Here is a 57,671-nt window from a genome sequence, read left to right as displayed (position 1 = left end):
CGCCGTCGACCAGGTACAGCGTGGCCGTCTCCGCGGAACCTGCTATCGCGGGCGCGGGTGTTGGCCCTGTGGGCCGGCCCGTCGGCGTGCTCGGGTGGGCGACAGCGCTCCGTGCCCCTGCGGCCGGGGAGATCTGGTGGGTAGGTGTCGCTGCCGACGGTCGTGGCGCGGGCGAGGGGGCTGCCGGCCTACGGGCGACCCGTCGCTGTAGCTCGGCTACCTCCAGGTGGCCGGCTTCCAGAAGCGCGTGCGGTACGACGACTGCGGCCTGGATCCCGCCGTACATGTTCTGGCGGAGCTGGACCGTGATGCCGTACCGGCGGGCGAGCGAGGCGACGACGAACAGTCCGTTCTGGCCTGCCGAGATCAACCGCGCACCGGCGTCGGAGGATTCGTGGTCGGCGAGAAGGGCGTTCATCTCAGCGAGGATCTCGGGCTCCATGCCGACACCCTTGTCGTCGATCTCCACCAGCAGTCCGACGGGGATGAGCGAGGCACTCACGTCCACCCGGGTGGACGGATTGGAGAAAGCGGTGGCATTCTCCAGCAGCTCGGCCAGCAGGTGAGTCACCGAGGCCACGGCGTACCCGGGAAGGTGGGCGTCTGGAGCGATGATCACCTTGGCTCGCGCATAGGTGTGGATCTCCTGGATGCCCAGCCTGAGCACGGCCCTGACGGACTGAGGGTCCTCATCGCGCGACGACTGGACACCGCCCATCACGGCCATACTTTCCGCCGCCCGATTGATGCGGGTGATGTCGTGGTCCACGCTGTACAGAGCCGCCAGGTGGTCGGGATCCTCGACATCGCGCTCGACGTCGTCCAGCTTCGCTAGCGCCGCGTTGCCCAGGCTCTTCAGCCGGTCGGAGAAGTTGACGAAGACCTGCACCCGCTGACCCGCCGCCTGCGTCATGGCGTTCCCCACCACCGCCCGGTAGGCGCTCAGCTCATGCGCCAGGCGGGCGAACGGGTGGTCACCCTCGATATCGGACGCGGTAGCAGCCACGACTGGGCGCTGACCTCGCTGCAACCGGGAGGCCGACTGCCGGGCCTCCTCTCCGCCAGCGGCTACCTGTTTGTGCAGGTACTCCAGCCACTCCGCGACGAGCCGGGTCTCCCTCTCGACTTCGCGGCCAACCGTCGTTGCGTGGTGAAAGGAGGCCACCAGCACGATGGCCCCGGCCGCGGTGACACCCGCGATCAGCCAGGCGGCAGCCTTCGGGGGGAAGCCTGTCGTACCGACGAACATGCCGGCGGCCACCGTCAGAAGGAGCATGAATCCGGCAGGAGCCACTGCCAGCACGATCAGCCGCCGGCGCAGCGCCCGGGCTGCCGGGTCGGGTTCCTGGCGAATCCGGCGGTGCCGGACTCCCCTGCGGGCCGGGCCCGGCGATTCGGCAGCGGGCGAAGTGAATGCAGACATCGATGTCCTCGAAACGACAGGATGGATTGAGCTCCGGCTCGGTGCCGACGCGTCGCTGACCGCCCGATGCCGGCGAAACTCGCTGCCGTGAACCAGCCGTGCCGACGGCGTCAAGCTGCCGCCCCGGCCGGCTACACGTGGACGCTGCCACGACGCTGAGACCCGTCGAACGCGTCGCCTCGGCAGCAGTCCACGGCCCCGTAGGAAAGCCTGCTCCCGCCAGCATCAGGAGTAACGAAGAGCTTGCTCGCTTCAACCGGTCGTCGCTACACCTGAAGTAGTCGTTCGTGAGTCGTTTCAAGATGCACGGGGACCACTGGCCGGGGCAGATTCGGGCTTTCCGAATGAATCGGCGTCGGGAACGAGAGCGAGAAGGGCGGAACGACACCGGAACGATGGGCAGGCTGTGCCGGAGCCGCTTCCGGGATGGGCGGGAGTCGCCCGGGTCGATCAACTCCCCTTGAGGGCAGGGTAAAAGCGAGTCCCGGTGCTCGTGAGGACACGGAAATGACGCCACCCTGTACCGTATTCGTCACGGCCCAGGGTGACTTCGGGCCATTCGTTCGGCCCGCTGATTCACGGCGATGCCGTGTGTCCTCAGGAGGCGAGGTCGAATTCGCCGAGGAAGCGCAGGACTCGGTCGATTTCGCCTGTGTGGATCAAGCGGTTTCGCGCCCGTAGCAGGCCGGCAGTGCCGTACCCGCCGAGTTCGCGGCAGCGCTCGACCAGTCGGGGCCAGTCCTGGCCGAGACCGAGGTACTCGGCGAACGCCCGTATCCGCTCGGCAGGTGTGGCACCCTCGGCGATGGTGCCCGTCCGAGCATGATGGACCGCTTGGGCGAAGGCATCGGATGCGCCTCTGGCATCGACGCTCTCCACGTTCCATACCGCGTCGGGAGCCAGCCAGTCGGCCACGATGACGCGCCGGTCCGGGGTGAGATGGAATTCGGGGAGCTGAGCGTAGTCCTCTTGCGTGCAGACCCAGACGGTCAGACCGTGTGACTCCATCAATGCGACCATGAGCAGCAGCAACAGCCGTTCGTACGGCTCGCTGCCGTGTACGGCGGATTCAGGCACGCACAGGGCGCAACCGGGGTCGCTTTCAAGGCCCGAAGAGCGGTCACGCATGAACCGCAGAAGGCTGTGGCGTTCGCGGAACAGGAGCCAGGCCGCCGCCTGTTCGCCGAATTGGGCCCGCGACCACATCACAGGACTCACGTCGCCGGCCTTCAAATGCCGCTCGACGAAGGCTGCGCAGGCGTGCGATCCGAGCCATAGAGATCCCACCTGGGAAAGATCTGTATAGGCGGTTCGGGCAGCAGCTGAGCGGCCCTGATCCAGGTGGAAGTCGAGCCTTTCCAGTTCCGTATGGAGAGTGCCGTCGTCGGCGAGAAGACTGTCGTCCAGATTCAAGCAGGCCCACAGGAGAGCGTAGGTCAGCTCGTCGAGCCGGTACGGCATGGGAATCGGCAGCCTTTGCACGGGCATGGCGAGCTGACGCCGTGCGTGTGCCGCGTCCAACGCATAGAGATCGTCGGCTCCTTGGGCACCTAGGGACCCGAGGAGCAACGCCCGGCGCGTGGACCGGGTGAAGTACCTCAGATGCTCAAGATCCTCCGGCCCGATCACTACAGAGTCGGGCTGAAGTGAAGCCTCGTACATCTGGACCGAGACGGACGTGCCGTCCAGGATTCGCAGGCCGTCCAAATGCCACACCCCGCCGGTTCCCGGAACTGGGGCGGCAACGGACAGGAAGGACGTGTCGAACCTGATGTCCAGTCGGTGCGCGGCGGCGAGCGAAGCGTCATGAAGACTTCGGGCAAGTACGAGTTCTCGCTCCGGCGCCGGCCCGAGGAGTTCTTTCACGGTGTGCCCGAGCCAGAATTCCACGACCGTCGCCGCGTCGCCCCGCGGCTCCTGGGTACCGGCACACCACCGTCCCAATGTGGTCCGGGTAACGCTCCTCACCCTGGCCAAGCGCGGGTTCTCGTAGTGCTTGGCCGCTCGGGCGCCTGCGCTGGCAAGCTGCGCCACGAATACCTCGTGGCGCCGCCATCCTCGCTTATGGAGGATGGCATCGAGGAGCGTCGGGTGACGCATGATCTTCCTTTCAATGCGCGAGGGGTGAAAACCTCGATTCGACCCGATCGGTCTGACGAGTCGCCAAAGTCGTCAGCAGGTTGGGCGATCGATGGTGTGTGCCTGCGCTCGGGTGGCCCCATTCAGACGGTGGCCGAGGCTTTCGCGTTACACGAAGACTCAGGCACCGATCGAAGCCGGGATCTCTTCTACCGCTGCGCGGGGGTCTGTTGAGCGCTGCCCCGTTCGGTTGGATCGTGGCCATGCGGTCGGCTGCGCAGGATCGTGAAGGCCCGAGCGAGATCCTCGGGCGTGTCGACGGCTAGGCCCTCGTCCGCGACCGGAAGCATCCGAACGCCGTGCCCGTGCTCGATGAAACGCAGCATCTCCACGCCCTCGGCCTTCTCCAACGGCCCCTGAGGGAGCTGTTGAAATTGCCGGAGAGCCTCACCCGTAAAGCCGTAGAGCCCGAGTTGACGCAGGTATGTGGGGCGAGCCCCCCGTGGATAGGGGATCGGCTGGCGCGAGAACATCAAGGCGCTTCCGCCCGTTCCCACCACGGTCTTCACGACGTTGTGGTCGAGTACGGATGCTGCGTCGACCAGTTCCGTATAGGCGTTCACCGCGAGGTTGCCGGTGGTGAGGTGGTGCAGAGCGTCGGAGACCGCGTCGATCGCGGCCGGCGCGATGAACGGCTCGTCGCCCTGGACGTTGATGTAGCCGTCGGCGGACACGCGCTCGGCGCACTCCGCGACGCGATCGGTGCCGGTGAGATGTTCCCGGGTGCGCATGCACTCGATGCCCAGGCGGCGGCAGGCGGCCTCGATGCGTGCATCGTCGGTCGCGACCAGCACGCCGTCGAGACGCTTGGCCTCCAGGCATCGCTGGTGCACGTGCCACAGCAGAGGCTTGTCCCCGAGCAGGGCCAAGGGCTTGCCGGGGAAGCGCGAGGCACCCCACCGGCAGGGGATGACCGCGATGTGGCGGCGTACGATGCGCGGCTGTGCGAGTGAGGCGGCGGACATGGCAATACCCCCGGTCGGTCGGCGTTTCAGGAACGTGCGGGACGTTCAAGGAGCGCGAGCTTGGCGCGGACGGTCGGCGACGCGGTCTCTTCGAACGGCCGCCAGTCGTAGCCGCTGACCTCCTCGGCCTGGAGCGTCACCCTGTGCTCGGCTGTGAGCCGGAAGACGAAGCGGAAGTCGATGTGCTGGTGCGCCGGTTCCTCCTTGGCGGGGTTGGCGTCGATGTCGTGCACGTCGATGTCCAGGGGAACCGTCTCGAACCCGGGGAGCGGGGCGACCACGTGGTCGGGGATGCCGGCTTCCTCGAAGAGTTCGCGGAGGGCGGAGTGGACGAGGTTCTGGTCGCCCGGTTCGGTGTGGCCACCGGGCGCGAGGTACTTGCCGGTGGCGTTGTGATGGATGTGCAGCACACGGTCGGCGGCGTCGAGGACGATGGCACTGCACGTGACGTGAGCGGGGAAGGTCTTGCGGTTCGCGGGGTCCTGCGCACTGGCCAGACCGGTGAACAGCGGGGCGAGCAGTTGCTGTTCGTCCGGGTGGCGGCGGAGGTATGCCTCGGCGGTGGCGCGGATGTGGTCGGGGGACGGAGGCATGGGGGTCACCTGTCGAAGTGGTCGAGCCAGATCCCGGCGATGGTCTGGCGGTCGGTGGTGGGCATGGTGTGCAGGCCCGGCTCGAAGAATCTGTGGCTGAGGGCGGCGGTGGCGGCGAGGATCTCGGCCTGGACGAGGTGGATGTAGGTGCCGACGGCCGCTCCGTGGACGAAGTTGACGGCGCCGCCGTCGGCGAGCACGTAGAAGTAGTGGCCGGTGATCTCGTAGCGCGTCAGCTGATCGCCCACGGGTATGCGCTGGTAGAGGTCGTGGAGGGGTGTGAGTTCCAGTTCGTCTTCCGAGGAGGTCACCGATGCGAGGTAGGCGCCGTTGCGCAGGGCGGCGAAGTCGTGCTGGCGCAGGGCGAGATTCCCGGTGGCGCACAGGACGAGTTCGGCGTCCTTGACCGCCTCGGTGGTGGTGGTGGTCGTACGGAAGCCGTGGGAGTGCGCCTGCACGCGCCGGATGGGGTCCTTGTCGTAGACCGTGACCCGCAGGTCGTGGGCGCGGAGGGTCTGCGCGATGGCGCGGCCGACCTTGCCGAAGCCGAGGACGCAGGCGTTGCGGCTGGTCAGGATGTCGCCGCGGGCGCGGACCAGAGCGTCGGTGGAGAAGACGATGGACCGGCCGACCAGGTGGTCTTCGCAGTCCTTGAGGGGTGAGCGGGCCACCGAGATGACGGGGCACGGGAGGTGATCGAGTCCGGCGTAGCGCTGGTGGCCGTTCTCCGTGTCCTCCACGACTCCGAGGACGCGGCCGGAGAACTTCTCGACCACCGTGGTGAGGCTGGGGGCGAAGTAGCCGCCGATGTCCGCCAGGACGATGTCCTGGCCTCCCGCTGTGTCCTCGACGTACTCCAGTGCACGGGTGGGGTCGGCGAACAGGTCCCGGCTGAGGTCGTGGACGGGGTAGAGATCCCGGACCTCCTCCAGGGTTCGCTGGTCGATGGACTTGGGCTTGGGCAGGACGGCGCCGATGGTCGAGGTTGCGGCCATCGCGCGGAGGAACGCCGGGCGCTCGGAGAGCAGGTGCGTGATGATCAGTGAGGTGATCGGGCCGGCGGCGGGGAAATGCTCGGTGACGCGCCGGAAGAAGGTGTCGAGTCGTGCTCGCTCGGGGCTCTCCACAGCAACTCCTCCTGAATTCCTGCTGGTTAGGCAGCCTGGCCGTGCATGGTGGGCGCGGCGGTGAGGGTCTGCATGTGGGCGCGCATGCCGCTGTGGAGGTCGACTTGTGCCTGCCAGCCCAGGACCTCGTGGGCGCGACCGGGGTGGGCGCGGGTGGTGAGGACGTCACCGTGGCGGGGGCCGTCCTGCAGCACCTCGATTTCGCGGCCGGCGAGGCTGTTGGCAATGTGGATCACTTCGAGGAGGGAGGCGTTCGCTCCTCCTCCCACGTTGATCACCCCGTGCGCGTGGGGCGCGGTGGCCGCGGCGATGGTGGCGGCGACCGCGTCGTCGATGTAGGTGAAGTCCCGGCGCTGGTGACCGTCGCCGTACAGGTGCAGGGGCTGGCCGGTCAGGGCGGCCAGCAGAGCGCGGTGGGTGAACATGTCGGTGCGTTGGCGGGGGCCGTAGACGGTGAAGTAGCGCAGTGCGACGACGGTGGTGGGGCAGTGCGGCTGCGCGGCGTGGGCGAGGCAGAGCTGTTCCTCGGCGAGTTTGGTGACGGCGTACGGCGACGCTGGATGCGGGTGGTCGGTCTCGACGCTGGGCCCGCCGTCGGTGGTGCCGTAGACGCTGGAGGAGGAGGCGACGACCAGGCGAGGGACGCGCAGACGGCCGACGGAGTCCAGCAGGCGCTTGGTGGCCACGATGTTGGAGGCGACGTAGTCGCCGAACTGGGCTCCCCAGGAGGGGCGGACCCCGGGGATGGCGGCGAGGTGGAAGACGGCGTCCGCGTCGATGAGGAGGGGATCGATGGCACAGCTGACCAGGTCAGCTGTGACGTTCATGTACCCGGGCAGCGACCGCAGGGGGGCGAGGTTGGCTGCGGCAGCCTGGTGGGTGGCCGGGTCGCGACGGTCGACGCCGATGACCGTGGTCCCGGCCTGGACGAGGGCGTGGGCGAGGTGGGAGCCGATGAATCCGGCGGCTCCGGTCACGACGGCCCGGCGCGGAAGTTGGGGGTGCTGGGGGCTCAGCTGCTGTGTCACGGTGCGTCTCCAGTAGCGGTGGGGTTGGCGTTTCAGCTCAGCCGGGTCAGGACCGTGCGGCCGTGGGTGGTGAGGGCGAGATCGTCCTGCTCGCTTCCGCGGACGAGGGCCGTCACCGCCTCGATGGCACCGAAGGATTCGAGGAGGCGTTGCTCGGTGTCGTTGGGGCGGCGGCCGTATCCGGCGTAGAACGCCTCCCTGAGGCGGGGAGCCGCCTGCCAGCGGCGGAATTCGAGACGGGCGAAGTCCCGGATGCGGGCATCACGGCGCATGTGTTCCAGGTCGTACACCCCGAAGGACTCGCCGATGTTCCAGTTCCGCGGCTGGTAGTCGAGGTGGCAGGCCGCGCTGTCCATGAGCGTGCCCGCCAGGACGTCCTGGTGGACGGCCAGCAGTCCGCGTTCGTCGGCGGAAATGAGGCCGGCCTCATCCGCCCGCTGGATCCAGCGGGCGAGGCGGTCTGCCAGGTCGGGGCCGACGGCTCCGGAGCGCGGGATGAGGGTGGCCTGGTGGAGCAGTCGCAGGATACGGCCCGCCTCGTGGTGGACCAGATCTTCCTCGGGCGATCCCGGGGGGACGGTGTCGGCGGGCGTGCCGGACAGCGCGGTCACAAGGAACGTGTGCGTGCTGTCGTGACACCCGACCAGATCGGGCACGTGCCCGTTGAGGTGCGGGGCCCAGGTCCGGTATGCACGGACCTCCTGGACATACCGGGCCCGGCCGCCGTGCTGCTTGGCGAAGTATCTGCGTCCCCGGCCGTCGGCCAGCTGGAGCAGGCGGGGCGGAAGGGACGGGTCCGGTATGACGCGGACGGCGCCGATGCGGTTACGGGCCAGGTCCAGGCGCGGATCGACGCGGGACGTGATCATGAGGTGGCCTCCTGCATGGGGAGGGCCTGGTGGGACGTGTCGTTGTGCCGGTCGAGGATCCACCTCGTCTGGTCGAGCCGGTTGCGGTGGTGCTGCCAGCAGGTGACGGACGCGTGGGTGTGGGTGAAGCCTGCCGGGGAGCCGGGCGGGAGGCCCAGGAGCAGGGTGTGGGCGGCGATCACGGTCTCGCCGTGCGCGGCGAACAGGACGCGGTCGCCCTCGTGTTCGGCGATGAGCTGTGCCAGGTGGGCGCCGGCCCGTTCCAGGTATCCGTTCCAGGTGTCGGAGCCCAGCGCCCAGGGAGTGTCGGGGTGGGCGTGAGGCCCGCCGTCGGCGGCGGTCTTCACCTCGGCCCAGGGTTTGCCGTCGGCTTCGCCGTGGACGGGACCGTCGAGCCGTACGTCCGTGGTGAGCGGGATGCGAAGGGCCTGGCTGATGATCTCGCCGGTCTGGAGCAGGCGTAGGCGCGGCCCGGCGTACAGGGCGTCGAAGGGCTGGCGGCGGTGTTCGTTGGCGAGCCGCCGGGTGACCTGTTCCACCTGGGTGTAGCCGCGGTTGGTCAGTCCGGTGCAGGTCCGAGGTCCGCCGACCAGTCCGTCGGCGTTGCACTGTGCCTCGCCGTGGCGGACGAAGACGAGTTCGGTGGTGATCATGTTCAACCTCGGAGTCTGGGGTAGGCGGGGGGCCAGCCGTAGCTGTAGCCGTTGCGCCCGATGTAGGGGGCGGTCAAAACGGCGTGCAGGGCGAGGAAGTCGTCGAGGCGAGGGCGGTCCGTGGCACCGAGGCGGATGTCGTGGTGCCCGGCGGCCTCGTTGTATGCGCTCAGCGCCGTGCCGATGGCGTCATCGGGGAGCGGTCCGTACGTCAGCAGCAGCGTCGCGATCAGCTTCGCGAGGTCGTACGCCATCGGCGCGAGCGTGAGGTCGTCGGTGTCGACGGTCACGACGGCCCCGGCAGGAGTGATGAGGAAGTTGCGGGGGTTGCTGTCCTTGTAGAAGGAGACGGGCCCCTCCGCCGTCTTCTCCAACAGCGCCAACACCGCGTACAGGGCGGCCTTGTTGGGTAAGTAGCCCTGCTCCAGGCGGCGTTGGAGCGCGACTCGGCGGGGGCCGAGGTAGTCGGCGAAGGCAGTGCCGTCCTGGAAGCGGTGCGGTGTGGCCAGATCGGCGGCCTGAAGGTCGCTGGCCCAGGCGCCGCCGTGGGCATGGCCCAGCAGCGTGGCCAGCGCGGTCAGGTCCTCGGGCTGGACCGGGCGTCCTTCGATCCACCGGTACGTCAGGCTGGCATGCCCGATCACCACGAACGCCGGCAGTCGCATGGGGCGCGCGTGTTCGGTGAGCCACCAGTGGTGACGGACGGCTGCGGAGACCTGATCGGGTGTCTCGTAGAACTTGGTGAAGTGTGCGCTCGTCATGATCGGCCCTCCGGGGGCCGGGCCACGACGAACGTGATGACGGACCGGGCGGTCAGCGGCTGGTCCGGCACGAACTCGTGCAGTACGGCGGCCAGGGCGTCCGGCTGGCCGTACAGCCCCGGGGCGAGGTCGTACTTCGGGTTGGTGGCCAGGTACTCGGCGATGTGGTCGTGGCCGTCGAAGGTGAAGACGTGTTCCTCGTTCTCGACGGTCACGACGTCGAGCGATGTCGCGGCCAGCGCGGCGAGGTTGCCGCTGTGCGCCGAGACGTACAGGCTCTCGTGCTGCTCGGCGCGAGGGTCGAGGCCCGCGGTGGCGGCCAGCTGGTCCAGCTCCCGGTAGCTGTCGAGGCTCTTGGTGACCAGCACGGCTAGCCCGCCGGGGGCGAGGACGCGGTTGATCTCAGCGATGACCGCCTGCGGGCGCGTTGAGTGGTACAGGCAGAACGCGGCCACTGCCAGGTCGCACGAGGTTGTGGGCAGGGGCAGTTGGTGGAAGTCGCCCTGGAGGAAGCTCACCTGCACGCCCTGCAGATGGCGGGTCCGCTCGCGGGCCTGGTCGATCAGGGCCGGGGCCGCGTCGAATCCCACGACCCGCTCCGGGTTCAGCAGGCTGGCCAGCATCGCGCTGCTCGTGCCGCGACCGCAGCCGATGTCCAGGACGACACCGAGACGGTCCGCTCGCGCGTGGTGCGCCCGCACCAGCTCGACGATCGTGTCCGGCACGGGTCGGCCTGCGGTCTTGGCTCGCATCAGGGCGTTGGACCGACCGGCCAGGCGAGACGGATCGCCGTAGAGGTCCGCCTGCCGCACGGGGTCGAGGAAGGGATTGACCTCGGTCATGCCGCGCCCTCCCCTCGCGGGCGCGGATGGCTCAGCTGTGCTGGGCGGCCACCTGTTGCAGCCAGCGGCGCGTCTGTTGCCGGTTGGCCAGCAGCACGACGTTGGATCGGCTGGAGGCGAACTCGTTGATCTTGGCCATGACGCGCGGGCGCATCTTGCGGCGGTACGTCGCCACGTACTTGATCACGCCCCAGTGGATCCGGTTGTGTACCCCGTTGCCCTTGTGTCCGGCCCCGTGCCGCAGCTGCCGGGAGAAGATCCCGTACAGCGCGGAGATCGTGGACACGTCCATGAGGACCACGGTGTCGCAGGACTCCAGCCGGATCTGGAGCGTCGAGTTGTAGTTGCCGTCGATCACCCACCGCGGCTCGGCAACGAGCTCCCGCTGCAGCTCGGCGAACTTGTCCATCGGCAACGCGTTCCAGTCGTCGTCGTAGAACGCGGCGTCCAGATGCGTCACCGGGGCGTCGAGGATCTTCCCCAGCTCGCGGGCCAGGTACGACTTGCCGCTGCCTCCGCAGCCGACAATGGCAACCTTCATCATGGTGCTCCAGCTTAGGGTCGCTTGCGTGCCCGGGCGGAACAGCCGCCGGGACACATCCGGATGATCTAGGCAGGCCGGCCTGGAAGGTCTGTCGCATCAGGCCGCTCCTCGCTCGTTCGCGCCACGGACGAGCGTGGCCAGCACGCTCTCCAGCGCATCGACCTGCCTGCTCAGGCGGAACAGGTCCAGGCGGTCCAGACAGGCCCGTATCAGGTCTGCGTGCTGCTGGCTCCCGGCGATCTTCCGGAGATGGGCGAGCCGTTCGATCACCTCGTGACCGGAGGTCACGATCAGCTCGGCGGGCACGAACTCCTCAACGTGGCGGATGTCGGCCGGCGCCAGTGGCAGGCAGCCGGCGAGCACCGCCTCGAAGATCCGCTGGGTCATCTGCCCGACTGCGGCATACCGCTCAGGCAGCATGAGGACGGTGGCCAGGGACCTGCCATACAGTGCGTGGGCGTCCTGGAACGGGATCCGTCCGAGGAAGTAGACATGCGGCCAACGGTCGGTCTGGGTCCACTTGCCGCCGACGAGGTGCGCCACGTGCGCGGCGGCAGGGGCGAAGTAGCGATCGAAGTGCGCGTCGCGGTCGTACTGGTTGCCGACGTAGCCGAGCACCAGGTCACGCGGCTGCGCGGTGAGTGCGACGGGGTCGGCTTCAGCCAGGAGCCGGTCGTCGACGGGGAAGAGCAGGCGATGGGCGCCCGGTGAGGGTTCGAGGGCCGCTTCACATACCGCGGTCTGCAGGGTGCCGCGCCAGATGCTCTCGTGCCGCAGCGTGCGGTCCTTGTCCCAGATCACGGTCGGCGTGCCGCGCCGCGCGGTATAGAGGGTGATGAGTTCGGCCTGGCGGTGCAGGTCACAGGTGTGGCCCTCGGTGCCGCACGGGGTCGTGTTGCGTCCGTCGATCGCCCAGCGCCATTCGAGGAACAGCGCGTCGATCTTCGGGATGCCGGGGGCGAAGGCGTACGTGCCGCCGAGGTCGTCGTCGGCTTCCAACAGGTCGCGGTTGGCCTGGAGGAAGACGATCTCGTGCCCGCGGGCGATGAGGGCGTCGATGAACGGGCGGCGGTGGCTGCGGCCCCCGTCCGGGGTGTTGGTGATGCCGTTGCCGAGGAAGCCCCAGAAGCTGTATCCGATCTTCATTTGGTGATCCACCGGTCTTCCAGCAGGAGAGCGTCCAGGCCGGAGTCGGCCAGGCAGTCCAGGGCCATGGTCGGTGTCCCGCAGATGGGCTTGCCCTTGACGTTGAGCGAGGTGTTGATGAGGACCGGGACTCCGGTGCGGCGGGCGAAGGCGGTCAGGACCGCGTGCATGAACGGGTTCTGTGCGGCGGTGACGGTCTGCAGGCGGGAGGTGCCGTTGGCGTGGATGATGGCCGGCACCCGCTCGCGTGCGGTCTCCGTCACGCCGGAGGCCATGGACATGTAGGGCGCTTCCTGTCCGAGCGTGAAGAACTCCTGGGCGCGCTCAGCCAGGACCATGGGAGCGAAGGGCCGGAAGTGCTCGCGGTATTTCACGGTGGCGTTGAGTCGTTCCACGACGCCGGATTCCAGGGGCGAGGCGAGGATCGAGCGGTTTCCCAGGGCGCGGGGTCCAGCTTCCACCCGGCCTTGGAACAGGCCAGCGATCACGCCGTGGGCGAGCTGGTCGGCGAGGAACTCGGCGGTCTCGATGCCCAGCATTTTCTGCTGCAGCCCGGGCCACGGGGTGAGGTCGAGGGTGAGGCCGTGGAAGGACGGACCGAGGTAGCAGGCGCGGGCGACGCCCGACACGGGGCGTCGGCTTCCCCCGTCCATGTGCAGGGCGACCGCGGCGCCGAGCGCGGTGCCGGCATCGCCCGGGGCGGGGGGCACGAAGACCTCGTCGAAGATGCCAGCCTTGATGATGCGCCCGATGCTCACGCAGTTCGTGGCGACTCCGCCGCCGACGCACAGGCGGCGAGAGCCGGTGATCATCCTGGCTCGCCGGGCCAGGTGCAGCATGACCTGCTCGGTGCGCTCCTGGAGCGCCGCGGCCAGGTCCTGGTGGACGTCCACGAGCGGCTCGTCCGAGTGTCGCGCGGGGCATGTCTCGGAGGTGAAGCGACGTGAGGTCCGGGGGTAGCCGGAGGACAGCGTGCGCGGGGGGAAGTAGGCCGGGTCGACGAAGAAGCCGGCCGCCGTGGTGCGGACGGCGCGCGCGAACAGGTGCCGGAACCGCTTGGGATCGCCGAGAGCGGCGAGGGCCATCACGGTGCCTTCCTCGTCCCCGCGGCGCCACCCCAGGTGTTCGGTGACTGCGCCGTACACGTAGCCCAACGACGCCGGGTCGTGGAGTGCCTCGACGATGCGGGTGCGCGGTCGCAGCGCTTCGTGACCGTGGCCGATGGTGGTGGTCTGCCGTTCGCCGAGGCTGTCGACGACGAGCACTGCGGATTCGGCCCACCCCGACGCGGCGAAGGCGGCCATCTGATGGGCTCGGTGGTGCTGGACCGGTGTGACGCGGGCGGAGGGGAACAGCCGGCCGAGCGTGCGGACGCGGTGCTGGGTGCGCAAGGCCACCTTGGCGAAGCCGTGGGCCCTGGGTAGCGCCCGCTCGCGTGTCGTCGCCGACAAGGTCAGGCGCAGTGCGCCTGGGGACTCGACGAGGTAGCGGGCGGGCTGGAAGTTGTAGGCGACCGCGTCGACATCGTCGGCGGTGATCCCGGCCTCTTTCAGCAGCCATTCGACCGCATGGCGTGGATATGCCTTGGTGTGCTTGGCCTCGGACAGCCGCTCTTCCTCGACGAATCCGATCAGCTCCCCGTCGACCAGCAGCGCGGCGGCCGAGTCGTGGGTGTAGGAGCACAGGCCGAGAATGACGGACGGAACGTGGTTCATAGCGGCCGTCACCTGACCCCTGCCACAGTGCGGGCGGACGCGGCGCGGCGGTTCAGCTCGCTGTACCAGGACGCCAGCGCCGGGCCGAGTGGGCCGTTGATCCGGTGGGCCCGTTGCCGTGCCGGATCGCGAAGGTTGTCCTTCCACAGCCGGTAGCTGTGCATCGTCTCGGCCATGGTGTCCCAGCCCGGATGTCCCGTCAGCTCCCCGGCCTGGACGTGCCGGAGCAGTTCGTCGAAGCCGTCCCACGGGGTGCGGAGGTCGGGCATGATCTCGCTCGCGGTGAGCGAGGTGAGTTCCGCGGCCTGGTCGAGATGGTGGTCGTAGATGTGCAAGGACCCCACGTGGTGGTGGAAGTCGCCGAGCTCAGCGTCGAGCCACCCGGCGACCAGCTCGTGCAGGACCGTGTAGAAGAACAGGTCGTACGGCAGGCCGATCCACACGTCCTGGCCGCGCATGGTGGTCGTCATGTGGAGGCGGCCGGCGCGCAGGTGGAAGGCGAAGCCGAGCGTGCAGGGCACGTCCTTGTGCCCGGCGGCGTCCAGGGCCGGGTCGTACAGCTGTATCAGGGCCCTGCGGGAGCCGGCGTCCTCCGTGAGGATTTCGACGACGCGGCGCAACTGGTCAACCTTCCCCGCCCAGTTCCGCATCCGTGGCCCATACGCGCCCCGCAGTACGCCGTCATCGGCGTACTGCCTCAACCGGGCGTTGTAGTCAAAGATCCAGTCGGCGTCCGAGCCGGAGAGGTGCCAGACGGTCTCGGCTACCGCGAACGCCGGATTGAGGATCCGCGCTGGCGGCGCGGACAGCAGCCGGGCCCGGGGCTGGGTCAACCGCATGTGGACGTCGAGGACCTCGCGGGTCGCCATGCCGCGGGGCGCGACCTTCTCGCCGTTCTTCGCCAGCGTGACGGCCGCGGCGAAGAGTTCGGCGACGCTGTCGCCGGTCAACTGGGTCATCGGGCACGGACTCCTTCGCCCCGCGCCTGTGTGCGATCAGCGCCGGGGGCATCGTGGTGGACGGGGTCGGGGTATGCGGCAGTGGCGTCGGCACGGCTGAGGATGAGGTGCGCGATGTCGGCAGCGCTGCTGCCGCGCCACCGGCACACCGCATCCGGCATCGTCTGGGCGGCGGGCTGATCGGGACGGGCCAGCGCGGAGAGTGCGTCGGCGACCTCGTCGGCACTGGTGCAGCGCGAGGCGAGGCCGTGGTCGGCCAGCCCGAGCGTGCGCTCGCCTGCCGGGCCGCATTCAAGGACGGGCACGTTCAGGAGGGCCGCCTCGATACCGCAGGTCGAGTACGCACTCGCCAGAGCATCGGCACCGGCAAAGCACCCCCGTGCCCCGATGCGCGGGTCGGCCACGGCTACGAGGGGTCCGTCCTTGCGGCGGGTCAGGCTGGAGAACGCGTCGGCGCTCTGGGCGGGGTGAGGGGCGATGACAAGTCCCCAGTCACCGTCGGCTCGACGGAGCCCGTCCATGAGCAGGTTCGCCTGGGCGCGGAGCCGGTCAGGGCCGAAGGGCTGGCAGGCCCACACCGCGATCCGGGCGGGCTCACGTCCCGCGGCGCCAGCCATCAGCTGTGCCAGAAAACGGCGTTGGGCCTCACGGTCGAGATGAACTAGGCCGTCGAAGCGAGGCTGGCCCAGGACGTGGACCTCGGCGTCGGGATGCCGCGTCCAGGCGTTCGCGAGAGCGGCGTCGCGTTCGCCCATGACCACGATGTGACGGCTGTGGAGAGCAGGCCACGCGACCGACTCGGCTGTCCACGCCCCGTGCTGAACGTGCACCGTATTGATTTCATGGCGATCGGCCACATGTACGGCGAGTGCTCCCAGCGGGCTGGTGTCGTTGCTGACCAGCAGGGTGTGCGGCCGGGCCTCGGCAAGGACGTCGTCCAGCCAGGCTTCCGCTTCCACAACGGATCGCCACGACGGCTGGGTGCATCCCCCGCTCGTCTCGAGCAGCACGGACAGGAGCCGGACCAGCCGGCCCAGCAGCACTGTGTGCTCCTCCACCCGAACGACGGCGCTGTCCTCTTGCGGCCGGAGCCCTTCCACAGCGCCCCGGAGTCCGAACAAACCAGCGGACGGCGAGCACAGTCCCACTTCTCCGGAATCTGGAGCCGGACAGCGTTCCTCCGCATCGGTGGCGAGGTCGATCAGCAGGCTCCGCCGCCCGCCACGCGCGAGGACTTCGAGAACGGGGAGCAGCGTGGCCGCGTGACGAGACGACCAGGACAACGCCACCACATCACTGCTCAAGTCCCCGGAAACAGACGTGGCCGAAGCGGCTACCTGAGGCGCGGGAAAGGTGCGTAATGGCGCCGAGCGCAGCGGGTTGTGCGGGGCTGCCGCGCCCAGTACGAAGGCCACACCGGACCAGCTGACGGTGTAGGACCGGTACTCCCGCGAACTGCTCGACCGCACCCCGACGAGCCCCTCGTACGGAGCGAGCGTCATCGAGCCGGGGGCCTTCGCGAACGGCTCCCAGGCAGTGAGCGCCATCAGCCTGCGCACCATTTGCGCCACCAGACGCCGTACCGGCACATGCTGCACGTAGAGCCATCCCGCGCCGCCCGGTGTCGCCGCGAGGTGCGCGCCGTACGTCTCAAGGGCACCCATGATCCGGTCGACGTGCTCATCCACCTCGCCCGAGTCGAGCGGCAGGGCCTCCAGGTCGCGTGTGGTGATCTGCTCCGCGCGCATGTTGGCGAGAGCGCCCTCTCCCACCAAGGCCCACAACGGCTGCCCAGCGGCACCGGTCCGGACCAGGCCGAGGGCGCTGTGCCCGACTTCCCTCACAACAGGCCCCCTTCGATGAACGGGGCCGGAGGGGTGGTGACGCCGAGGAGGTGTAACAGCTCTCTGGGTGATTCGGCGACCACGGGAGACGGGCCATTCGGACGGCCGTATCCCCAACCCGCATGGATATAGGGGACGCCGGCCCGGCGGGCAGCCTCCTGGTCGACCGCCATGTCGCCCACGAATTTCGCGTCGGCCGGATCAGTGCCGAGGTCGATCAAGGCGAGCAGGAGCGGGTCCGGCGCCGGCTTACCCCGCCCCGGCCCGCCGGGTCCGCGAACCGTCGCGAATGGGCAGCCCAGTTCCGCGAGAAGAGGGGCTGCCCGGAGCAGCGGCTTGGACGTGACGACCCCGAGCGACCAGCCGGCGGCAGCGACCGCGAGAAGCACGTCCGTGATGCCATCGAACGCTCGGGCCAGGTGGGCCGCAGCCGCAGACGCTTCCGTGTATGTCCGGTGGATCTCCTGGGCGTTGGGCAGGCCGAGACGTTCCATGATGTCGTCGAAGGGGCGGCCGAGGTGTTCTTGGTACGCCGAGAAGGGCACCACGAGGCCGTGTGCCTCCTGGACTGCGCGCCAGGCACTCTCCATCACCGGAAGCGTGTCGACCAGGACACCGTCCAGGTCGAGGAGGAGGCCAGGCCCGGCCTCGGAGCCGGAGTCGGCCTTGCTCCCCGTGACGGAGGACGAAGTGGAGAGACATGGTTGGGGAGGCATGGCGAAGGTCTCCAAATAGGACAAGGGGATGACAAGGTTCAGGAAGTGGGGGTCGGATCCGGGCGCTTGATGAAGGCGAGCACCCGCTTGCCGGCTCCGTCCTCGGTGGGGCAACTGGACCAGCTCTCGGCCATCGCCGACACGAGATGCAGGCCGCGTCCGCTGATCGCGTCTTGATCGGGAACCCGCTCAACTGGGGCGTGAGGCGAGTTGTCCTCCACCTCGATCGTCACGACATCGGCTTGGACCACGAGCGTCAGCGTGATCTTTTCGTTGCATACGCCCTGTTCTGTGGACCGATCCCTCTCCACAGCCTCGGAGGAAACTCGGCCATAGCGCTCGGCGTTGGTGGTGAGTTCACTGACGATCAGCACCGCATCGTCCAAGAGGTCGTCCAGCCCCCAGGCACTGAGCGCATCGCGGGTGAAGGACCGAGCCACCCGAGGGGCACTGTCATTTGCCGCCAGCGTCAGACTCTTCTGATGCTCGGGGGCGTCGGCGTAGTCGTCCTGGGCCTGTGGCCGATTCATGCCCGGCTCCTGACGGCTCGTACCTGGGCGGACTGCGGCTCCCAGTCCTCTTCCGCCCCCGCGACAGCGGTAGCGGCAGTTGAGCCGCCGGGAAAGGTCCTGGCGTCGGCACCAGACGAGTGGCTGGTCTTCACCGGATTTCCTCCCAGGCAAAGGCAGATGGTGGTTTCGTTGACCTTGAGCGAACCGTGAATGACGACGGGTTGGTATCCCCGGCCAGTCCGCGAGGCCGTCAAACCCGTCAAAGATCGTTCTCTTGTGAACGGGGACGCGTGATGGCACGCAGGAACGAACAACTTGCCGCTGTGATTGCGGAGACCGGCTGGTCGCAGCCCAAGGTTGCTGCGGCGGTGGTCAGGGTTGCCGCGGAGGTTGGCGCGGACGAGCTGTTCAGCACGAGCCGTTCGCACATCGCGATGTGGATCTCCGGGACACGCCCCGCCGGCAGGGCACCCCGTATCTTGTGCGAGACGCTGTCCCGGCGGCTGCAGCGCCCGGTCACCCTGGCGGAAATCGGGCTCGCGGCATCGACTCTCGAGGCCGCCCCGGCATCCGAATGGCGCGTCGATACGCTGACCGCGCTGGTGGATCTGGGGAGGAGCGACGTGGACTTGGAACGCCGCCAACTGCTGGCTGGTGCCGCCTACTCGGTAGGTGGCCTGGTGCTGCCCGCCCAGCAGTGGTGGGACGACGCCCCAGAGCGAGCCAGGTCCCGTCCAGCAGCAACAAGTCGTCGGATCGGTGCCGGCGAGGTCGCCGCCGTCCGTGAGATGACCGAGTTCTTCTCCAAGCGAGACCAACGGCACGGCGGGATGGACGGCCGCACAGCCCTGCGGCAGTACATCCTCGATGATGTCGCTGGATACGTGGGTGGGGACTTCACAAGCGAGGAGACTCGTCGCGACCTTCTTGCTGCCGCATCCGAAGCTGTGTACGTGGCCGCCTGGATGAGCTTCGACGCCTCTCAACACGAAGCAGCACGCCGCTACTTCACACTGGCCCTGAAGCTCGCAGCCGAAGCCGACGAAGCCCCGCTGGCGGGTCACATTCTGCGCGCCATGGCCCATCAGGCAACCGATTTGGGGCATCCCCGCGCAGGGGTGAGACTTGCGGCAGCGTCCGTGGACCGAAAGCGGTACACCCTGGCAACACCTCGGGAGCGCGCGCTGCTCGGTGTCGTACAGGCGCGCAGCCTCGCGACCGACGGGCAGAAGCGTGAGGCGATTGCAGCCCTTCTCCGGGCCGAGGACGACCTCGCTGCGGCCCGGCCCGGTGACGAAGATCCCCACCGGGTGTGGTTCTTCCAACAAGCCTCGCTGGCTCACGAGACGGCACGCACCCTGTGGACCCTCGGCGACCTTGAAGGGGCGCTTCGCGAGTTCAACAACAGCGTGCTGACACGGAAGGCCGTCACGTTCAGCCGGACCCACGCCGTGACACTGGGCTACATGGGCACGGTGCAGGCCAAACAGGGCAACGTCGAGGCGGCCTGCCACACGTGGGCACAGGCACTTGACGCAATGGAAGGCGTCCAGTCGGGAAGAGCCCGGGAGGCCGTCGTGAACATGCGCAGGGTGTTGTCTCCCTTCCGAAACCGCGGGATCCACGCGGCAGCGGAGATCGACGAGCGAGCCAAGGCCGTACTCGAACGAGTAGCCTGACGGCGCCGTGGTGGCGAGGACGAACACGGTGCAGCCGTGCGTCCCGCCCTGCTCGAATTCGAGAAGGGGAAAATCGTGTCCGCACAGTCCATCGAAGTGCCTGTGATCGCCACTGTTGTGGGAGGCCACACCGGGCGGCTCGACGACTTCAAGGGCGGTGTGGAATCGATCATTCGATTGCGGCCAGACTACCCCGTGGAGACCCTGCAGGGCATCGAGGAGTTCTCGCACCTCCAGGTCACCTGGTTCTTCAACCTCGGGGCGCCTGATGACGTAGCCCTGCATGCCCGCAGCCCACGCGACAATCCGGCGTGGCCGGCGACCGGGACCTTCGTACACCACAACCACCGTCGGCCCGCCCGGCTGGCGACCTCCTTTCCTCGGCTTCTCCGCGTTGACGGGCGCGATCTGCACGTGACCGATCTCGACGCAGATGACGGAACGGAGGTGGTGGATCTGGTGGCCGTGTTCGAGGAGATGCTCCCTCGCGGCCCCATGACTCAGCCCTCTTGGCCGAGCGAGATGCTGATGGACTACTGGCGAGACGCTGCCGAACGCTGAGACGGCGGCATCGCTGAAACCCGAGTTGATCAATCGTATGAGGCAGTGTCCGCTAGGCATACCTCGCGAGCAGGCGTGTACCGAACAGGTCATCACCATGCTCCCTTGGGACGTCTGGAACCGATCGGCGGCTCTCACGCTCGGTAGCGCCAGAGACTCGCTCCCCGACGGTGCGTAAAGAGCCAGCCGCGACCTGACGGCTTGACTGCGTTGCAGGGGAGCCCACTTCTGGGGCCAAGTTCTGCCCGCCAGGTTGATCCCCCTCGCGAGCGGGAGCGGTGCCACCCTGCGGAACATCGTCATGGGCTCATCGCATCGTGTGCCCCGGCCTCGGACCAGGGGAATTGAGAGGGGGAAAAACTTGTCAAGGGGGGAAACGGGAGGGGGGAATTGAGGCCATGATTGGATTCCGCCCACCAACAGAGGTCAGACTCATGCCAGATCCGTTCGCCGACCTGCTCCTCCGGCTGCGGCAGGATGCGGGCAGGACGCAGGAGCAGCAGGCAGAGGCGATCAACGTTGTCTCCGGCCGGGACACCATGACCCGCAGAGAGATCAGCCGCTACGAGAACTTTGAAACCATTCCCACCAGCCACACGATCGGTCACATTGCGGCGGCCTGCGGTGTTCCTTCCGAGGTGTTGCAGCGGGAGGCCAAGGCAGCACGCGCTCGGAAGAGAAGGGGGCATGCCGATGCAGGGGAGGACCAGGACGCCGTGAAGCGCCGCACATTACTGGGTGGCGCTGCGATCGGCGTGAGCACAGCGGCCGAGCCCTGGGGGCGCCTCGCATTCGCCCTCCGCCAAGGGGCCAAGATCGATAGGGTCGCCGCTATCGCGCTCATCGACCGGGCTGCTGATCTGCACGTTCAGGAACTCAGCCTCAGCGCCCGGCGCTTGCAGAGCACTGTCGAGTCGCATCTTGACGCGATCACCGCGGCCTTGCCTCACGCCGGTGAGCACGAACGCGCACTCACCATCGCGGCCGGGGAGACCGCCGCCCTGGCCGGATGGGTGGCCTGGGATCTGGGGGAGCTTGACAAAGCCGACGCCTACTACAAGGTCACGTCGCAGTGTGCGACGACCGCCGGACACCCACCACTCCGAGCTCTGGCTTTGACCTACGCCAGCTACGCCACCTCGACGCCGAGGGCGAAGGTTGAACTCCTCTCTCAAGCGGCCAGGGACGTGCGAGGCCATGGCAACGCAACAGCTGCTGCCTGGGTCCTCGGCAGGCATGCCGAGGAGGCTGCGGCGGCCGGCGATGAGACGGGGGCGCTCCGGGCGTTGGAGCGTGCACGGTTCGTCTACGACTTCGCGGATCACGCCAGCGAGCAGGCATGGGTTCGGTTTGTGACCCCATACCGCATGGACTCGTTGGCCCTTTCCGTGTACGGCCAGCTGGGGCGCCCCGAACTCGCGTCCACAGCTGACACTGCACTCGGCCGCCTTGGAAGGGAGCTTCCGGACGGGGGCGTCGTGGTTCTCGGCGATCTGGCTTCGGCCCTCCTGCGCGGGGGCGACGTTGACCAAGGCGTTTACGTGTCACGTCAATTCGCGGCAGCAGCTCAGGCTAAGCCCAACACAATGGGCAAGGAGCGCGCACAAGCCATCGCTGCGTCCCTTCCAGCCAGCGAGCAAGAACTAGCCCTGCACCTTGCGCAGTTCGCAGCATGAGCACCCTTGTATGGGCGACGCGGGCAAACGCGGGGGCGACGAAGCCGCCGTACGGCTGGCTCAGCGTTTCTCAGCCCGATGCCGTTTCCTCGGCAACCCAGGAGAGGTACGCCTCCGACCCCCCAGTCACGGGCAGTGTGATCCACTGGGGGACGTCGTACGGGTGCTTCTCGTGGAGCCAGGCTTCCAGTGCTGGGAGACGGTCTGATGTTGTCATGTACGAGATCCGCCACTCCTGAGCTGCCTCGACCTTGTCTTCCCACCAGTAGTGGGCGGTGATCGGCCCATCGATGTGAACGCCGGCTGCCAGCTTGCTCTCGACCGCGCCTCGGGCCAGCGCCTTCGCCAGGTCCTCGCTGTCGCTGGTCGTCTGCGCGATCACAATGTCGGTCATGCCACTGCCTCTCAAGCCGGGAGTAACCCGACCCTATCCAGCGGCGCCCCGGGGGCACGCAGGTACCAGGACATGAGACGACCAGAATGGGCGCGGCCCTGATCCAGCCCCTCCTTGGGGAGACGAGGATGAGTCGTGCTGTCTCGACCTCAACGTTGAACGCGCCTTAAGGCAGCATGCCCGCACCAAGGGACCGTGACTATCTACAGCTAGGGATTCGCCCACGGCAGACAAGAAATAGCTCCTAAAGACTGGAAAGGTGCGCCGGGACCATGTCAACGTACAACGTCCCGCAAAACACCAGGTCAGACGGTGCTGCTACTCGGTGCGATCAGGTTCCCGAAACCGCTCGAAATGACGCGCCGCATAAGTTGGCCCGCTGGCGTGGCTCCGACTTGGGAGGCCCGTCTGTCTGAATCCGCTATCCGATCTGCCCGCTTCACTTCACCCGCGCTGACTGTCCTTGGCGGACTGAGGATCTATTGCAACGGGGATACCGCGGTAATCGTGTTGTCCTCGCGTATGTCGCGGGGCATCCCGGTGCCCCAAGTGGCAAGTGGAAGCGGCCTGCTGGATTCCTGAGCGTCGCGCCACGGCGAATCTCGACCGGCTCGTGGGCGACGGCCTGCTGACGGTCGCCTCGGACGGCGCGCCCCGAGCCCTGCGTTCGTATCTAATCCCTTCGCCGACGGCGAGCCCAAGAAGACGCCAGGTATGTGATGCGGCGCGCAACATAGCCGACGATCGCCGGTTAGCCAAACCGGCGATCGTCGCGACTATTGAGGTGTTCGCATTCGGCTGCGCTTGGCGGTGGAGTCGTGGCGATGCAGGCAGCTTCGCGTTGGCAAGAGGAGGCGCGGGGCAACTCTGCTGCGGCGCTCCCCGCCGTAGGCAGCGCGGGTCGCCGGCAGGCGGCCGTCCTTGCGTAGACCGCGCGAGGTGTTGCTGTCGCATCCCCTGTCGCTCCTCGTTCCTCAGCAAGGAAACCCTGCCATGCGCCGATCCGCGATACCCCCTGCCCTTTTCTGCCGTGAGATGACGCCGAGTCCTGTCCTCGACGCCTGCGAGGCGGCGGCGTGGCAGTAGCAGCTCGGCCCGGGGCAAAGCTGACGGTCGATGACGTGTGCGACGAGCTGGGGATTGCTCGATCCACCTTCTACGACTGGCGACAGAAGGGGCGAGGACCACGCTGCATCCGCCTTCCCAACGGAAGCCTCCGGATACGGCGTAGCGATTTCGAAAACTGGCTTAGTGATTGTGAGGACGCATCTTGATCGATGGCACGTTTGACGTACGGATCTACAACATCGAGCGCCGGACCCGAGCGAACGGATACACCTACAAGGTGGTCTGGAAGGTCGGCACCAAGAAGCACAGCAAGACCTACCCGACCAAAGCACTCGCGGATGCCCGACGCTCCGATCTGTTGACCGCAGTCAAGCGTGGCGAGCCCTTCAGCACCGAGACCGGCATGCCGATCTCGTACTCCAGCAAGGCCGCGGACACCAACTGGTACGACTTCGCGGTCGAGTTCGTCGACAAGTCCTGGCCGCACTTCTCCGCCAACCAGCGGAAGAACGTGGCCAAGGCGATGACCCCCGCGACCATCGCCTTGCTCCGGACGCCTCCGAAGCAGTTCGACCCGGTCAAGGTGCGGACCGCGCTGCGCGAGTGGGCCTTCAACTCCAAGCGCCGGACCAACCCCGAAGAGTCGATGCCCGACGAGGTTCGCGTCATCCTCGACTGGGTCCAGCGCAATACGCTCTCGATGGCAGCGTGGGAGCAGTCGGACCGAATCGACACGGTCGTCTCCGCTCTCGGAACGCTGCTGGACGGCACTGCCGCAGCGGCCAGCTCCGTGTCCCGCAACCGGCGGATCATGAACCTGGCGATGGAGTACGCCGTCCGCCACGGCATCCTCCGCCAGAACCCCCTGCCGAAGGGAAAGGGTAGTGGAGGGGGTGCACCCAAGGTCGCTCAGGCCATCGACAAACGCTCTCTGCTGAACCCTGAGCAGGTCACCGCGCTCCTCGATTGGATCGGCAAGCGGCCCCTGCGGCGGGGGCCTCTCTATCGGGCCTTCTTCGCGACCCTCTGCTACGCCGGTCTCCGCCCGGAGGAAGCCGTCGCGCTTCATGTGAGCGACGCCATACTGCCCGAAACGGGCTGGGGCGAATTCATCGTCCACAGCGCCCGGCCGGAGGTCGGCAGCCAATGGACCGACAGCGGAGAGCCTCACGATGACCGTGACCTGAAGGGGCGAGCGGAGGGCGACACCCGCACTGTGCCCATCCACCCCGACCTTGTCGCCTTCCTTCGCGAGGTCATCGTCCAGTACAAGCTCAAGCCGACCGACCTCCTCTTCCCCGGAGAGTTTGGCGGCAGGCTGTCCGGCTCGGTGTTCCGACGGGTCTGGGACAAGGCCCGAGCGGAGGTCCTCCAGCCCCACGAGTACAAGTCGCCGGCGGGTAAGCGCGTGTACGACTGCCGCCACACCTGCCTCACCGCGTGGCTCAATAAGGGCATACCTCCGGCCCAGGTCGCCGAGTGGGCCGGGAACAGCGTGCCCGTGCTCCTGGCCATCTATGCGCGGTGCATCGTCGGTCAGCGGGACAACTACCTGAAGCAGATCTACGACGTCAGGTATGTCGGCAAGGCCGAGTAAGCCCGGATGCGAGAAGGGCGGTGTGGGACCTCCATGGATGGGGTCCCACACCGCCCTTCGGCGTTGCTCGGCAGACGTCCCTTTGGTGTATCTGAGTGGTGGAGGCTGGGGGACGCATGGGGGACAGACACCCGTAGAAACCCAGTTTCAGCCGGTGTCAGCCGGACTCCCACGCCTTTCGGCGAACCGGCGTAGGCTGGAAATGTACGGAGGTCAGACACAGTCTGACCAGGCAAAATGCGGTCCGCCTGACGCGAGGTCAGTGGCGCCCCCGGCAGGACTCGAACCTGCGGCCAAGCGCTTAGAAGGCGCCTGCTCTATCCACTGAGCTACGGGGGCCGGCTGTGCTGGCCTCGTACGTACTGCCCTGGTGGGGGCGGGTCCGTGACGTTGCCGGGGACAAGGATAGAACTCCCCGATCCGTGTCCCTGTTGCTTCGCCTCCGTGGCTCAATGTGGAGGTTCAGTGAAGCGGTCCTGATAATCGCAGGCAGGTACGAATCGTGCATCGCTTTTGCCGCCTGACGCACCGGGTGTTGTGCACTCGTTATGCCTGGACTGTGCCTCCGTCCCAGTCGCCCCTTCCGTCCGATGTGTCCTGTCGGCACGCAGACATGTCTATATGCTTCAGAATTCCCCTAAAATTGGGCATTCTTCGCATGTGGTGACCTTGGACGTACGGCCTCAGCTGCTCGACACACTCTCCGCCCTGCGCGACCGTGTCGCTGCCGCACGCTTCCCGCTGCCCCTGGCGGGGGCCCCACGCGCGCGTGCCAACCGCGACGAACTCCTCGCACAGCTCGACGACTATCTGGTGCCCCGCCTCAGAGAGCCCGAAGCGCCCCTTCTGGCCGTCGTGGGCGGCTCGACGGGCGCCGGCAAGTCGACCCTCGTCAACTCACTCGTGGGCCGCCGGATCAGCGAGGCCGGCGTGCTGCGACCGACCACCCGCACCCCGGTCCTGGTCTGTCATCCGGAGGACCATCACTGGTTCAGCGGCATGCGCGTGCTGCCCGACCTCACCCGCGAGTGGGTACCGCACCAGGAGCCCTGCGACGACCCCTTCCTCCCCGGCGAGAACCCCGCGCGCGTGCTGCGCGTCGAGACCGCGGACAGCATCCCGCGCGGCCTCGCCCTGCTCGACGCCCCCGACATCGACTCCCTGGTCGTCGACAACCGTGTCCTCGCCGCAGAACTCATCTGCGCCGCCGACATCTGGGTGATGGTGACCACGGCCGCCCGCTACGCCGACGCCGTCCCCTGGCACCTGCTGCGTACCGCCAAGGAGTACGACGCGACCCTGGTGACCGTCCTCGACCGGGTCCCGCACACGGTCGTCTCCGAGGTCTCCCGGCAGTACGGCGCCCTCCTCACCAAGGCCGGACTCGGCGACGTCCCCCGGTTCACGGTGCCCGAGCTGCCCGAGTCGGCCTGGGGCGGCGGGCTGCTCCCGGCCACCGCGGTCGCCCCGCTGCGCGCCTGGCTCCTCCACCAGGCCCAGGACCCCGGCGCCCGCGGCCACACCCTGGCCCGCACCGCGCACGGCCTGCTCGACTCCCTCAAGGCCCGCATGCCCGAGCTGGCCGGCGCCGCCGCCGCCCAGTACGCCGCCGCGCTGCGCCTGACCTCCGCCGTCGACACGGCGTACGACAGCGAGCACGCGCGCGTGCGCGGACGCCTCCAGAGCGGAGCCGTCCTCGCCGGCGACGCCCTCAAGCGCTGGCGCGCCTACCCCCTGGACTGCTCCGCCGGTGAACTCCTGGACGCCCTGGTGGAGAGCCTCGCCGCCCTGCTGCTGTGCGCCGTCACCGCCGCCGACGAACGCGTCGACGACGCCTGGCGCCGGGAGCCGGCCTCCGCCGCCCCCGGACTCACCGACCGCGACCCCTCCCTGGAGAGCGCCGAGCACCGCATCGGCATCGCCGTCCGGCGCTGGCGGCGCGAGCTGGAGGAGTACGCCGAGGACGAGGTGCGCGAACTCGACCGCAGCGTCGCCCCGGACCCCGAGATCGTCGCCGCCCTGGTGGCCACCGCGCTGCTCGGCGGACGGCGCACCAAGGTGGCGGGGGAGCGGCTCGCCGAGCGCATCGGCGCCCACGGCGCGCTGCGGCTGCGCGACCGGGCGGGACGGCTGCTCACCGAGCACGTGGACCGTGTCCTGTATGCCGAACGCGAGCGCCGCATCGCCCCGCTGGACGCCCTCGACGTGCACCCCGAACCCCAGGCCGAACTCATCGCCGCCCTGTCCGTCCTGCAGAAGGAGAGGTGACCGGTGACCGCCGTCACTGACCACGACCACACGGATCACATGGAACGCATGGATCACACCAGTGACTACACCGGTGACTCCGCCAGCGCCGTCGAGACCGGCCCGACCGCGTCGGACTCCGTACCGGACGCCGGACGGGGGTCCGCGAGGGACCGGGTCCCGGACGGCGCCCGGCACCGGGACGGGACCGGGAAGGAGCCCAAGGAGTCTGCGGATACCGGCAAAGCCGCCGACGCCCCCGAAGCCGCCGGATCCCCGCAGGCCGCCGAGGCTCCCGAGGCGGCGGAAGCCGCCGAGCCCGCCGCCGGAACCGAGAACGTCCCGCACGCGCGCGTGCGGGAGCAACGGGAACCGGCCGACGACGCCCCGCCCGCCGCCGACGATCCGGCCGCCGGCGACGGCGTCTGGGACGACGGCCTCATCGCCCGCCGCGTCACCGAGACCGCCAAAGCCGCCGTCCCCGTCCTGGAGACCCGCGGTCCCGGCGCCCCGCCCCCCGCCCCGCTCGCGTACGACGGCCCGCTGCGCTCCCGCCTCGACGCCCTGCGCGAACTGGTCGGCCTCTCCCGCACCCGCCTCGACAGCAACACCCTCGCCGAGGCCGGCCGGGTCCTGGACGAGGCGGCCAACCGGCGCCGGCTCTCCGGCCAGCACACCGTCGTCGCCCTCGCCGGGGCCACCGGCAGCGGCAAGTCCCAGCTGTTCAACGCGCTCGCCGGAGTCGCCATCTCGGAGACCGGGGTACGACGGCCCACCACCGCCGCCCCCATCGCGTGCAGCTGGAGCGACGGCAGCGCGGCCCTCATCGACCGGCTGGGCATCCCGGGCCGGCTGCGCCGCCGCCCCGTGCACAACCCGGAGGCGGACGCGCAACTGCGCGGCCTGGTCCTGATCGACCTGCCCGACCACGACTCGGCCGCCGTCCAGCACCGCGAACAGGTCGACCGGATCCTGAAACTGGTCGACGCGGTGATCTGGGTCGTCGACCCGGAGAAGTACGCCGACGCGGTCCTTCACGAGCGCTATCTGCGCCCCATGGCCGGCCATGCCGAGGTCATGTTCATCGTCCTCAACCAGACCGACCGGCTGCCCGGCGAGGCCACCGACCAGGTCCTGGACGATCTGCGCCGGCTGCTCGACGACGACGGCATCGCGCTCGGCGAGTACGGCGACCCGGGCGCGACCGTGCTCGCACTGTCCGCGCTCACCGGCGACGGCGTCGGCGAACTGCGCGAGGTGCTCGGCCAGTTCGTGTCCGAGCGGGGCGCGGCGGCGCGCCGGGTCGCCGCCGACGTGGACGCCGCCGCGGCCCGGCTGCGGCCCGTCTACGCCACCGGGCGGCGCGCCGGTCTCAGCGAGGAGGCGCGCGACGAGTTCGCGGCGCGGCTCGCGGACGCGGTCGGCGCCACCGCCGCCGGCGAGGCCGCCGAACGGGCCTGGCGGCGCAACGCCAACCGGGCCTGCGGCACGCCCTGGCTGCGGCTGTGGCGCTGGTACCACAAGCGTGGCGAGCCGCCCACCGGACGCCTGCCGAAGGCCCAGCCGGAGGAGGAGGCCACGGCGCGGCAGCGCGTCGAGCAGGCGGTGCGCACGGTCTCCGAGCGGGCCTCGGCCGGGCTGCCCGCGCCCTGGGCGCAGGCGGTGCGCGAGGCGGCCGTACGCGGCTCGCAGGGCCTTTCCGAGGCGCTCGACGAGCTGGCCGCACGGGCCGGGCTGCCGCCGGGGCGGCCACCGCGGCCCGGCTGGTGGCCGGTGGCGGTGCTCGCCCAGGCCGCGATGACGCTTCTCCAGGTGCTCGGCGGGCTGTGGCTGGTCGGGCAGATCGCCGGGGTGATGGCGCCCAACCTGGGCGTTCCGGTGCTGCTGATGGTCGCCGGGATCGTCGGCGGACCGCTGGTCGAGTGGGGCTGCCGGATCGCCGCCCGCGCACCGGCCCGCCGGTACGGCCTGGAGGCGGAGCGCCGGCTGCGGGAGGCGGCGGCCGGCTGCGGCCGGGCCCGGGTGCTGGACCCGGTGGCGGCGGAGCTGCTGCGGTACCAGGAGGTGCGGGAGCAGTACGGGAGGGTGACGCGGGCGGGTGCCGGGGTGCGGTGACGCGGGCGGGCCGGGGTGGGGTGACCCGGGCGGCCAGGGTGCGGTGACGCGGGCGGGCCGGGGTGGGGTGACCCGGGCGGCCAGGGTGCGGTGACCCGGGCGACCAGGATGCGGTGACCCGGGCGGCCAGGGGTGGGGTGAGGCTCCGTCCGGGGGAGGCGGGTCACTCGTCCGGGTGGTGGGGTTGTCCACAGGCCGGCGGTGGTCCACAGCGCCCGGCGGGCCCCGGCCGGCGGCGGCAGTCTGGTCCCGCGGCGATCACGACGCACACGGATGCACCCGGACCCCGTACGGGCACACACGGACGCGCTCGGCGAACACGAGCGCGAACGCATCCCTGCACGCGGTCGCCGCGGTGGACACAGCCGTACGGGACGGACCCGTACGCGGATCCGCCCGGCCACGGCGGCCGGGCGAGGGAGGGGTTCGTGATGAACGAGACGATGGTCTGCGCGGTGGGCAACGTGGCGACGCAGCCGGTGTTCCGCGAGCTGGCGGCGGGACCGTCGGCGCGGTTCCGGCTGGCGGTGACCTCGCGCTACTGGGACCGCGAGAAGAACGCCTGGACGGACGGCCACACCAACTTCTTCACGGTGTGGGCCAACCGGCAGCTCGCCACCAACACGGCGACCTCGCTGGCCGTCGGCGACCCGGTCGTCGTACAGGGACGGCTGAAGGTGCGCACCGAGACCCGGGAGAGCCAGCAGTGGACCTCCGCCGACATCGACGCGGTGGCGATCGGCCATGACCTCGCCCGCGGTACGACAGCCTTCCGGCGCACCGGCAGGCCGGACGCGACGACACCGGCTCCGCCGCGCCCGGAACCGAACTGGGAGACACCGGCGGAGCCCCCCGGCACATCCGCACAGGCACAACCGGAACCGGAACCGGTGACGGCGGCGGTAGCGGTGGCATGACGGGGCGGAGAGGGCGGGGCGGCACGTGAAGTCGACGCCCGGCACGGCTCGTTCGCCGCCGGCACCCGCACGGCGGCCGACTGGCCCCGGGCTGACGGCTTTTGACGGCTTATCGGCGCGTGTGCTCCGAGACGCCCCCACCACGACCGGGGTGACCGGGCGGATTTGTCGACAGGCCCTTCTCGCCGGCGCCCCGGCGATAACGATTACGGATCGGATCGCTCATCGGACCATCTCATCGGGAAAGGCCGGTCCGGCTGATCCATAGGATGCCGGGCGTGGCCCCTGGGGCCGCTGATTCTGCTGGTGGGACCGTCCCCCCCTCGTCCAACGGGTCCTGCTCGAAGGGGAATTCTGTGCTCGCTGCGTTCTCTGGCTCCTCGGCGCCCCGCGCGTCCACCAGGCACTACGGCACCGCCGTGGCCGCGAGAGGCATGGCCCGCCTCGCCGCCGCGACCCTGGTGTCCGGGCTGGTGGCCGCCGCCGCGCTGACCGGTGCCGGCCGGGCCGCGGCCGACGACGGGACCGCCGCGAGCCAGAGCGGGGCGACGGCGACCATGAGCGGGCTGAAGACCTACGGCGAGGCCGTGGTCCACAGCGACGGCGGTGACGAGCAGGTGGCCGCGGGCCTGTTCGAGATGTCCGTGGACGGCGGCGGCACGCTCCAGACGTACTGCGTCGACCTCCACAACCCCGCCCAGCGGGACGCCAAGTACCACGAGACGGCGTGGAGCGGCACCTCGCTCGGCGCCGACAGGAACGCCGGCGACATCCGCTGGATCCTGCAGAACTCCTACCCGCAGGTCAACGATCTCGCCGCACTGGCCCGCAAGGCCGGCGTCGGCAGCCTCACCGAGCAGGACGCGGCGGCCGGCACCCAGGTGGCGATCTGGCGCTACTCGGACGGCGCGGACGTCGACGCCGTCGACCCGCAGGCCGAGAAGCTGGCCGACTACCTGGAGAAGAACGCCCGCGGCCAGAACGAGCCGCAGGCCTCGCTGACCCTCTCCCCGGCGGCCGTCTCCGGCCGGCCGGGCGGCCTGCTCGGCCCGGTGACGGTCCACACCAACGCGCGCACCGTCGCCGTGATCCCGCCGTCCGACGCGGCCCTGAGCGGCGTACGGATCACCGACAGGACCGGCAAGCCGGTCACCACCGCCCAGGAGGGCAGCAAGCTCTACTTCAAGGTCCCCGACGACGCCGCGGACGGCTCGGCCGAACTGACCGTCCAGGCGTCGACGACCGTCCCCGTCGGCCGCGCCTTCACCTCCGACAGCCGCAGCCAGACGCAGATCCTGGCCGGCTCCAGCGAGTCGACGGTCGCCGCGACCGCGAACGCGACCTGGGCGGCCGAGGGCGCGATACCGGCACTGTCGGCCGAGAAGGACTGCGCCCGGAGCGGCGTGGACATCGCCGCCGCCAACACCGGGGACAAGCCGTTCACCTTCGAGCTGGTGAGCACCGAGTACACCATCCCGGCCAACACCTCGCGGACGGTCACCATCCCGCTCCAGGAGGACCAGGCCTACGACTTCACGATCACCGGCGCGAACGGCCTCGAACGCCGCTTCACCGGTGTCCTCGACTGCAAGACCCAGGGCACCGACGCCGGCCTCACCACCCAGACCCTCAGTGAGCCCAGCCCGGCCTCGGTCGGCGGCACCGGGGCCGACGTCAACCTGGCCGCGACCGGCGGCGACTCCGCGACCGGCGTGATCACGGGCGTGGCCATCGGCCTGGTGGTGATCGGCGGCGCGGTCCTGGTGATCCTGCGCCGGCGCGAGAACGAGCAGACGGACTGACCTCCGTACGGGCACTATGACGCCATGGCCAACTCACCCGCACCCGACGTGTCGTCGTCCTCGGACTCCATCCTGTCCCTGTGGTCGCACGACTCGATGCTGTCGATCGGCTCGGTGGGCTCCGTGCTCTCCATCGGCTCGGTGGGCTCGGTCCTCTCCGTCGGCTCGATCGGCAGCGCCCTCTCGGCAGGCTCGATCGGCTCGGCCCTGTCCCTCGTCTCGGCCGGCTCCTGGCTGAGCACGGGCTCGGTCCTCTCGGCCAACTCCCGCTGGTCCACCCTGTCCTGGCGCTCCACCCGCGCCTTCCGCTCAGCCGGAGCGGTGGGAGTCGTGGGCGCGGTGGCGGCGACCGCCCTTCTCCTGCACAAGGCCCTCCACAAGCCCACCGCCTAGCAGTTCTTCCTAGGATTTCTTCCTAGGAGTTCTTCGCCGCCCTGGCCCGATGAGCCGCCACCGTCGTCCGGCTCGCGCACGCGTTGGAGCAGAACCGGCACTGGAGCCGCTCAGACCGTCGGGGACCGGCAGCACCCTGTGGGAACCGGCTACGAGGTGTTCCTGCCAGGTGCCGGCCACCGCGGCCCGGGTACGGCCGGAACAGCGACGGCCACCACACGCTCGCCACCTCCAACCCCTAGACCTCTCGTCTCTCAGTACCCGTGCGCTCCCCCCAGCCTGCCTCCTCCGCGAGCACCGGCATGTCGCGAGCGGCGGTGCCCCCACCCGCTCACGGGCCGCGGTCGGTTCACGCCGATCGGATCAGCTGATAAACGCTCGCTCGCGCCCCGTCCCGTGCCTCAGGATTCTGGGCGTGGCAGACATGGGTTCCACCGAAGAAGAGAGACCGGAGGGGCTGCTGGGCTGGTGCCTGGTGGCCAACGTGGCGCGAGAGACCCTGCACGGCGACAGCGGCCTCGACCTCCAGCACGGCACGAAGCACTTCTCCGCGGACGCCCTGCTGTGGATCCCGCCCATCCCCTGGGACCCCGGCCACTGGCGCTGGCCTGCCGTGGGCCGGCACCGAGGCAACAGCCGCCGGTACATCAACATGGTCGTACGCGCGGAGGACCTGGAGAACTTCCGCGTCAAGGGCGTCTACAGCGAAGCGCTCGTCCGCAGCCTCAACGGCCACCGGCACGACCCGGCCGCCCCGCGCACACTGCAGAACCCGTGGTCCCGCGAACAGGCCCAGAGCTGGGCGGACAGATGGAACCAGCCCCGGGAACCCGTCCGCATCGACGGCCGCTCCCACCCGCTGCTCTCCGTCCCCAACCCTCCACCGGCAGAGCTCCGCGTCAACGGCGAAACCCTGCACCTCGCCCACTACGGCACCAGGGGAGCCCACTACAGCCGCAATCCCCCTCCCACAGAACAGCCGTGACCGCCCCGGAACCGCGACGGACGAGCCCCCCTCACCACCGGCGAACCCCAGGTCACAGCGGGGGCGATCAGTGCCGCGCGCGGGGGTGCTCCCATCCCGTCCGCCTTCGCCCAGGCAGAGCCGAGCAGACGCGACTCATGGCGTCCTGGGGGGGCGGGGGTGAGTGGCGGGTCGGGACCCCGTTGGTGCCAGCGGCCAGACAGGACCCCGGTCGTGATGGAAGCGGCAGCCAACGCGGCACACGTCGCCTGCGACAATGCACCCATGAATGACGCCTCTGGGCCGCAGACCTTCGCTTCGCCGCTCAAGCCCGTCGACCTGCGTACCATCGCGCCTGAACGTGAGGCCTTGGCCGGGTGGCTCGACTACCATCGCGCCGAGTTGCTGAGGAAGCTCGACGGGTTGACCGAGGAACAGGCTGCCCGGCGTGTCGTTCCGTCCCTCACCACCCTGCACGGATTGGTGCGACACCTCACCAAGGTCGAGTTCGTCTGGTTTGTTAACGTCATCGAGCAGAGCGAGGAACCCGCGCCCTTCGGTTGGCCGAAGCGCAGGGACGGTGACTTCCTGTTGGACGACGGCGCGACACTGTCTGAGGACGTCGCGCGCTACCTGGCCGCCTGCGAGCGCAGCCGCCAGATCTTCGCCGGGGTTTCACTGGATGCTGTTTGCACGCACCACCGATTCGGGGATCTGGACGTGCGTTGCATCATGATGCACATGATCAGGGAGTACGCCCAGCACAACGGCCACGCGGACGTCATCCGCGAGCTCATCGACGGCAGTACGCCGAGCTGAGTTCCCTCACGCCTCGGGGCGCGGCCTGTAGCGCCGTCCGGACCGCTCTTCGCTGATCCGTCCCGAGCACGGCCCCGCGGTCGGGGGAGTCTCCATGGGCGTTGTCGGGGATCTTCGTGAGCTGGGTTTGTGCTGGTCAGTGGCGCTGGGTTTGTGCGCCCTGTGGTGGTCGTTGGTCGTCATTGGCCACAGTGGGCGGGAGGTCCAGGGCGACCATGCGGAATCTCTCGATGCCCTAGCCGTCGACGCCGAGTTCGTGGAACGCGTTGATCACGCTCCGCCGTGCCGCGCCCGAACCGCCGTCACGGAGGACGATGAGGCGGATGGTGCAGCTCTCCAAGCGCCGTACCACGTCGTCGGCCCACCGCACACCTTCCTCATCGGGCTCAGTGGCCAAGACGTCCCCGCAGGCGACGCCGCGAACGAACCAGGGGATGTTGTCGAGGCCACGGTTCAGCATGGTCGCTCTGGACGTCCCGCCCACCGCCGATCTCGCCAAGGTGCAAAGGCTGCTCAAACACGGCGTGGCCAAGGAGTGGTGGGACATGGAAGAGGGGTGCATCACCGCACAGTGGCGGGCTGCCCCCGTCGGCTGACGCCGTTCCTGGCTCAGTTGTGCTGAGTGTCTAACTGCGTGACAACCCTGACGAACAGCGGCGGACGAGCGCGAACGCCTACGGACCATCAGCACAGTTGACGCGCACTCCAGCCCAAGGCCCCGCCCCCACCCAAGTTGCTTCGGGACGAAAGGGTCGTGAGCTAAAGGCCGTCGCGCTTGATCAGCGAACCATCAGGGCCAAGTGCGTAGACGCGCGGCGGGGCCACGGCTTCCACGGCTCTACGCAACTCCGCTTCCCGCTCTGCGGGATCGGGCCCGTGGGGGTCCCGCGTATGGAATCCGTGCAGCTCGATGGCGTCTGCGTCGACGTCATCTGGCTCGGGGCGCCCCTCCTGGATGAAGCCGCAGAGCGCCCGCAACGCGTCCTCGCCCAGCTCCAAGGGGTGAAAAGGAAGGGGGTACGGCTCTTCCTCCACGTCAGGCCAGGGCACGATGTCAGCCGGACGGTTTCCGGTCCAGTAGGGCAGTTCGAAGGGGAGCGGTTCGCCGATGTTCTCGATGATGCCGCTGTCCGGGGACAGGCTCAGCGAGCGGACCAGGCGCCCGTCCTCCCACACAGCGAACGCAAGCCAGTCGACGACGCTGTGCATGGCGTGCAGGACGAGCCGTCGGCCGGCGCTTGCCGCCACCAGGTGGTCCGGCAGCTGGGAGGGAAGTTCGATCATCACCCTCTGATCACCGATGACTTCCACGCCAGGCCAGCCGGCCGCGTACGCCCTTCCCTTCGGGGGGTAAACGCCGTCCCCGAGAGTCGAGCCTTCGCACTCCTCGATCTCCCAGCCCGGATACAGCCGCCGCATCATGGCGGCCGTACGGTCACGGTCCGCCGCCCCCACTCGTCGCAGCAGCCCCGGTATGTCGCCGTCGGCGTACACCAGCAGTCCCGTCTTGGCTCCCAAAGCCCCTCCCAGAGCGATGCCTATCCTGGCTGACGCAACATAGCCGCACGCACTGACAACAGGGCTGCCACAGCCCCGTGCCCGGCGGGCCGTCCCCGGGCCCTCCCACGCTTCCCAACGACGGCCAGACGCCCAGCCGGCACCCGTGACCGCACCAGATCGAGCGGGGAACAGCGGGGAATCACGGGGAGTGCCGCCGAGGCCGACTGGGTTCCATCCGATCCGTTCGTGCAGGTCAGCGCCCGTACCCGCCCCAAATGCCCGCAGCTTCCAAGCTGAGGTCACATCGCTGTCTTGGCCCTTCAGTCCAGCCAGACGAGCACCGCGTCGTCCATCCCGGCAGCAGCCTCGAAGAACTGGGTGAGCCCGTCGTACCAGTGACGCCCCCACTCCAGTGCGCCGGGCTCGCTCCATCCAAGGGGGTACACCTCGGCGCTGGTCAGTTCAGCGGGATCCACACCGTTGATGAGCTGCGTGTAGGTAGTGGCCCGCAGGGCCTCTGCCGCGAGCCGGACCCGCTCAGGCCGCAGGTACCTCGGAGGCCCGTACCCCCAGTCCTCGTCCTCGGCGAACGGCTCCTCACCGTGGATCACGTTCACGGGGAACTCGGCGCGAGCCAGCAGGAAACGGAGCATGTCCCAAGTCTTGTATGTGCTGAAGTGACGCGCCTCGGCCGGCGCAGTCTCAGACTCCTCCTCGGCGTTCTGGACCTCCTCAACGAAGACCAACGCCCAGTCGGGATCTTGGATCGCCCGGTCAAGCTCAGCGGCCGCGACACGCAGGTACTCACCGATCATGCTCATGGCCGGAGACTAGGCGAGACGACTGACAACGTCCCCGGCGCCCGTCTCACTTTCCGTCTCATTCAGCACCGTTCACCGACGTTCAACCGGGACCCGAAGCCGCGCCCGAACCAGCACTCAGCCGCCCATGAACCCAGGTGAACGGCCCCGAACGACGCCCAAGATCCCACCACCACAGTTGGAAAGCGTGTTGGCGGTGCACGGGTTCAGCAGGTGTCTGGTCGTGCCCAGGCTGGTTGGGATTGGCGAACGCCAGTGCACGCCACCAGCGTGCTGCCGTCCGCGTCGAGAAACAGCATGGAGATCCACGCCCCGTCGGCAGTCCGGATCTGCCCCAGGCGAACCGGTCGGCCGTATAGCAGGAACTGCTGATCTCGCAAGGTGTGCTGGAAGGGCGAGCCGGATCGGGGACTTACGTTGCCGAGCCCCGGCAACGCGTGCGGGTCGTCCGGTCCTCGGCGCGTGAGCAGCCTCAAGGGTCACCGTTCCGCGCGGACATGAAGGCCCTCGGCAAGCAGGGCGACTGGGAGAGCCGGACCGACGCCAAGGTCCCCGCCCCCGTCGACATCGCCGCACGGCTGGGCATCGCCGAAGGCGACCTGTGCGTGCGGACCTCGTACGAGTTCCTGGCCGACGGCAGGCCCGTGCGGCTGTCCACGAGCTGGGAGCCGTACGACCTCACCGCCGGCACCCTCGTCGTCCTCCCCGAGGGAGGCCCGGACGCCCGGACCGGCGTCGTGAACCGCGTGGCCGCCATCGGGATCACCGTCAGCCGCGCCGTGGAACAGCCGGAGCCCAGGCAGGCGACCGCCGAGGAAGCCTCACTCCTCGGCATCCAGAAGGCCGCTCTGGTCACGCACATCCGGCGGACGTACTACAGCGACCAGGGGCGGCCTGTGGAGACGGCGGACATCATCGTGCCCTCGGCTCACTGCGAGATCGTGTACGAGATCCCGATCAACCGCTAGTCGGCGCCTCAGTACTGAGCCAAGCGGCGAGCGCGGAGAAGTCGGCGTCCATGAGTCCTTTGGTCGGGTCGACGCGATGAAGCAGCGACGCCCCGGGGTGTTGCGCAGAGACCCAGACGCGGTCCATGGCGCTGATTTCGTCGTCGACCCAGATGAACGGCCGACCGTCGGCCCACTCGACCAAAGGACGGGTCTTCCAGTGCAGGCCACGGGGCCCGTCGTCGGCGCCGGAGTCCGGCCACTCCATCACGCGGAGCTTCGGCAGTCCGAGGCGCGGCGCGACCGCCTCGTTCGCATCCTCCATCCATGTAGTCGCCCACACGAGATGGCAGCTCAGAGCCAGGAGACGCGCTCCGATTTCGGGATCAAGCCGATCGAGCAGCGGGTTCCCCTGGTCGAGAGACGCCGAGGAGTCGGAAACGGCGGCTCGCAGCGGACCACCCGGCGAAACGAACGGGATCAGCGGACCGTCGACGTCGAGGAAGAGGATGGGGCGGTCCGCTGCGCTTGTCACAGCGGCACGATAGCCCCGGAGCAGTGGGAGGACTCTGCTTCCCGGGCCGTCCCTGGGCCGTGCGAGGGTGCCCGAGGCCACTCATCGGCGACCGACAGTGACAGACGAGCTACAGCCGCACTCACTGAAACCCCAGGTCACAGCCCCCGAACCAAACGGGTTAACACCCGAGGCTGGACGTCAGGCAAGATGGGGTGTATCTGCCCACTGCCAGATTTCAAGCTGCCGGACGGTTTCTCTTGGCTGAGTACATCTACACCATGCGCAAGACGCGCAAGGCAATCGGCGACAAGGTGATCCTTGACGACGTCTCGCTGAACTTCCTGCCCGGCGCGAAGATCGGTGTGGTCGGCCCGAACGGCGCTGGTAAGTCGACCATTCTGAAGATCATGGCGGGGCTGGACCAGCCGTCCAACGGCGACGCGTTCCTCTCCCCGGGGTACACCGTCGGCATCCTGCTCCAGGAGCCGCCCCTCAACGAGGACAAGACCGTCCTGGAGAACGTCCAGGAGGGCGTCGCCGAGGTCAAGGGCAAGCTCGACCGGTTCAACGAGATCGCCGAGCTGATGGCCACCGACTACAGCGACGCGCTGCTCGACGAGATGGGCAAGCTCCAGGAGGAGCTGGACCACGCCAACGCCTGGGACCTCGACGCCCAGCTGGAGCAGGCCATGGACGCCCTCGGCTGCCCGCCCGGCGACTGGCAGGTCACCAACCTCTCCGGTGGTGAGCGGCGGCGTGTGGCGCTGTGCAAGCTGCTGCTGGAAGCCCCCGACCTGCTGCTCCTCGACGAGCCCACCAACCACCTCGACGCCGAGTCGGTGAACTGGCTCGAGCAGCACCTCGCCAAGTACGAGGGCACCATCGTGGCCGTCACCCACGACCGGTACTTCCTGGACAACGTCGCCGGCTGGATCTGCGAGGTCGACCGCGGCCGGCTGCACGGCTACGAGGGCAACTACTCCAAGTACCTGGAGACCAAGGCCACCCGCCTCAAGGTGGAGGGCCAGAAGGACGCCAAGCGGCAGAAGCGGCTCAAGGAAGAGCTGGAGTGGGTGCGGTCGAACGCCAAGGGGCGCCAGGCCAAGTCCAAGGCCCGCCTCGCGCGGTACGAGGAGATGGCCGCCGAGGCGGACAAGATGCGCAAGCTGGACTTCGAGGAGATCCAGATCCCGCCGGGGCCGCGGCTCGGCAGCATCGTCGTCGAGGTCACCAACCTCAGCAAGGGCTTCGGCGACAAGGTCCTGATCGACGATCTGAGCTTCACGCTGCCCCGTAACGGCATCGTCGGCGTCATCGGCCCCAACGGCGCGGGCAAGACCACCCTCTTCAAGATGATCCAGGGTCTGGAGACTCCGGACTCCGGCGACATCAAGGTCGGCGAGACCGTCAAGATCTCGTACGTCGACCAGAGCCGCGCCAACATCGACCCGAAGAAGACCCTGTGGGCCGTGGTGAGCGACGAGCTCGACTACATCAACGTCGGGCAGGTCGAGATGCCGTCCCGCGCCTACGTCTCCGCCTTCGGCTTCAAGGGCCCGGACCAGCAGAAGCCGGCCGGCGTGCTCTCCGGCGGTGAGCGCAACCGGCTGAACCTGGCCCTCACCCTCAAGCAGGGCGGCAACCTGCTGCTCCTCGACGAGCCGACGAACGACCTCGACGTCGAGACCCTCGGCAGCCTGGAGAACGCGCTGCTGGAGTTCCCGGGCGCGGCCGTGGTCGTCTCCCACGACCGGTGGTTCCTCGACCGGGTCGCGACCCACATCCTCGCCTACGAGGGCGACTCGAAGTGGTTCTGGTTCGAGGGCAACTTCGAGTCGTACGAGAAGAACAAGATCGAGCGGCTGGGACCGGACGCCGCGCGTCCGCACCGTGCCACCTACAAGAAGCTGACCCGGGGCTGATCGATCTTGCGCCATCTCTACCGCTGCCCCCTGCGCTGGTCCGACATGGACGCGTACGGTCATGTCAACAACGCCGTCTTCATCCGCTACCTGGAGGAAGCCCGGATCGACTTCCTGTTCCGCCCGGACAAGGAGTTCAAGCAGGGGTCCGTGGTGGCGCGCCACGAGATCGACTACAAGCGGCAGCTCGTCCACCGGCACCACCCGGTCGACATCGAGCTGTGGATCACCGAGATCAGGGCCGCGTCCTTCACCATCACCTACGAGGTGAAGGACGACGACCTGGTCTACGTACGGGCCTCGACGGTGGTCGTGCCGTTCGACTTCGAGGCCGGCCGGCCGCGCCGGATCACCGCCGAGGAGCGGGACTTCCTGGAGGAGTACCGCGACGACGCCAAGGAGGAGGCCGTCGCCGCATGACGGTGCTCCACCTCGCTGACGACGGGGAGGCGGCGGATCTCGCGGCCTTCCTCTCCCGGCTGCTCCACTACGACCGCTCGGCCGCCGTGCGGCTCCAGGCGGCCGGTACCGCGCTCGCCGTCTTCGGGCGGCCGCCGTCCTTCGAGGTGCTGGCGATCCGCGCGGTGCGGCTCGCCAAGCCCTACGAGGACGGTTTGGACGCCACCCTCGACGTGACCGTGTCGGCGGGGGAACTGCTGGAGTCGGTGGACGAGCGGGCCGCCACGGCCGCCGTACCGAAAGCGGTGACCGGGCCGCCGTGGGCCGGGGTGCTCCCGCCGCGGGGCGGCTGGCAGGCCGAGCCGGGGCTGCCCGCGCCGCAGGCGCTGCGGTCCACGGTCGCCGCCGCGGTCGGTGAGTTCCGGTCCCGTACCGAGGAGTTGGCCCCGGACGGCCGTACCCGGGCCGAACTCGACCGGATCGGGCGGGACATCTGGTCCCGGACGGTCGGCGGCACCCGGCTGCCGGTCCGGGCCGTCCACGCGGCACAGTCACTGGGCTTCCTGCGCCCGGACGACGAGGCCGTGCTGCTCTCGGCGGGCGCGTGGCTGCGACTGCGGACCCCGTTCGGGTCGATCGCCGTACGGCGGGCGGGACTCGGGGCACTGGACGTCAGCGTCCGCTGAGCCCCGCCGGTGGTCAGTCGGGGGTGTTGACCATCGAGGCGGCCGCGTAGGTCAGGTAGTTCCAGAGCTGTTCGCGGTGCTCCTCGGAGAGGCCGAGCTCGTCCACGGCCACCCGCATGTGCCGCAGCCAGGCGTCGTGCGCCGCCCGGTCCACGGCGAACGGCGCGTGCCGCATCCGCAGCCGGGGGTGGCCGCGGTTGTCGCTGTACGTCGTGGGACCGCCCCAGTACTGGATGAGGAACAGGGTGAGCCGCTCCTCGGCCGGCCCCAGGTCCTCCTCGGGGTACATCGACCGCAGGACCGGGTCCTCGGCGACGCCCTCGTAGAAACGGTGGACCAGCCGGCGGAAGGTCTCCTCCCCGCCGACCTGCTCGTAGAAGGTCTTCTCCTGAAGCGTGCCGCGCCGAATCTCTCTCACCCGTACATGGTCTCAGACGGGGCGGCCCAGGACTCAAGGCTTAGGACCCCGGGAGGACACCGGGCCGGACGGGGGTACGCGCCTAGGGTGGGGACATGGGCGCCTACGACAGCGGGACCGAGGGCCTCGCCGCCATGGCGCGGGCCGCGCTGGTGCGGGAGATCGACGCCGAGGGGGTCTGGGCGGCGCAGCCGGTGTGGCGGGAGGCGTTCGCGCAGGTGCCCCGGCACCTGTTCGTGCCCTACTACTACGTCGCCGGGGTGCGCGGCTATGAGCGCCGGTGGGGCGAGAGCCCGGATCCGGCGGCCCGGGAACGGTGGGTGCGCGGCGCCTACGAGGACGTACCGCTGGCCACCCGGCTGCGCGACGGCGAGCTGCTGTCCTCCAGCAGCCAGCCCTCGCTGATGGCGCGGATGCTGGTCGCGCTGGGGGTCGCGGACGGCGACCGGGTCCTTGAGGTCGGCGCGGGGACCGGGTACAACGCGGCGCTGCTGGCGCACCGGCTGGGCGACGACCGCCTGGTCACCACCGTCGACCTGGAGCCGGAGATCACCGAGTCCGCGCGGCGGCACCTGACCGCGGCCGGGTACCGGCCGGCCGTGGTCACGGGGGACGGCGCGCGCGGCGTGCCGGAACGGGCGCCCTACGACCGGATCATCGCGACGTGTGCGCTGCCGAGCGTGCCGCGGGCGTGGCTCGCGCAGTGCCGGGAGGGGGCGCGGATCCTGGCGCCGGTGGCCACCGGACTGCTGGCGCTGACCGTCCGGGGCGGAGGGTGCGCCGAGGGGAGGTTCCTGCCGGCCGCGGCGTTCTTCGTGCCGTTGCGGGGCGGGCAGAGGGCGGGGGTGGGGGTGGGGGATCAGGACGGGGTGCCGTCCCGGGCCCTTGAGGACGAGCTGTTCCAGTTCCTGGCCGAGCTGACCCGGGGGGTGCTCAGTCCGCGGGAGGCCTACGAGGTGTGGGTGGGGGAGGGGATGCCCGGGCGGGAGCGGTATGGGCTGAGCGTCGAGAAAGACAGGGAGTGGGTGTGGCTGGACGACCGGGAGGGGCCGTTTGTCTGGCCTCTCCCGGTCTGAGCGGTGCGTGTTCGGGTGCGGGTATCCGTGGCTGGTCGCGCACGCGGCGGAGCCGCAGATCAACACAGCCCCGCGCCCCGGGGGGGCGCGCTACGCCTCAGCCCCGTCGGACAGTGATCGTCGTCCAGGCGCCCACATGCACCCGGTCGCCGTCCTGCAGCGGTACCGGGACGAACGGCTGGATGGGCTCCTCGCCGCCGTTCACCGTGGTTCCGTTGGTCGAGTTCTGGTCGACGATCGCCCAGTTGCCGTCCGGCTGCTGGACCAGGACGGCGTGCTGGTGCGAGACGCCCGGGTCCTCCGGCGGCACCGACAGGTCGATGTCGGGGGTGTCGCCGGTGGAGTGGCGGCGGCGGCCGATGGTGACCTGGTTGCCGGTGAGCGTGCGCTGCTGCTCCGGGGAGTACGCCGGCAGGTTGAGACCGGCCGCCTCCGGACCCGAGCGCTGCATCATCGCCATGAAGTACTCGCGGTCCGGACCGATCGTCGCCGTCCAGGTCGCCGGGCCCTGCGGGGCCTGCGGGAAGGCGGAGCCGGGCGGGACCTGCGTGGAGCCGGGCTGCGGGTAGCCGTAGCCGCCCGGGCGGGCGGGGGCGCCGGGGCCGGCGGACTGCCCCGGAGGGGAGATCACCCAGTCGTCGTCACCGCCGCCGAAGGAGGGCCCGCCGGCCGGCGGCCGGGTCTCCTGCGGGAAGCCGGGCGGCGCCGGCGGGGCGGACTGCTGGAAGGCTCCGGGAGCGCCACCGGCGGTCGCGCCGGGGCCGCCGGGCGACGGCGGGACGGGCGGCCGGGACGGGTCCGAGCCGCCGAAGGGACCGGCGGCGGGGCCACCGGAAGGATCGCGGGTGTAGGGACCGGAGGCCTGGCCGGGGCCGGGAGGGGCACCGAACGGGGACGCGCCGCCGGGGTTCTGGCCCGGGGCACCGCCGTACGGCTGCGGAGGCGGCGCGGAGGAACCGCGCTCACCACCGAAGGGCGGGGGAGCGGACTGGCCGCGGTCGCCGCCGAACGCGGGCGGACCGGGTTGCTGGCCGCGGTCGCCGCCGCCGAACGCGGGGGGACCGGACTGCCGGCCGCGGTCGCCGCCGCCGAATGCCGGGGGACCGGACTGCTGGCCACGGTCACCGCCACCGAACCCCGACTGGCCGGGCTGGCCGGGCTGGCCTCGGTCGGCGCCGAAGGCGGACTGGCCGCCGCGTTCACCCGCGAACGGTGTCGGGCCCGAGGGCTCGCTGCCGAAGGACGGGATCGGCTCGGCCGGACGGTTCATCTGCGAGGGGCGCGAGCCCTGGTACTCGTACGAGTCGCCGCCGCCGAACGACGGCGGGGCCGGCGGCGGCCGGAAGGTGGGCGCGGACGGGCCGCCGGCCGGCGGTCGCGGGGCGGCCGGGGTGTACGAGGTAGCCGTGTTGGTCAGGAAGTTCCAGCGGCACTCCTCGCAGAACGGCGCACCGCCCTCACGGGGCGTACGGCACTGCGGGCACAGCTCCGGCTCGTGCGCGTTCGGCACGGCCGACAGGTGGCGGCCACCGCCCATCGGGCCGCCGGCCGGGGCGCCGGGCGCGGGCGGCGGGAAGCCGTAGCCGCCGGCGGTCGGCGGGGGCGGCGGAGGTACGGCACCGGCCATGCGGTGACCGCACACCTCGCACCAGTCGTCGGAACCCGACTGGTGTCCGTTCGGGCAGGTCGGCATGGCGGGCTTCCCTCTCTGTCAGGTTCGTCCTGAGCCTGTCTGGGTGTCCTGCGTCTGGACTGCTAGGTCACTTCTTTACACGAACAGTCTTTGTGGACCGTGTTTCGAGAGTCATCTCGTCGGCCTCCTCGACCTTCGCCTTCAGTCGCACAGTACCTGTCGTGGCGTCGACCACGTCCACCACCTTCGCAAGCAGTTTCGCAGTATCGGCGTTCCCGGAAGCGCTTGCCAACTGAACGGCCCGACCCAGTTTGGCCGTTGCCCCATCCATATCGCCCGCTTTGCGGAGATCCAGCCCCTGTTGGATGGCTTGAGCCAGTTCGGCCTGACCTGTGTAGTGGGCGACCTGGGGGTTGATGGAGGTCGAGGCGACCATGTCGTCCGTCCAGACCGCCCTGATCAGACCCTGTGCACCGAGGTTCTGGACGCTGCCGTCGGGCTGCGGGACGACCAACGAGACGCGCGCGGCGAGCATTTCCTGGCCGAGGCCGGCCGCGGGCACCTCCACGCAGACGTGGTAGTCGCGGGACTCGTCGCCCCAGGAACCGGTCGGATAGTCCCCGGCACGCGGCCCCGCCTCGGTGCGCCGGTCGGTCAACGCCTCGACCGTGGGCGCCACTTGCTTGACGAACTTGATGGCCGTGCCGACCGGGGTCCACAGCCGCAGCGCGACGTCCGCGACCTCCTTGCCCATCGCCGTCTCCATCATCTGCGTGAAGTCGGCGGCCAGGGCGGTGGGGTCGGCGACTATGTCGGCGGTCCCGAGGAGCGCGGAGGCGATCCCTGTGACTTCTTTCACTTCCCAGTCGGTGCCGACCCCGCGCGCGTCACAGGTGAACCGTCCGGCGCAGGAGTCCAGGGCGGCCTTGAGGTCCTCCGGCGACTCGTGCTCGTTGCGGCCGTCGGTGAGCAGGATGCCGTGCCGGATGGTGACGTCCGCCGAGGACAGCAGCCGGTCGGCGAGGCGCAGCCAGGTGCCGATCGCCGTGCCGCCGCCCGCGCTGAGCCTGCGCAGCGCCTGCTTGGCCTGGTCCCGGGTGGCGGGGGCGGCCACCGCGAGCCGGCCGCCGCCCGGGTAGACCTCCTTGGCGACGTGCGTGCCGCCGATCACCGCGAAGTGGGTGCCGTCACGCAGGGTGTCGATGGCGGCCGCCGTGGCGTCCCGGGCGTTGCGCATCTTGGTGGGCGGGTAGTCCATCGAACCCGAGCAGTCGACCATGATCGCCACCCCGGCCGACGGCCCCTGCCCGGGGGCGTACGACGCCCCGACCGCGGTCCCGACGGTGCCGCCGCCGGTCGCCGTCACCGTGACGATCGCGCTGACCTCGCGGCCGCCGTCCGGCAGGTACTCGTTCTGGTACACGTCCACCGAGAACTGCGGCACGCTCGACTTCGAGAAATTGGCCATGACTGCTCTGCTCCCCCTCCACCCACGTGTGATGGGTGCTGACGGTGTGCGGACCGGTCCCCTCCGGTCCGCCGGTACTTCCCCGTACGTCTCTCGCCGTACGTCTCGTCCCGTACGTCGCTCTCCCGTTTGCGGCCGTTTTGCGGTGGCCTCAGGCGGATCCTGCCCCCTGCGGCGGTTCCGGGAACGGCAGCAGCGCCACTGTTACGTTGTCGTGGCCCCCGCCGTCCAGGGCGTGGCCGACGAGGACCCGGGCCGCGTGCAGTGGCCGCCGGTCCGCGTCGGCGGGGACGACCTCGGACATCTCGTCGGCCGTCTCCGCGTAGTTCCACAGACCGTCGGTGCACACCACCACCACACCGGGCCGGTCCGGCTTGAAGGAAGCGGTGTGCGGCTCCAGCTCGTAGGCGTCCGCGCCGAGCCAGCCGGTGATCGCGTGGGCACGCTCGTCGGCGTACGCCTCCGCCTCGCTCATCAGGCCCGCGGCGACCATCTGGGCGGCCCAGGAGTCGTCCTCGGTGAGCCGGGCCGCCGGTGCGCTCCGGTCCACCGGTACCCAGTAGACGCGGCTGTCGCCCACCCAGCCGACCACCAGCAGGCCCGAGGCCACGATCGAGCCGACGAACGTGCACGCCGGGGCGTTCTGGTGCGGGGTGTGCTCGCGGGCCGAGGAGGGTTCCTCCGCGAGGGCGTTGACGGCCTGGGAGGCGGCGAGAATCGCCTCGTGCATCGCCTGCTGTGGATGGGTGCCCTGCTCCAGCGCGGCCAGCAGCGATTCGATCGCGGCCCGGGAGGCGGCCAGGGAGGCCTCGTCGGGACGGGTCGCCGAGGAGACGCCGTCACAGACGACCGCCACCGCGGCCGGGGTGCCGTCGGGCAGCGCGGTGTGGCCGATGGCGAACGCGTCCTCGTTGCGGTGGTGGCGCAGCCCGCGGTCGCTGACGGCGGCCACCGGGCCCGCCTCCTGCTCCATGTGGTCGCGTTCGCGGGGCTGGGCGTGCCCGCAGTTCTCGCAGTAGCCGTCGTCGTCCACGCGGCCCGCGCGGCAGGCCACACACACCTTCGGCAGCTCGGTGGTCTCACCGGCCCCGGCCGTCTCGGCTGCCTCGGCCGTCTCCGCGGCGGAGGCGGCCACCCGCGGGTCCGGCGCCTGGAGCGGGTAGTCGTCGGCCTCCGGCGCCCGGTCGAACCGCACCCCGGAGGCCGGCGACACCGGCGAACCGTGCGCCGGCGAACCGTGCGGCGGGGGTGTCGGCGAGTCGTGCGCCGGCGTCGACCCCGGCAGCGGCTCGCCGCCCGAGTCGGTGCCGGGCAGGTCGGTCGGCAGATGCGGGGCAGCGGGCGTGCCGGAGCCCTCCGGCTCGGGCGGTGGCCATTCCACACCCGAGGATCCCACACCGGCGGCGCCCATGGTGAGGGTCGGGTGGTCCGGCGGCGCGGCGGGCACGGCCGACAGGTCGTACCCGCACGCACCACAGAACAGGTCACCCGATTCGAGCGGCTCCGCGCAGCTGGGGCACTTCGCCGGTGCGGCCTGCTGGGGCATCTGCGACATCAACTACACCCACGTCCGGGGGCGGTAACGGTTGGCCCGTTCCACCAGGTCGATCCTCTCCTCACCGCCGGTCGCCAGTCTGGCCAGCGTGCGGTACGCGCGTTCCAGGCCGAAGCGGAGGCCCCGCTCGTCCAGACCGCTGCCGAGCAGCACCCGGCCGCCGACGGCGGGCCGGGACTCCTGGCCCCCGGAGAGTATCCAGTCCAGGGCGCAGCCGAGGACTTCCGCCGACAACTGCTCGCGCCGGGCCGGATCCAGACCGTACGCGTCCAGCGCCTCGATCTGCCCGGCGGCGGCCGTCAGATCGTCCAGGAACGGTGTGTCGTCGGCCGCCGCGGTCCGGTGCCGCAGCCGCGCCCGTACGGCCGCCACCCGGGCGGCCGTGTAGTGGATCGAGGCCTCCGGCACCGACTCCAGCGTCCGTACGGCACCCCGCCGGTCCCCGGCCGCCAGCTGCACCCGGCCCAGGCCGAACGCGGAGCTGACGAAGCCCGGGTCGGTCGCCCACACCAGCCGGTAGTACTCGGCCGCGTTGTCCAGCTGGCCGAGCACCTCCGCGCACAGGCCGAGCGCCAGCTTGGGCGCGGTCTCGCCGGGGAAGGCGTCGTAGATCGCGTCGAAGGACAGCGCCGCGCCCTCGTGGTCGCCGGTGACCAGGGCGGCCACGCCCCGGTACCAGACCACCCGCCAGTCGTCGGGCCGCTCGTCCTCCAGCCGGCCGAGGCCCACCAGCGCGGCCTCGAAGTCGCCGTTCTCCAGCCGGGCACGGACCTGCCGCAGCTGGGTCTCGACCGTCTGCGTCGGCGCCGCGGCCAGCGCGCTGAGCAGGCTGACCTCGCCCACCAGCGAGGTCGACAGGCCGGCCAGGAAACCGGCGTTCGGGTCGTTCTGGTCGACCAGCGGGACCGGCAGGGCGAGCGCGGCGGCCGCGGTGTCGACGGGCCCGACCAGCGCCGGGTCGGCCGCGGCCGCTCCCGGCGGCTCCAGCGCCAGCGTCCTGGACGCCACCGCGCGCGCCCCCAGCCGGGACACGTCCCCGTCCAGCTTCGGGAACAGTTCGGTGTCCGTGACCTTCACCTCGGGCCCGAACAGCGTCGACAGGGCGGGCCGGGCGGTGCCGGTCTGCACCGAGACGACCTCGCGCAGCACACCGGTCAGCTGCTCGGCCATCTCCTGCGCGGAGGCGAACCGGCGGGCCGGGTCGGGGTCGGTGGCCCGGACCAGCAGCCGGTAGAACGACTCGTACTGCCGGAAGACCTCGATGTTGTCCGGGTCGGGCAGCGAGTCCACGAAGACGGTCGTGTAGCCCTGGAAGTCGAAGGTGAGGACGGCGAGGGTCCGGCCCACGGTGTAGAGGTCGGACGCGACGGACGGGCCGACCTCGGCGACCTCGGGCGCCTGGTAGCCGACCGTGCCGTAGATGGCCGACTCCTCGTCGTCCATCCGGCGCACGGCGCCCATGTCGATCAGCTTGAGCTGGTCCTCGGTCTGGATGGCGTTGTCGACCTTGAAGTCGCAGTACAGCAGGTTGCGGCTGTGCAGGTGGTCGAGGGCCTCAAGAGCCTCGATGCCGTACGCACAGGCCTGCTCCACCGGCAGCGGGTCCCGGCGGCCATCCGGCGTACGCCGGGCGTTGGCGATCTCCTTGAGGGACTTGCCGCCGACGTACTCCATGACGATGTAGCCGTCGAGGGAGCCGGTGCGCTGGTCCAGGTGCTCGACGAAGTTGTAGATCCGCACGATGTTGGCGTGCTCGATCTCCGCGAGGAACCGCCGCTCGGAGATCGCGGCCGCCATCGCGTCCTGGTCGCCGGTGTCCAGCAGGCCCTTGAGGACCACCCAGCGGTCCGAGACGGCCCGGTCCACCGCGAGGTAGATCCAGCCCAGGCCGCCGTGCGCGAGACAGCCCGCGACCTCGTACTGGCCGTGCACCACGTCGCCGCCCTTGAGCTTGGGCACGAACGAATACGGGTTGCCGCACTTGGTGCAGAACCCCTCGGTCCGCCCCGCCTGCTCCCCGCGGGCCCGGCCCACCGGCGCCCCGCAGTCCGACCGCGAGCAGAACCGCTTGCGCTCCGGTACCTCCGGGTTCTCCAGGACCATCTCGCGCGGGTCCGGCTTCGGCACCCGCTCCACCGTGACCAGGCCCGCGCCCAGCCGGCTGCGCCCGGACGCGCTCGTCGACGAACCGGAGCTGCGCACCGACACCGAACGGCCCGTCGACTTGCCCGACACGGACCGCGACAGCCGCCCGGAGACGGACCGCCGCGACTTCGACGACTGCGACGACGTACGCGAACTGCCGCGGCTGCCGGACCCCGAACTCCCGGCGCCCGTCGAGCCCTTGCCGCCGGCCGTGATCCCGGTGGGCGGCGAGCCGACCATCCCTCCACCGGAGGACGGACCCCCGGCCGAGACGACCGGCGCCAGACCGCAGGTGTCGCAGTAGAGCTCACCGCCGCCCACGTCCTCGTACGACCCCTCACAGCCCGGCCGCTGGCACGACTGTCCCGCCTGACTCACGGCTTACTCCCCCCTCCGGTCCTCGGGCCCGCTCTGCTGCGGCACCCGCGGCGCCCCCAGCGCCTCGGCCACCGACCGCTGATAGCGCAGCACCGCCTGCTCCGCGACCCGGAGATCGCAGGGCGCGCTCCACAGCATCCGCCGGGCCGCGTCGTACCGCTCGATCAGGAACGGATCCTCCGCCAGCCCGTGCCGGGCCACCTTCGCCTTGTACGCGTCCAGCCGGCCGCGCAGCTCCGCCCGGACCGCCAGCGGCGCGGTGACCGCCGTCAACGACTCCCGGGCGCGCAGCAGTTCGTCCTCCGCCTTCTGCTCCAGCGATTCGAGCAGCGGCGACAGGCGGTGCCACTGGGCCCCTCTGCGGTACTCGGCGGCCGTCGCCAGCTGCTCCTGCAACGCGGTCGGCGGGCCGCTGACCACCGGCACCTCGGTCGCCGCGATCTTCGCCAGCACCTCACCCCGTGCCGTACGCGCCTCGGCGAGGGTGCGGTCCGCGCGGGACAGCACGTCCCGCAGCCTGATCAGCCGGGCCTCGGCGTCCTGCCGTACCGTCAGCACGGCGTCGATCTCCCGCCGCACCTCCTCCAGAGCCCGCGCCTCCCGGTCGTACACCGCGGTGTCGGGGCGGCCGCCGCCCGGTGCCGAACTCCCCTGTGTGGGAACCCAGAAGGCCAGCGGGTCGGAGACGACGTCCTCGCGGAGCCTGGTGAGCGTGCGGGTGATGCGCTCCAGGTCGTCGCCCGCCGGGTGCTCGCCGGGACGCACCCCGACCGAGTGCGCCAGCTTGCGGGTGCGCTGCAGTTCCGCGGCGAGTAAATCGATCCGCGCGGGCAGCGCCGACCACACCGCGTCGGCGGTGACGACCATGTCCAGCGAGGTCGCGTACAGCTCGTTCATCCGGTCGACCAGGGCCGCCAGCGAGAACCGCTCGCTGAGCCGGCCGGGCGCGGACAGCAGGGTCGGTGCGTTCGCCGTGGCGGTCGCGCTGCCCGCCACCGTGATCGAGTCGCCGCGCAGCAGCTCGGTCAGCTCCACCAGGTCCTCACGGCTGGACCAGCGGCGCCGGGCCCGGATCTCCCGGGCGGAGTGCAACGCGTCCGTGTAGGCGTCGAAGTAGGCCCACAGCAGGGTGATCGAGGCCTCGGCGGCCGTCCACCGCTCCCGGGTCGTCCCGGTCAGCTCGGCGCCTTCGAGGAGTCTGCGGCCCGCGTGGTCCTGCAGGGCGAGCAGCGAGGTCTCGATCGCCTCGTGCTCCGCGCCGAGCCGCGCCAGCGCACGGTCCACCTCGTCCCGGTCCATCACCGGCCCGGCGGGGTCCGTGACGCCCATCGATCACCTCTCGCTCTCTAGTCGGTGCTGGGCCGGCGGATTGCGGGTCAGCTCTTGCGCAGGTACTGCGGCGCGGACGGTTTCGACGCCGACGAGTCAGTTCCCAGTGTCGCCGAAAGCCACCTGTCGTACGACGTCTGCCAGCCGTCGGACCGGTACTCCACCAGGATCTGGTTGACCCGGCGCACCAGATCGGTCGCGTCCTTCTTCATCGCCACCCCGTAGTACTCGGTCGTGAAGGCGGCACCCTTGAGCTCGACCGTCGGGTCCTGGGCGGCCTGGCTGGCGGCCAGCGCGCCGTCGGTGACCACGGCGTCGACCTCGCCGAGCTGCAACCGCACCAGGCAGTCGAGCTGGTTGGGGACGGTGGTGGAGATGTCCGCCGAAGCGACCAGCTTCCCGGACTTCTTGTCGGCGTCCAGCTTGGCGTACGCCGTCGAACCGGCCGCCGTGCAGATCTTCTTGTGCGCCAGCGTGGCGTTGTACCCCGTGATCGACGACGACTTGGGGGCGAGGACCTGCTGCCCGGTCTTGAAGTACGGCGCGGAGAACGCGACGTCCTTCAGCCGGTCGCAGTTGATGGTCATGGTGCGCACCACCATGTCGACACGGCCGTCCTGGATCGCCGGTATCCGCTGGCTCGTCGGAATCGCCTTGAACTGCACCGCGTTCGGGTCGCCGAGGATGTCCTGGGCGATCCGGTGCACCAGGTCGATGTCGAAGCCCTCCAGCTCCGCGTCCGAGGTGTTCGGGTTGCGGTAGCCCCAGCGGTAGCTGTTCTGGTCGACACCGACGATCAGCTTCCGCTTGGCGCCCGTACGGGACTTGATGGCCTCTATGGTCGAGCCGTCCGCGCTCGACGGCGACCAGGTCTCGTCCTGCGCCTGGGAGTCGACGCAGGTGTCGGCCTTGGCCGGGCTGCCGGTGGCCAGCCCGGGACCGCCGATCCCCTCGCCCTGACCGCCCGCGCCGCCGGACTGGGTGAGCGGCAGCAGCAGGACGAACGCCAGCGCCAGGACGCAGCCGATCGCCATCGCGCCCACCCCGCCCCAGCCGCGCAGGGTAACCCTCATCCTCCGCACGAACATCGCCACGCCCCCTCTCACCGGTACTCCGAAAGCCTGCGCCCGATGCCGAACAGCGCGCCGGCCGCCGCCGCGACCCCCAGCATGGCGGCACCGATCGGCAGCCCGGACATGGCGTCCCGCCCGTCGGTGGCCTGCTGCTGGAACTCGGCCTCCTCGTGGGCCAGCGCGTTCTTCAGATTCGTGTCGACGCTGTCGAAGCACTCGGCGGTCGCGCCCTTCGCACCGATCACCTTGTCCAGCGCCGCCTGGTAGTCGCCGTTCTCGTCCTCGGTGCGGGCGGCGGCGTGCCGCTCCTTCCACACCTTCATGTTCCCCTCGGCCGCCACGACGGGCTTGCTGCCCGCCTTGTCGTCCGCGAGCGCCGCGGCCTCGGTGAGGCCCTTGCCGAGCGCGGTCATGTCCTTGTCGAAGTCGTAGTAGTACGCGTCGTACGTCTGCCCGCCGACCGTGACCGTCTCGGCGCCGCGCGCCACCAGGCTCAGGTTCTCGTTGCCCCGCGCCTTCAGGGACGCGATCCGGGCGTCGTGCAGCACGTTCAGCGAGCGGACGCCGTGGTCGTAGGAGCCGTCCAGACCGGCGCGGGCGACGGTGTGACCGACCACCAGCCACAGCAGTGTGATGACGGTGGCCGCCGAGGCCGCGACCAGGCCGTGGTTCAGCAGGCGGTTGGTACGGCGGTAGTGGCGCAGCTGGGCCCAGGCGAGCGCGGCGAGCGCGAGGAGGCCGAGGGCGATCGCCGCCCACGGGTAGGGCGTCGCGTCCGAGTAGTCGGAGGCGAGGCGCGCGTTCTCCTTCGTGTAGAGGTCCTCCGCCGCCGGGAGCATCTCCTGCTGCATCTTCTCGTTCGCGTACCGCAGGTAGGCGCCGCCGACCGGATAACCCTGCCGGTTGTACACGCGGGCCCGCTCCACCAGCCCCTTGTACTCGGGCAGCAGCGTGTTCAGCTTCTCCACGGCCGCCTCGGAGGGCGAACCGGGCTCGGAGTTGGCGGCGGCGGTGACCAGCTTGGCGGCGGCGGTCCGGATGTCCTTCTCGTACCGCGCGCGGGAGGCGGCGGTCTCCTGACCGCCCGCCAGGAAGCCGCTGGAGGCGGTGGTGTTGGCGTCCGCCAGCGAACGGTAGATGTCGGCGGCGCCCGAACTCAGCGGCTGGCTGCGGTGCAGCACGTCGTCGGCCGCGGCCGCGCGGTCGGTCATCTGCCAGGCGGTGACGGCGCCGAAGGCGACGATCAGCACGGCCAGGACGGCGCCGATGAGGCGGAGCCGGCCGGGCTCGGTGGTGACGGCGGTGCTGAGCCGGTCGACGCCCTCGGCGAACGCGTTGCGGCGAGAAGGCGTGGGGGTGCCGGGCGGTGTCCGCTGCGCGGGCAGGGCGGTGCCTGCTCCTGGCGGTGCCGCGCTCTTCGTCGGCGGGTGTGTCACGTGACCTCCCCCATGGTCATCCGGTCGCCGCCCAGTATCGCCGCCCGGACTGACATTCGGCACCGGCCTTCACTGGATCTTGATCGGATCGCAGCGGAACCCCTGCCCATGAATACGCCGGGGGGATCGGTTCGGTTCCGGAGGGGTGGTGACGGTGCGTTCCGGGGCGCGGGCCAGGTGGGGGCTTGTCGCGCAGTTCCCCGCGCCCCTAGAAGACACAGCTGCGGGCAGGCGTGCCGCAGGGCGGCACGGGTGGGCGCAGCGGCACCCTGCCGGCGCCGGTAGGCGTCCCCCCGGCCCGCACCCCGGGTCACCCCTCGAAGTACCCGCGCACCCTCCCCTGCACGTCGGCTCCCGCCCCCACCGCATCCAGCCCCAGCAACGCCGCCCCCAGCACCGGCCGCGCCGTCACCACCCTCGGTACCGCCTTCGGCGCCCGCGCGGCCAGCAGCTCCCGCACCCCGTCGTCCAGTTGCGGATGCCCGCCCGCCAGCACCCCGCCCCCGAGCAGCACCGGCGTCTCCTCGTCCAGCAGCTCAAGGCGCGTCAGCGCGACCACCGCCATGGCCACCACCTCCTGCGCCAGCCGGTCCACGACCGACCGCGCCACCGGGTCGCCGTCGGCCGCCGTCGCGAACAGCACCGGCGTCAACTCGTGCCGGCGGGCGGGCTCGACCTCCTCCCGGTGCAGCGCCTCGATCAGCGCGAGCATGCTGCCGTACCCGAAGTACGCAGGAAGCGCGCGGGCCAGGGCCGTACGCTCCCCGCGGCCGTCCTCCGCGCGTGCCGCGTGCCACAGGGCCTCCTCGGCCAGCCCCCAACCGCCGCCCCAGTCACCGGAGATGCGGCCGAGAGCGGGGAAGCGGGCGGTACGGCCGTCGGGGCGCATGCCGACGCAGTTGATGCCGGCGCCGCACACGACGGCGACACCGCGCGGCTCGGTGACGCCGGCCCGGAGGATCGCGAAGGTGTCGTTGCGGACCGCCACCGTCGTCCCCCACGCGCGCGTGGCCAGCACGGCGGCCAACTGCTCCTCCTCGAAGGGGAAGTCGGCGTTGGCCAGGCACGCCGAGACGTGGGCGGCCGAGGTGACCCCGGCGGCGCCGTACGCCTCGGCGACCGCCGTGGCCACCTCGTCCACGGCCTGCTCCACGCCCACCACCGGCGGCCTGAAACCGCCGGCCCGGGCCGTGGCGAGGACCTCGCCGTCCGCCGCCACCACCGCGACGTCGGTCTTGCTGTTGCCCGCGTCGATGGCGAGGACACTTGCGGTCAGGCCCACGCGAGGTGCTCCCGGTTGTGCGCGATCAGTCGGTCGGTCAGGGCGTCGGCGTACTCGTACTGGCCGATCAGGGGATGGGCCAGCAGGGCCCGGAAGACGCGGTCCCGGCCGCCGCGCAGGGCCGCCTCCAGGGCCAGCTCCTCGTATGCCGTCACGTTCGCGACGAGCCCGGCGAACAGCGGGTCGACGTCCGGGACCGGCATGGGCCTCGGCCCGGCCGCGCCCACCGCGGCCTGGACCTCGATCACCGCGTCGTCGGGGAGGAAGGGGAGCGTGCCGCCGTTGTACGTGTTCACCACCTGGTAGGGGTTGCCGGTGGTGCCGAGCAGTGCCGCGGCCAGGTCGACCGCCGCCTCCGAGTAGTAGGCACCGCCCCGCCTGGCGAGCAGCTCCGGCTTCTCGTCCAGGGCCGGGTCGCCGTACATCTCCAGCAACTGCTTCTCCATCGCGGCCACTTCGGCCGCCCGGGACGGCTTGGTGCGCAGCTCCCGGACCACCTCGTCGTGCGCGTAGTAGTAGCGCAGGTAGTAGGAGGGGATCACGCCGCCGAGGCGGTCGAGGAGCGCGGGGGGCAGCTTCAGGTCGGCGGCGATCGTGTCGCCGTGCTCCCCGAGCAGCTTGGGCAGGACGTTCTCGCCCTCGGGGCCGCCGAGGCGGACCGCCGTCTCCCAGGTGAGGTGGTTGAGGCCGAGGTGGTCCAGGTGGATCTCGGACGGCGTGACGCCGAGCAGGTTCGCGAACTTCCGCTGGAAGCCGATCGCCACGTTGCACAGGCCGACCGCCTTGTGGCCGGCCTGGAGCAGGGCGCGGGTCACGATCCCCACCGGGTTGGTGAAGTCGATGATCCAGGCGTTCGGACTGGTGCGGCGGACGCGTTCGGCGATGTCCAGGACGACCGGGACCGTGCGCAGGGCCTTGGCCAGGCCGCCGGCGCCGGTGGTCTCCTGGCCGATGCAGCCGCACTCCAGGGGCCAGGTCTCGTCCTGCTGCCTGGCCGCCTGGCCGCCGACGCGCAGCTGGAGCAGCACCGCGTCGGCGCCCTCGACGCCCGCGTCCAGGTCCGAGGTGGTGACGATGCGGCCGCTGTGGCCCTGCCTGGCGAAGATCCGGCGGGCCAGTCCGCCGACGAGCTCCAGGCGTTCGGCGGCCGGGTCCACCAGGACCAGTTCCTCGATGGGCAGGGTGTCCCGCAGGCGTGCGAAGCCGTCGATGAGTTCGGGGGTGTAGGTCGAGCCTCCGCCGACCACAGTGAGTTTCATACGTGGTTAACCCTTCACTCCGGTGAGCGTGACGCCCTCGACGAACGCCTTCTGGGCGAAGAAGAAGACGAGGATCACGGGGGCCATGACCAGCACGGTCGCGGCCATGGTCAGGTTCCAGTCGGTGTGGTGCATGCCCTTGAACGACTCCAGGCCGTAGGAGAGGGTCCAGGCGCCCGGGTTCTCCGAGGCGTAGATCTGGGGGCCGAAGTAGTCGTTCCAGGCGTAGAAGAACTGGAACAACGCCACCGCGGCGATGCCCGGTTTCGCCATCGGGATGACCACCCTGAGCAGTGTCCTGAGGTCGCCGCAGCCGTCCACCTTGGCCGCGTCCAGGTACTCGTTCGGGATCGTCATCAGGAACTGGCGCAGCAGGAAGATGGAGAACGCGTCGCCGAACGCCATCGGCACGATCAGCGGCCACAGGGTGCCGGAGAGGTCCAGCTGCTTCGCCCAGAAGAGGTACATCGGGATGATGACCACCTGCGGTGGCAGCATCATCATCGAGATCACCAGCATCAGGGACAGATTGCGGCCCCGGAAGCGGAACTTGGCGAGCGCGTACGCCACCGGGAGCGAGGACACGACGGTCAGCACGGTGCCGAGGCCCGCGTAGATCAGGGTGTTCTTCCACCACGTCAGGAAGCCCGGTGTGTCGAACACCTTCCGGTAGTTGCCCCACTCCCAGGTGTGCGGGATCAGGTCCCGGCTCAGTGCCTGGCTGTCGCTCATCAGCGACGTCAGGAACACGAACACGAAGGGCAGGGTGAAGAACAGGGCGGCGGCGACGCCGAGGGAGTGGACCGCCACCCAGTTCAGCAACTCCTTGCGGCGGGCGGTGCGTTCGGCGTCCGACACCGGGGCCTTCAGCTCCGCCGGCCGGTCCAGTACCTGGGTCATCGTCAGTCACCTGCCTGGATGAGACCGCCCCGGCGCCGCATCAGGAACGCGGTGAACACCATGGACAGGGCGAAGAGCACGAGGGCGACGACACACGCGGAGCCGTAGTCGAAGCGCTGGAAACCGAGGTTGTAGACCAGTTGGGGCAGGGTGAGCGTCGACTTCTCGGGATAGCCGGGCTCGAACTGGGTGCCCGCGCCCTGGATCACGCCCGAGGCGACCTTTCCTGCGATGAGCGGCTGCGTGTAGTACTGCATCGTCTGGATGACACCCGTGACGACCGCGAACATCACGATCGGCGAGATGTTCGGGAGGGTGACGTACCGGAACCGCTGCCACGCGGAGGCGCCGTCCAGTTCCGCCGCCTCGTACTGCTCCGTCGGTACGTCGAGCAGCGCGGCCATGAAGATGACCATCAGGTCGCCGACGCCCCACAGGGCCAGCAGGGTCAGGGCCGGCTTGGACCAGGTCGGGTCGTTGAACCAGCCCGGAGCCGGGATGCCGACCTTTTCCAGGAGCGAGTTGACCGGGCCCGTACCGGGGTTGAGGAGGAACGCGAAGGCCATGGTCGCCGCGACCGGCGGGGCCAGATAAGGCAGGTAGAAGAGGGTGCGGAAGACCCCCGTACCCGTCTTGATCTTCGTGATGAGCATGCCGACGCCGAGCCCGAAGACGACCCGGAGCGACACCATCACGACCACCAGCCACAGGGTGTTGCGCAGCGCGGGCCAGAAGTAGGGATAGTGCTCGAAGACGTACGTCCAGTTCTTCGTGCCGGTCCACGTCGGCGCCTTGAAGCCGTCGTAGTGCATGAAGGAGAAGTAGACCGTGGAGATCAGCGGGTAGGCGAAGAACACCG

Annotated in this window: 51 protein-coding genes, 1 tRNA gene and 1 pseudogene (2 of these 53 only partly in view); 18 read left to right on the top strand and 35 right to left on the bottom strand. The window is 70.0% G+C overall.

The annotated features are described in order from the left end of the window. The 17 genes from OHB00_RS18490 to OHB00_RS18410 all read right to left on the bottom strand — a co-directional run. Positions 1-1,537 carry the 5' portion of an ATP-binding protein gene (locus tag OHB00_RS18490; RefSeq protein WP_406435993.1) on the bottom strand. The gene continues 218 nt to the left of window position 1, outside the view, so 1,537 of the gene's 1,755 nt are visible here — the first part of the coding sequence; its start codon is at positions 1,535-1,537; its stop codon lies beyond the left edge, outside the window. 483 nt (positions 1,538-2,020) lie between these two features. Further along, positions 2,021-3,523 (bottom strand): hypothetical protein, encoded by a 1,503-nt coding sequence (locus OHB00_RS18485; protein ID WP_406435992.1) that lies wholly within the window; start codon positions 3,521-3,523, stop codon positions 2,021-2,023. Positions 3,524-3,711: 188 nt separating this feature from the next. Then, a complete protein-coding gene (locus tag OHB00_RS18480; protein WP_406435991.1) occupies positions 3,712-4,527 on the bottom strand; it encodes a 3-deoxy-manno-octulosonate cytidylyltransferase in 816 nt (271 codons plus the stop codon). A 26-nt stretch (positions 4,528-4,553) separates the two neighbouring features. Beyond that, the gene (locus OHB00_RS18475; RefSeq protein WP_406435990.1) at positions 4,554-5,120 is read right to left on the bottom strand and encodes an NUDIX hydrolase; all 567 of its coding nucleotides are present in this window, start codon (positions 5,118-5,120) and stop codon (positions 4,554-4,556) included. A 5-nt stretch (positions 5,121-5,125) separates the two neighbouring features. After that, positions 5,126-6,247 (bottom strand): adenosylhomocysteinase, encoded by a 1,122-nt coding sequence (locus tag OHB00_RS18470; RefSeq protein ID WP_406435989.1) that lies wholly within the window; start codon positions 6,245-6,247, stop codon positions 5,126-5,128. 26 nt (positions 6,248-6,273) lie between these two features. Then, a complete protein-coding gene (locus tag OHB00_RS18465; protein WP_406435988.1) occupies positions 6,274-7,275 on the bottom strand; it encodes an NAD-dependent epimerase/dehydratase family protein in 1,002 nt (333 codons plus the stop codon). A gap of 32 nt (positions 7,276-7,307) precedes the next feature. After that, entirely contained in the window at positions 7,308-8,144 is an 837-nt protein-coding gene (locus OHB00_RS18460) for an aminoglycoside phosphotransferase (protein ID WP_406435987.1), read from the bottom strand. After that, positions 8,141-8,797: a histidine phosphatase family protein gene (locus OHB00_RS18455; protein WP_406445849.1), complete on the bottom strand. Its 657-nt coding sequence runs from the start codon at positions 8,795-8,797 to the stop codon at positions 8,141-8,143. Before OHB00_RS18455 ends, OHB00_RS18460 begins: the two co-directional genes overlap by 4 nt. Positions 8,798-8,799: 2 nt before the next feature. Further along, positions 8,800-9,558: a phosphotransferase gene (locus OHB00_RS18450; RefSeq protein ID WP_406435986.1), complete on the bottom strand. Its 759-nt coding sequence runs from the start codon at positions 9,556-9,558 to the stop codon at positions 8,800-8,802. Continuing rightward, positions 9,555-10,400: a class I SAM-dependent methyltransferase gene (locus OHB00_RS18445; protein ID WP_406435985.1), complete on the bottom strand. Its 846-nt coding sequence runs from the start codon at positions 10,398-10,400 to the stop codon at positions 9,555-9,557. Before OHB00_RS18445 ends, OHB00_RS18450 begins: the two co-directional genes overlap by 4 nt. Before the next feature lie 31 nt (positions 10,401-10,431). Next, positions 10,432-10,944, bottom strand: coding sequence for a topology modulation protein (locus OHB00_RS18440; RefSeq protein WP_406435984.1), 513 nt, complete (start codon positions 10,942-10,944; stop codon positions 10,432-10,434). A 96-nt stretch (positions 10,945-11,040) separates the two neighbouring features. Then, positions 11,041-12,090: a hypothetical protein gene (locus tag OHB00_RS18435; protein ID WP_406435983.1), complete on the bottom strand. Its 1,050-nt coding sequence runs from the start codon at positions 12,088-12,090 to the stop codon at positions 11,041-11,043. Next, positions 12,087-13,805, bottom strand: a complete 1,719-nt coding sequence (locus tag OHB00_RS18430; protein WP_406435982.1) for a carbamoyltransferase — start codon at positions 13,803-13,805, stop codon at positions 12,087-12,089. The genes OHB00_RS18435 and OHB00_RS18430 overlap by 4 nt, the downstream gene beginning before the upstream one ends. A gap of 8 nt (positions 13,806-13,813) precedes the next feature. Then, positions 13,814-14,764, bottom strand: coding sequence for a thymidylate synthase (locus OHB00_RS18425; RefSeq protein ID WP_406435981.1), 951 nt, complete (start codon positions 14,762-14,764; stop codon positions 13,814-13,816). Then, positions 14,761-16,512: a hypothetical protein gene (locus OHB00_RS18420; protein ID WP_406435980.1), complete on the bottom strand. Its 1,752-nt coding sequence runs from the start codon at positions 16,510-16,512 to the stop codon at positions 14,761-14,763. Before OHB00_RS18420 ends, OHB00_RS18425 begins: the two co-directional genes overlap by 4 nt. Positions 16,513-16,604: 92 nt before the next feature. After that, positions 16,605-17,339 carry an HAD family hydrolase gene (locus OHB00_RS18415; protein WP_256964385.1) on the bottom strand — a complete coding sequence of 245 codons (735 nt, stop codon included), beginning with the start codon at positions 17,337-17,339 and terminating at the stop codon, positions 16,605-16,607. A 23-nt stretch (positions 17,340-17,362) separates the two neighbouring features. Further along, positions 17,363-17,854: an ATP-binding protein gene (locus OHB00_RS18410; protein ID WP_406435979.1), complete on the bottom strand. Its 492-nt coding sequence runs from the start codon at positions 17,852-17,854 to the stop codon at positions 17,363-17,365. Between the two features lie 275 nt (positions 17,855-18,129). On the opposite strand from OHB00_RS18410, the gene OHB00_RS18405 reads away from it, so the two are divergent. From OHB00_RS18405 to OHB00_RS18395, 3 genes are all read left to right on the top strand, one after another. Beyond that, on the top strand, positions 18,130-19,515 hold the full coding sequence (locus tag OHB00_RS18405) for a Tat pathway signal protein (RefSeq protein WP_406435978.1): 1,386 nt from the start codon (positions 18,130-18,132) through the stop codon (positions 19,513-19,515). 75 nt (positions 19,516-19,590) lie between these two features. Then, positions 19,591-20,076, top strand: a complete 486-nt coding sequence (locus tag OHB00_RS18400) for a TrmO family methyltransferase (protein WP_086755141.1) — start codon at positions 19,591-19,593, stop codon at positions 20,074-20,076. 434 nt (positions 20,077-20,510) lie between these two features. Next, positions 20,511-21,752, top strand: a complete 1,242-nt coding sequence (locus OHB00_RS18395) for a helix-turn-helix transcriptional regulator (protein WP_086755125.1) — start codon at positions 20,511-20,513, stop codon at positions 21,750-21,752. Between the two features lie 70 nt (positions 21,753-21,822). Here OHB00_RS18395 and cutA read toward each other — a convergent pair whose 3' ends face one another. Then, positions 21,823-22,146 (bottom strand): divalent-cation tolerance protein CutA, encoded by a 324-nt coding sequence (gene cutA, locus OHB00_RS18390; RefSeq protein ID WP_406435977.1) that lies wholly within the window; start codon positions 22,144-22,146, stop codon positions 21,823-21,825. A 1,076-nt stretch (positions 22,147-23,222) separates the two neighbouring features. Between cutA and OHB00_RS18385 the strand changes: the two genes are divergently transcribed. After that, positions 23,223-23,420, top strand: coding sequence for an AlpA family transcriptional regulator (locus OHB00_RS18385; protein WP_086755127.1), 198 nt, complete (start codon positions 23,223-23,225; stop codon positions 23,418-23,420). Next, a complete protein-coding gene (locus OHB00_RS18380; protein ID WP_267299439.1) occupies positions 23,417-24,811 on the top strand; it encodes a tyrosine-type recombinase/integrase in 1,395 nt (464 codons plus the stop codon). Before OHB00_RS18385 ends, OHB00_RS18380 begins: the two co-directional genes overlap by 4 nt. A 263-nt stretch (positions 24,812-25,074) precedes the next feature. On the opposite strand, the gene OHB00_RS18375 is transcribed toward OHB00_RS18380, so the two are convergent. Beyond that, positions 25,075-25,150, bottom strand: a tRNA-Arg gene (locus OHB00_RS18375). Positions 25,151-25,471: 321 nt separating this feature from the next. Here OHB00_RS18375 and OHB00_RS18370 point away from each other — a divergent pair. From OHB00_RS18370 to OHB00_RS18340, 7 genes are all read left to right on the top strand, one after another. Then, positions 25,472-27,079: a dynamin family protein gene (locus OHB00_RS18370; RefSeq protein WP_406435976.1), complete on the top strand. Its 1,608-nt coding sequence runs from the start codon at positions 25,472-25,474 to the stop codon at positions 27,077-27,079. 3 nt (positions 27,080-27,082) lie between these two features. Next, on the top strand, positions 27,083-29,173 hold the full coding sequence (locus tag OHB00_RS18365; RefSeq protein WP_406435975.1) for a YfjP family GTPase: 2,091 nt from the start codon (positions 27,083-27,085) through the stop codon (positions 29,171-29,173). Positions 29,174-29,604: 431 nt separating this feature from the next. Further along, the gene (locus OHB00_RS18360) at positions 29,605-30,090 is read left to right on the top strand and encodes a single-stranded DNA-binding protein (protein WP_406435974.1); all 486 of its coding nucleotides are present in this window, start codon (positions 29,605-29,607) and stop codon (positions 30,088-30,090) included. 434 nt (positions 30,091-30,524) lie between these two features. Beyond that, positions 30,525-31,892, top strand: coding sequence for a Cys-Gln thioester bond-forming surface protein (locus OHB00_RS18355; protein WP_406445846.1), 1,368 nt, complete (start codon positions 30,525-30,527; stop codon positions 31,890-31,892). A 24-nt stretch (positions 31,893-31,916) separates the two neighbouring features. Beyond that, positions 31,917-32,285 carry a hypothetical protein gene (locus OHB00_RS18350; protein ID WP_406435973.1) on the top strand — a complete coding sequence of 123 codons (369 nt, stop codon included), beginning with the start codon at positions 31,917-31,919 and terminating at the stop codon, positions 32,283-32,285. Positions 32,286-32,709: 424 nt separating this feature from the next. Further along, a complete protein-coding gene (locus OHB00_RS18345; protein ID WP_406445844.1) occupies positions 32,710-33,270 on the top strand; it encodes a hypothetical protein in 561 nt (186 codons plus the stop codon). Between the two features lie 264 nt (positions 33,271-33,534). After that, the gene (locus tag OHB00_RS18340) at positions 33,535-34,068 is read left to right on the top strand and encodes a DinB family protein (protein WP_406435972.1); all 534 of its coding nucleotides are present in this window, start codon (positions 33,535-33,537) and stop codon (positions 34,066-34,068) included. 238 nt (positions 34,069-34,306) lie between these two features. Here the strand turns inward: OHB00_RS18340 and OHB00_RS18335 are convergent. Continuing rightward, positions 34,307-34,513, bottom strand: a pseudogene (locus OHB00_RS18335) (DUF4265 domain-containing protein); the annotation flags it as partial. A gap of 13 nt (positions 34,514-34,526) precedes the next feature. Between OHB00_RS18335 and OHB00_RS18330 the strand changes: the two are divergent. Then, positions 34,527-34,664, top strand: coding sequence for a hypothetical protein (locus tag OHB00_RS18330; protein WP_406435971.1), 138 nt, complete (start codon positions 34,527-34,529; stop codon positions 34,662-34,664). Positions 34,665-34,827: 163 nt separating this feature from the next. On the opposite strand, the gene OHB00_RS18325 is transcribed toward OHB00_RS18330, so the two are convergent. Beyond that, positions 34,828-35,586 (bottom strand): DUF6928 family protein, encoded by a 759-nt coding sequence (locus tag OHB00_RS18325; RefSeq protein ID WP_406435970.1) that lies wholly within the window; start codon positions 35,584-35,586, stop codon positions 34,828-34,830. A gap of 302 nt (positions 35,587-35,888) precedes the next feature. After that, positions 35,889-36,389, bottom strand: a complete 501-nt coding sequence (locus tag OHB00_RS18320) for a YfbM family protein (protein ID WP_406435969.1) — start codon at positions 36,387-36,389, stop codon at positions 35,889-35,891. Positions 36,390-36,754: 365 nt separating this feature from the next. Here OHB00_RS18320 and OHB00_RS18315 point away from each other — a divergent pair, with 365 nt between their 5' ends. Further along, positions 36,755-37,357, top strand: a complete 603-nt coding sequence (locus OHB00_RS18315) for a GntR family transcriptional regulator (protein WP_406445843.1) — start codon at positions 36,755-36,757, stop codon at positions 37,355-37,357. Here the strand turns inward: OHB00_RS18315 and OHB00_RS18310 are convergent. Beyond that, complete coding sequence (locus tag OHB00_RS18310; protein WP_406435968.1) at positions 37,347-37,871, bottom strand: HAD domain-containing protein; 525 nt, start codon at positions 37,869-37,871, stop codon at positions 37,347-37,349. The two genes, OHB00_RS18315 and OHB00_RS18310, sit on opposite strands and share 11 nt — an antisense overlap. 239 nt (positions 37,872-38,110) lie before the next feature. Between OHB00_RS18310 and ettA the strand changes: the two genes are divergently transcribed. From ettA to OHB00_RS18295, 3 genes are read left to right on the top strand one after another with little or no spacing between them, the layout of a single operon-like run. Next, positions 38,111-39,775 carry an energy-dependent translational throttle protein EttA gene (ettA, locus tag OHB00_RS18305; protein ID WP_406435967.1) on the top strand — a complete coding sequence of 555 codons (1,665 nt, stop codon included), beginning with the start codon at positions 38,111-38,113 and terminating at the stop codon, positions 39,773-39,775. A gap of 6 nt (positions 39,776-39,781) precedes the next feature. Continuing rightward, positions 39,782-40,195 carry an acyl-CoA thioesterase gene (locus OHB00_RS18300; protein ID WP_406435966.1) on the top strand — a complete coding sequence of 138 codons (414 nt, stop codon included), beginning with the start codon at positions 39,782-39,784 and terminating at the stop codon, positions 40,193-40,195. Then, positions 40,192-40,860, top strand: coding sequence for a hypothetical protein (locus tag OHB00_RS18295; RefSeq protein WP_406435965.1), 669 nt, complete (start codon positions 40,192-40,194; stop codon positions 40,858-40,860). The genes OHB00_RS18300 and OHB00_RS18295 overlap by 4 nt, the downstream gene beginning before the upstream one ends. A 13-nt stretch (positions 40,861-40,873) precedes the next feature. On the opposite strand, the gene OHB00_RS18290 is transcribed toward OHB00_RS18295, so the two are convergent. Next, complete coding sequence (locus OHB00_RS18290; RefSeq protein ID WP_406435964.1) at positions 40,874-41,278, bottom strand: globin; 405 nt, start codon at positions 41,276-41,278, stop codon at positions 40,874-40,876. 95 nt (positions 41,279-41,373) lie between these two features. Between OHB00_RS18290 and OHB00_RS18285 the strand changes: the two genes are divergently transcribed. Beyond that, positions 41,374-42,354: a methyltransferase domain-containing protein gene (locus tag OHB00_RS18285; protein ID WP_406435963.1), complete on the top strand. Its 981-nt coding sequence runs from the start codon at positions 41,374-41,376 to the stop codon at positions 42,352-42,354. A gap of 97 nt (positions 42,355-42,451) precedes the next feature. Here the strand turns inward: OHB00_RS18285 and OHB00_RS18280 are convergent, their stop codons facing one another. The 11 genes from OHB00_RS18280 to OHB00_RS18230 form a co-directional block, all read right to left on the bottom strand. After that, positions 42,452-44,047, bottom strand: a complete 1,596-nt coding sequence (locus tag OHB00_RS18280) for an FHA domain-containing protein (protein ID WP_406435962.1) — start codon at positions 44,045-44,047, stop codon at positions 42,452-42,454. 67 nt (positions 44,048-44,114) lie between these two features. Continuing rightward, positions 44,115-45,455 carry a vWA domain-containing protein gene (locus OHB00_RS18275; RefSeq protein ID WP_406435961.1) on the bottom strand — a complete coding sequence of 447 codons (1,341 nt, stop codon included), beginning with the start codon at positions 45,453-45,455 and terminating at the stop codon, positions 44,115-44,117. Positions 45,456-45,606: 151 nt separating this feature from the next. Further along, positions 45,607-47,013, bottom strand: coding sequence for a PP2C family serine/threonine-protein phosphatase (locus OHB00_RS18270; RefSeq protein ID WP_406435960.1), 1,407 nt, complete (start codon positions 47,011-47,013; stop codon positions 45,607-45,609). After that, positions 47,014-49,533, bottom strand: coding sequence for a tetratricopeptide repeat protein (locus OHB00_RS18265; RefSeq protein ID WP_406435959.1), 2,520 nt, complete (start codon positions 49,531-49,533; stop codon positions 47,014-47,016). It lies immediately after the preceding gene. A 3-nt stretch (positions 49,534-49,536) separates the two neighbouring features. Continuing rightward, positions 49,537-50,862, bottom strand: a complete 1,326-nt coding sequence (locus tag OHB00_RS18260; RefSeq protein WP_406435958.1) for a hypothetical protein — start codon at positions 50,860-50,862, stop codon at positions 49,537-49,539. 47 nt (positions 50,863-50,909) lie between these two features. Further along, on the bottom strand, positions 50,910-51,950 hold the full coding sequence (locus OHB00_RS18255; RefSeq protein ID WP_406435957.1) for a glutamate ABC transporter substrate-binding protein: 1,041 nt from the start codon (positions 51,948-51,950) through the stop codon (positions 50,910-50,912). Positions 51,951-51,964: 14 nt separating this feature from the next. Then, entirely contained in the window at positions 51,965-53,371 is a 1,407-nt protein-coding gene (locus tag OHB00_RS18250; RefSeq protein WP_406435956.1) for a hypothetical protein, read from the bottom strand. Between the two features lie 310 nt (positions 53,372-53,681). Next, the gene (locus OHB00_RS18245) at positions 53,682-54,653 is read right to left on the bottom strand and encodes an N-acetylglucosamine kinase (RefSeq protein WP_406435955.1); all 972 of its coding nucleotides are present in this window, start codon (positions 54,651-54,653) and stop codon (positions 53,682-53,684) included. Continuing rightward, complete coding sequence (locus OHB00_RS18240) at positions 54,644-55,912, bottom strand: 6-phospho-beta-glucosidase (RefSeq protein ID WP_406435954.1); 1,269 nt, start codon at positions 55,910-55,912, stop codon at positions 54,644-54,646. Before OHB00_RS18240 ends, OHB00_RS18245 begins: the two co-directional genes overlap by 10 nt. Before the next feature lie 6 nt (positions 55,913-55,918). Then, positions 55,919-56,812, bottom strand: a complete 894-nt coding sequence (locus OHB00_RS18235; protein ID WP_406435953.1) for a carbohydrate ABC transporter permease — start codon at positions 56,810-56,812, stop codon at positions 55,919-55,921. A 2-nt stretch (positions 56,813-56,814) separates the two neighbouring features. Continuing rightward, a protein-coding gene (locus tag OHB00_RS18230) for a carbohydrate ABC transporter permease (RefSeq protein ID WP_406435952.1) crosses the window boundary here: on the bottom strand, positions 56,815-57,671 show its 3' portion. It continues 85 nt past the right edge of the window; 857 of the gene's 942 nt are visible here — the last part of the coding sequence; its start codon lies off the right edge, out of view; the stop codon is at positions 56,815-56,817.

The organism is Streptomyces sp. NBC_00631 (assembly GCF_045206895.1).
Taxonomy (GTDB): Bacteria; Actinomycetota; Actinomycetes; order Streptomycetales; family Streptomycetaceae; genus Streptomyces.
This window is presented reverse-complemented; position numbering and strand designations above follow the sequence as displayed.

Coding starts and splice junctions, on each gene's coding strand:
- OHB00_RS18485 (WP_406435992.1), bottom strand. CDS start 3,523: ATGCGTCACCCGACGCTCCTCGATGCCATCCTCCATAAGCGAGGATGG.
- OHB00_RS18480 (WP_406435991.1), bottom strand. CDS start 4,527: ATGTCCGCCGCCTCACTCGCACAGCCGCGCATCGTACGCCGCCACATC.
- OHB00_RS18475 (WP_406435990.1), bottom strand. CDS start 5,120: ATGCCTCCGTCCCCCGACCACATCCGCGCCACCGCCGAGGCATACCTC.
- OHB00_RS18460 (WP_406435987.1), bottom strand. CDS start 8,144: ATGATCACGTCCCGCGTCGATCCGCGCCTGGACCTGGCCCGTAACCGC.
- OHB00_RS18455 (WP_406445849.1), bottom strand. CDS start 8,797: ATGATCACCACCGAACTCGTCTTCGTCCGCCACGGCGAGGCACAGTGC.
- OHB00_RS18450 (WP_406435986.1), bottom strand. CDS start 9,558: ATGACGAGCGCACACTTCACCAAGTTCTACGAGACACCCGATCAGGTC.
- OHB00_RS18445 (WP_406435985.1), bottom strand. CDS start 10,400: ATGACCGAGGTCAATCCCTTCCTCGACCCCGTGCGGCAGGCGGACCTC.
- OHB00_RS18440 (WP_406435984.1), bottom strand. CDS start 10,944: ATGATGAAGGTTGCCATTGTCGGCTGCGGAGGCAGCGGCAAGTCGTAC.
- OHB00_RS18435 (WP_406435983.1), bottom strand. CDS start 12,090: ATGAAGATCGGATACAGCTTCTGGGGCTTCCTCGGCAACGGCATCACC.
- OHB00_RS18430 (WP_406435982.1), bottom strand. CDS start 13,805: ATGAACCACGTTCCGTCCGTCATTCTCGGCCTGTGCTCCTACACCCAC.
- OHB00_RS18425 (WP_406435981.1), bottom strand. CDS start 14,764: ATGACCCAGTTGACCGGCGACAGCGTCGCCGAACTCTTCGCCGCGGCC.
- OHB00_RS18420 (WP_406435980.1), bottom strand. CDS start 16,512: ATGCGCGCGGAGCAGATCACCACACGCGACCTGGAGGCCCTGCCGCTC.
- OHB00_RS18410 (WP_406435979.1), bottom strand. CDS start 17,854: ATGAATCGGCCACAGGCCCAGGACGACTACGCCGACGCCCCCGAGCAT.
- OHB00_RS18405 (WP_406435978.1), top strand. CDS start 18,130: ATGGCACGCAGGAACGAACAACTTGCCGCTGTGATTGCGGAGACCGGC.
- OHB00_RS18395 (WP_086755125.1), top strand. CDS start 20,511: ATGCCAGATCCGTTCGCCGACCTGCTCCTCCGGCTGCGGCAGGATGCG.
- cutA (WP_406435977.1), bottom strand. CDS start 22,146: ATGACCGACATTGTGATCGCGCAGACGACCAGCGACAGCGAGGACCTG.
- OHB00_RS18360 (WP_406435974.1), top strand. CDS start 29,605: ATGAACGAGACGATGGTCTGCGCGGTGGGCAACGTGGCGACGCAGCCG.
- OHB00_RS18355 (WP_406445846.1), top strand. CDS start 30,525: ATGGCCCGCCTCGCCGCCGCGACCCTGGTGTCCGGGCTGGTGGCCGCC.
- OHB00_RS18350 (WP_406435973.1), top strand. CDS start 31,917: ATGGCCAACTCACCCGCACCCGACGTGTCGTCGTCCTCGGACTCCATC.
- OHB00_RS18345 (WP_406445844.1), top strand. CDS start 32,710: ATGGGTTCCACCGAAGAAGAGAGACCGGAGGGGCTGCTGGGCTGGTGC.
- OHB00_RS18340 (WP_406435972.1), top strand. CDS start 33,535: ATGAATGACGCCTCTGGGCCGCAGACCTTCGCTTCGCCGCTCAAGCCC.
- OHB00_RS18330 (WP_406435971.1), top strand. CDS start 34,527: ATGGTCGCTCTGGACGTCCCGCCCACCGCCGATCTCGCCAAGGTGCAA.
- OHB00_RS18320 (WP_406435969.1), bottom strand. CDS start 36,389: ATGAGCATGATCGGTGAGTACCTGCGTGTCGCGGCCGCTGAGCTTGAC.
- OHB00_RS18295 (WP_406435965.1), top strand. CDS start 40,192: ATGACGGTGCTCCACCTCGCTGACGACGGGGAGGCGGCGGATCTCGCG.
- OHB00_RS18285 (WP_406435963.1), top strand. CDS start 41,374: ATGGGCGCCTACGACAGCGGGACCGAGGGCCTCGCCGCCATGGCGCGG.
- OHB00_RS18280 (WP_406435962.1), bottom strand. CDS start 44,047: ATGCCGACCTGCCCGAACGGACACCAGTCGGGTTCCGACGACTGGTGC.
- OHB00_RS18275 (WP_406435961.1), bottom strand. CDS start 45,455: ATGGCCAATTTCTCGAAGTCGAGCGTGCCGCAGTTCTCGGTGGACGTG.
- OHB00_RS18260 (WP_406435958.1), bottom strand. CDS start 50,862: ATGGGCGTCACGGACCCCGCCGGGCCGGTGATGGACCGGGACGAGGTG.
- OHB00_RS18255 (WP_406435957.1), bottom strand. CDS start 51,950: ATGTTCGTGCGGAGGATGAGGGTTACCCTGCGCGGCTGGGGCGGGGTG.
- OHB00_RS18240 (WP_406435954.1), bottom strand. CDS start 55,912: ATGAAACTCACTGTGGTCGGCGGAGGCTCGACCTACACCCCCGAACTC.
- OHB00_RS18235 (WP_406435953.1), bottom strand. CDS start 56,812: ATGACCCAGGTACTGGACCGGCCGGCGGAGCTGAAGGCCCCGGTGTCG.